The following is a 56,433-nucleotide window of genomic DNA, read 5'->3' as shown; positions in this document are numbered from 1 at the left end:
CGGACGAGGTCGGATGCTTCGAGTTGCGTGAGGACGGCATCGAGGAGGTCCGCGACCCGTCGGGGCTGTTCCTGCAGAACCGAAGCGAGGTGGTCCCGGGCACGGCCGTCACGGTCACGATGGACGGCAAGCGCCCGCTGCTGGGCGAGGTACAGGCCCTCGTCGCCTCGACGCACATGCCAGCCCCCCGCCGTGCGGTGAGCGGGCTCGACAGCGCGCGCGTCGCGATGGTGCTCGCGGTGGTCGAGCGGCGCGGCGGCGTCGGGCTGTCGAAGCACGACGTCTATGCGGCCACGGTCGGGGGCATGCGGATGACCGAGCCGTCGGCCGATCTGGCCCTCGCGATGGCGGTCGCGTCGGCCGCGCGTGACCGGCCGATCGCCGAGGGCACGGTCGTCGTCGGCGAGGTGGGTCTCGCGGGCGAGGTGCGCCGCGTCCCGGGCATCGGGCGGCGGTTGTCCGAGGCGGCGCGACTCGGGTTCCGGCACGCAGTCGTTCCGCTCGATTCGGGAGCCGCCCCCGCAGGCATGCGGGTCACCGAGGTGGCCACCCTCCGCGACGCGATCCGCGCGCTCGCCCTGCGCACTGTGCGCGCCGTGTGACAAGCGACCCGCGTGCCGTGTGACCTGGCGGTACACGATGCGCCCAAATCGGTTATGGACACCTGTCTGAATTTCTGTCTAGCCTGAGTCGCAGGCAATCCGCCACCCATCCGTTCCGCGGCCCGCGTCGCGGACGACGACGAGAGCAGGTGTGGGCGATGAAGACCAAAGGTGCACTGATCTGGAATTTCGACGAACCGTGGTCGGTCGAGGAGATCGAGATCGGCGAGCCACGCAAAGGCGAAGTCAAGATCCAGATGGAAGCGTCGGGGATGTGCCACTCCGACCACCATCTGGTGACGGGCGGGATTCCGATGGGCGGCTTCCCGGTGCTGGGCGGACACGAAGGCGCGGGCATCGTCACCGAGATCGGAGAGGGCGTCGAGGACTTCGCGCCGGGCGATCACGTCGTGTTGTCGTTCATCCCCTCGTGCGGCAAGTGCCCGTCGTGTCAGGCGGGGCTGCGCAATCTGTGCGACCTGGGCGCGCTGCTGCTGAACGGCGCGTCGGTGAGCGACGGCTCGTTCCGCGTCCAGGCACGTGGACAGAACGTCTACCCGATGACGCTGCTCGGCACGTTCTCGCCGTACATGGTGGTGCACGAAAGCTCGGTGGTGAAGATCGACCCGTCGATTCCGTTCGAGGTCGCGTGCCTCGTCGGCTGCGGTGTGACCACGGGCTACGGGTCGGCGACGCACACGGCGCAGGTGCAGTCCGGCGAGGACGTCGCGATCGTCGGGCTCGGCGGCGTCGGCATCTCGGCGCTGCAGGGCGCCGTCAACTCGGGCGCCCGGTACGTCTTCGCCATCGACCCCGTCGAGTGGAAACGCGAGCAGGCGTTGAAGTTCGGTGCCACACATGCGTTTCCGAGCGTCGAGGAGTCCATGGGTCCGGTCGCGGAGATCACCGCGGGCGGCATGGCGAAGAAGACCATCGTCACGGTCGGCGAAGTGCACGGCGACGACGTCGACCTGTGGATGGGCATCACCGCCAAGGCAGGCACGGTCGTGCTCACCGCGATGGGCAGCCTCGTCGAGAACAAGGTGACACTCAATCTCGCGATGCTCACCCTGCTGCAGAAGAACCTGCAGGGCACCATCTTCGGCGGCGGAAACCCGCAACACGACATCCCGCTGCTGCTGTCGATGTACCGCGCCGGCAAGCTCGACCTCGACGACATGGTCACGCGGCAGTACCGACTCGAACAGATCAACGACGGCTACCGGGACATGCTCGAGGGCCGCAACATCCGGGGCGTCATCCGCTACACCGACGCCGACCGCTGACCATCCCACCCGAGAGACAGGAGAACAGACGATGACCGTTTCACGAGATGCGGTGCGCGCCACCGTCGAGGCGTACGTCAAGGCCGTCGCGAGCGGCACCACGGACGACGTCCTCGCGCTGTACGCGGACGGTGCGGTGGTCGAGGACCCGGTGGGCTCGGAACCGCGCACCACACGCGAGTCCCTGCGCGAGTTCTACGCCGTGCTCGAACCCCTCGAACAGGAGGGCGAACTGCTGACGCTGCGCATCGCGGAGAACACCGCGGCCTTCCACTTCCGGCTGGTCACCAAGGCAGGAGACCAGCGCATCGAGCTGTCGCCGATCGACATCATGGAGTTCGACGACGACGGCAAGATCGTGAGCATGCGCGCGGTGTGGTCGCAGGAGGACATGCTCGCCTCCTGATCCCCCGCCCCCGGTGAGCGCTACCACCTCTCCGTGAGCACTTTGCGAGTCCCAGGGACTCGCAAAGTGCTCACGGTGGACTGCTGCTCGGCGACGGGATCCGGCCGCAGGCGCGACAAGGCTAAGGCGATGTGATGAGCGCCGGATGCGTCGGCGCACCGTCGACGTACTTCTTGACGTGCTCGAAGTGCGCTGCGTCGATCTTGACGAACAGTGCGCGAGAGGTCCCCACCACGACGTCGGGGTCCGCGTCCGGGCCCTCGACGATGCGAGCGTCGGCGCTCGTGTACACCTTGCGGCGCAGTGTGCCGTCGATCTGTGCGTGGATCTCGAGCACCGAGCCGAGCGGGATGGGCCGCGCGAAGTCGATCTCGAGGTGGCCCGTCACGACACCCGACCCCAGGGACAGACACGCCATGCCCTGTGCCTCGTCGAACGCGGTGGAGAGAATGCCGCCGTGGATGACGCCCGGGCCGCCCTGATACTTCTTGTCGACGTACAGGCGCCCGGTCACCTCGGCGCCCTCGCCTGCCACGAAACTCATCCGCATGCCGGCGGGCTGATCGTCGCCACAGCCGAAGCACTTCGCCCAGTGTTGCGGAAGCGGCTGACCCACCTGAGGGAAGTTCTCGCCGCGAACCGCAGGCTCGAGGTCGTCAGGCAAGGTCCAGCTACTACTCATGACCAGTTAACCTAATCCGGGGCCGAGACGGCTCGCGAGCCAGGACCCACCGAAAGTGACCTCGACCTCACCAGGAGTTTCGCAATGGAAGACGCGCGAGGGACGTCCACATTGCGCGACACGATCGCCCGGCTCGCCCCCGGCACGGCGCTGCGCGACGGTCTCGAACGCATCCTGCGCGGGCGCACCGGTGCACTCATCGTCCTCGGTCACGACGCCGCGATGGAGGAACTGTGCGACGGCGGGTTCGTCCTCGACGTCGAGTTCGCGCCCACGCGACTGCGCGAGCTGTCGAAGATGGACGGTGCCGTCGTCCTGTCCACCGACGGCACCCGCATCGTGCGCGCCAACGTGCAGTTGGTGCCCGATCACACGATCCCCACAGTGGAGTCCGGCACGCGCCACCGCGCCGCCGAACGCACCGCGATGCAGACCGGATTTCCCGTCGTCTCGGTCAGCCAGTCCACGCGCATCGTGAGCGTCTACACGGAAGGCCGCAGGCTCGTCCTCGACGGATCGGACACGATCCTGTCGCGCGCCAACCAGGCCGTCGCAACCCTCGAGCGGTACAAGACACGACTCGACGAGGTCACGCGCCAGCTGTCGGTCGTCGAGATCGAGGATTTCGTGACGCTGCGCGACGCGCTCATCGTCGTGCAGCGGCTCGAAATGGTGCGACGCGTGTCGGAGGAGATCGAGCGGTACGTCCTCGAACTCGGCACCGACGGCCGCCAGCTCGCGCTGCAACTCGAAGACCTGGTCGGCGACAACCGCGTGGCGCGTGAGTTGATCGTGCGCGACTACCTGTCCGGGAGCGGGCCGGTCGACGAGGAGGCCGTCGGGAAGGCGCTCGACGCGCTGGGCCGCATCAGCGACAACGACCTGCTCGACCTCACCGCCCTCGCACGCACGCTCGGCTACTCGACGTCGGTCGAAGCCCTCGACTCGCCGATGAGCCCACGCGGCTACCGCCTCCTCAACCGTGTTCCGCGTCTGCGGTTCGACCAGATCCACCGGCTGGTGGGTGCGTTCGGCACGCTGCAGACGCTGCTCGCCGCCACGGCGGCCGACCTCGAGTCGATCGACGGCATCGGCGGCTCGTGGGCCCGGCACATCCGCGAAGGCCTCTCGCGACTCGCCGAGTCGGCGATCACCAATCCGTACGACTAGTCACCTGCGCCTGCACGATCCACTCACGCGAGGTTGAACGGCTCCGGCGCCGACCGCAGCGCGCCCAGTTGGCCCACCACCGAGTACGCGCCCGCGCTCACCGCATCGCGCTGCGGGTCCTGCTCGGTCGCGCACTCGGGCGTCGACGTCTTACCGGACCACTTGACGGTGAACGCCGCCTGCTGGCCCGGATCGAGCTTGCGAATGTCGGGGTCGGCCTGCGGGAAACAGTCGGTGCTCGACCACAGGCGCTGCGCGCCGTCCAGCGACGACACCACGACCTGCTGGAATCCGCCCGCGAGGTCGCGCTCGCATGCCGTCGAACCGATGTTGGTGACGACCGTCGTGAACTCCGGCTCTTCGTCGGCGCCGTAGGTCGGCTTCGACGGCGAGACCTTGATTGCCAGCGACTGATCGGCGCACTGCCCCGGCGCGACCGGTGCCGCGCTCCCCGACGTGGACGTGGTCGCGGTGGCCGACGAGTTCTCCGGCGATTCCCCCGCCGGCTCGCTGCCGCCACCGGAACCGCCCGAGGCGCCCGACGCGCCCGAGCTGTCGGCGCTCGTCGTCGCGGTGGCCGACATCGTGGGCACCGCCGAGCTCTCCGCCGCAGCCGTCTCGGGGTCGGCCGAGCCGCCGCGGATCGACGACACCAGCCACACCAGCAGGATCAGGACGACGACGATCACGCCGATCGCGAGCGCGCGTCGTCGCCAGTAGATCTCGGGAGGCAACGGACCCTGCGGTTCCAACACACTCACAACGGTAGTTCTCGGAGGTCCAGCCGTCGTTCAACAGGCTCGGCGTGTCGCCGACCCGGACGTCGCGGAAAGGTCAGTCGACCGTCTCGCCCACGTCGCCGACGACGCTGCGCAGCTGTGCGCGGCCGTCCGCGAGCTTGTAGGTGACACCGACGATCGCGAGGCGGCCGTCCTTGATCCGCTCGGCGATGATCTGCGAGCGCTCGGTGAGCAGCTTCGCGGTGACATTGACGTGCCGGACACCGAGTTCGTCGGCCGAGGTCAGCCCGTCGTTGCGGCCCATCAGGATGGACGGCGTGACACGTTCGACGACGTCGCGGATGAAGCCGCCGGGCACCGTGCCGTGATCGAGTGCGTCGAGCGTGGCACGCACCGCGCCACAGCTGTCGTGCCCGAGGACGACGATCAGCGGCACGTTGAGCACCTCGACGGCGTATTCGATCGAGCCGAGCACCGAACCGTCGACCACGTGGCCCGCGGTGCGCACGACGAACATGTCGCCCAGGCCCTGATCGAAGATGATCTCGGCGGCCACGCGCGAGTCGCCGCATCCGAACAGCGCCGCGGTGGGGTGCTGTGCGGACACGAGCTTCGCGCGGTCGGCCACGCCCTGGCTCGGATGCACGGCTGTATCCGTGACGAAACGCTCGTTACCCTGACGCAGGGCCTTCCACGCGGAGATCGGATTCGAGTTCGGCATACCAGTCATTGTGCACCCAGGCCCCGGGCGGGGCCCGGCCGGATCCGTGAGCGTCGACACACCCCGCCCGCAAGGCAGCACGCACCACGAGCAGCACGAACCACGAAACAGGAGACCATGAGCACGCCCGCGACACGGACCGGCCTCGACGCGAGCGCACTGATCCGCTGGTACGAACGCGAGCAGCGCGACCTGCCGTGGCGCCGCGACGATGCGAGCGCGTGGCACATCCTGATGAGCGAGATCATGCTCCAGCAGACGCCGGTCGCCCGCGTCGCCCCCGTATGGGAGGAGTGGGTGCGGCGCTGGCCCGTGCCGTCCGCGATGGCGGCCGCGTCGCAGGCCGACGTGCTGCGGGCGTGGGGCCGGCTCGGCTACCCGCGGCGCGCGCTGCGCCTGCACGAGTGCGCGGGAGTGCTCGCGGAACGCCACGGCGACGTCGTACCCGACGACGTCGACACCCTGCTCGCGTTACCGGGCATCGGTGCGTACACGGCCCGCGCGGTCGCGTGCTTCGCCTACGGCAAGCGCGTTCCGGTCGTCGATACCAATGTCCGACGCGTCGTCGCGCGCGCGGTCCACGGCGCCGCCGAACCCGGCAATCCCTCCACGACACGCGATCTCGCCGACGTCGAGGCGCTCCTCCCCCGCACCCGCGCCCGCGCCGCGGTGTTCTCGGCCGCGCTGATGGAACTCGGCGCCGTGGTCTGCACCGCCCGCAAGCCGGACTGCGCGAGTTGCCCACTGCCGCACTGCGCGTGGAATGCCGCCGGCAGGCCTGCCCACACCGGTGAGCCGAAGCGTATCCAGAAGTTCGCGGGTACCGACCGGCAGGTACGCGGAAAGCTCATGGCGGTACTCCGCGAGAGTCACGGGCCGGTCGAACGCGCCGCGCTCGACCTCGTGTGGCTCACCGATCCGACTCAGCGCGATCGCGCATTGCACTCACTGCTCGTCGACGGCCTCGTCGAGCAGACCCGCGACGGACTGTTCGCTCTCGCGGGCGAGGGCGAGTGACGCTGCACCCGAATCGTTCTCGCTCTCTGCCAGAAAGCTCGACACGATCTCGCGGTAGCGCTCGGGGCGGTCGTCGTGCACCAGGTGACCCGCCCCGCCGACGCGGACGTAGCGGCTTCCGGGCCGTTCTGCCATTCGCCGCATCTGCCCTTCGGGGGTGATCGTGTACTCGCCCTCGATCACGAGAGCGGGCGCCTCGACGGCGTGCCATTCGCGCCAGAAGTGCCGGGCGCCCCACTCCTCCGAGATGTCCCGGAACGTGCCGACGTCCCCGTGCAGATACCAACCGTCGTCGCGACGGTCGAACGAATCCAGGAAATACTGCCCCGCGACAGGTCCGAAATAGTCGATCACCTTCTGCTCCGACGGGAACGGCTGCGGCCAGTTCTCGATCATCGCGGCCCAGTCGCGGGCAGTGCGGCCCCGGAAATCGGGCGCCATGTCCTCGACGACCAGCGCCCGCACGCGTTCGGGATGGGCGGCCGCGTACATCCAGCCGTGCAGTGCACCCATCGAGTGGCCGACGACGATCATGCGCTCGCCGTCCAGACCCGCCCGCTCGACGTGCGCCGCGAGGTCCGCGACGAACGCTTCGGTGGTGAGCTCGGCAGGCGCGGGGCGGCCGTGCCCGGCGGCGTCGAACGTGTGGACGTGCCCGAACGCGCGCAGCCACGGCACGTGTCTGCGCCACGTCGCGCCACGGCCCATCAGTCCGTGCAACAGCAGGATCGGGGTGCCCTCGCCGCCCTCGTCGTGCAGCGGTGCGTCGTGTGAGCGTCCCTGCGCGGTGTCCCTCATCGACGTCACGCTAGCGGAGTACCCTCGCGGCATGGCAGTGGTGAAGATCAACGCAATCGACGTTCCCGAAGGCGCGGGCCCCGAGCTCGAGAAGCGGTTCGCGAATCGCGCGCACACCGTCGAGAACTCCCCCGGCTTCCTCGGCTTCCAGCTTCTGCGCCCCACCGCGGGCGAGACGCGCTACTTCGTCGTCACCGAATGGGAGACCGAAGAGGCTTTCGCCGCGTGGCGCGACGGCTCGGCGAAGGCCGCGCACGCAGGCAGCGAGGGCAAGAAGCCCGTCGCGAGCGGCGCGTCGCTGCTCGAGTTCGAGGTGGTCCTGGACGTCAAGGCTTCCGCGTAGCCGCACGACCTCAGCCGGGCACAGCCCGGAATGCCCTGATTGACACCGGCACTCGCCGGTGCCACTATTCGCTCGACCCTGCGACGGCTCGACAGGAATCCGGTGCAACTCCGGAACGGTCGCGCCACTGTGATTCGCCGGTACTCCTTCGGGTGTGACGGCGACAGTCAGACACTGTTGCCGTCGCCTCACCTTGTATGGGACGCGAGATCCCGTGAAGGAGTTGCCATGGCACTGGTCCATTCGCCCGACGCATCGATCGATGCGAAGCGGCTGGCGGCCGTCTCGTTCGTGATCGTGTTGCTCGCGATGCTCGCGCTCTACGTGGTCGGCTTCGACCAGGGCGCCGTCTCGCGCACCGGCATGTACATGCACGAACTCATGCACGACGGCCGTCACCTGCTGGGCCTCCCGTGTCACTGACCGCACCCGCTCCCGCCCGCGTCACCGAGTCCCTCGGCACGCTCGTCGTACGCGGCCTGCTCGCCGGCATCGTCGCGGGCCTGCTCGCAGGCGCTGTCGCATTCGTCGTCGGCGAACCACACATCGACAGCGCGATCGCGATCGAGGAAGCCGCGGCCGAACCGGCCGAACATTCCCACGAAGCTGCCGAAACTGCGGGGCACACTCACGGCGACGAGGACGAACCGCTCGTCACCCGCGACGGCCAGCGCGCCGGCCTGTTCCTCGCGACCGGACTCGCGGGCGCCGCGCTCGGCGCGGTGTTCGCAGTGGCGACGTACTACGCGCGTCGGTCTTCGTCGCTGTCGCCGCCTGTCCTCGCCCTGGTGACCGCCGCACTCGGATGGCTCGCGATCGAAGCGGTGCCGTTCGCGAAGTACCCGGCCAATCCGCCCGCGGTCGGCGATCCGGACACGATCGATCAGCGCACGCTGCTGTGGCTCGCGGCCGTCGTCCTCGGCCTCGCGGCAGTCGGGATCGCGGGCGTCGTACTGCGAGCACTGCGCGCACGCGCCACTCCGATGACCCGCATCGTGGTGACCGTCGCAACGTTCGTCGTGGTCGTCGTTGCCGGGTATCTGATGCTTCCCACGATCGACGAGGTGAGCGACGACTTCCCCGCGACGCTGCTGTGGCAGTTCCGGGTGTCGTCGCTCGCCGTGCAGGCCACCCTGTGGCTCGTGCTGGGTCTTGCCTTCGCGTGGCTCACCGAACGTGCGTCACGAAGCGAGTCCCGAACCACCGCAGCGTAGTTCGCACCGGCGGAGTTCGGCCGACCGCGCAGCAGACCGCCTGTTCAGCGGTGGCGGTGCGGCTCGATCCCCCGCATCGGGTCGAGCCGGTGCGGGTCCTCCTCGAGCAGCTCGCGGTCCCACTTCGCGAGTTCGGCCTCGGCCTCGTAAGTCGACTGGAAGAACTCGAGCGCGGCCGCGTCGGGGTCCGCCGCGGCGCGCGCCTTCTCGTACGGCAGCAGGAACTCCTCGATGTCGGTGCTCCAGTAGGCGCCCGCGGGCCCGACGGGCCACGTGTCGAACCCGTCGGGCTGCGGGTACGCGTAGGCGTAGAACGCGCCCTCGTCGCCCCCACCGGGCCAGAACCCGATCGACGACAACTCGCGCGAGTAGCCCTCGACCATCACCCAGTCGGCGCAGTTCGGCGCACCGCCGGGATGCACAGGGGCCCGACGGCCCGAGAAGCGCGTGCATGCCATGTCGAACGAACCCCAGAAGAAGTGCACGGGGCTGTTCTTGCCCACGAACCGTGCACGGAACCTTTTCATCACCCGCTCGACCTGCACGAGCTGACCATGGAACTGTCGGACGGCGCCCGCGTCGTAGGACGAGTGCTCGGTGTCGACCGGGAACGGGATCGCAGCGGCGACCTCGTTGGGGGTCGTCGAGATCCGGGTCTCGAAGCCGAGCTCACGCAGCACCGACATCGTCTCGTCGTAGAACGACGCGACCGTCCGGGGTTCGAGTGCGACGGTCCGCGTCTCGCCGCGGCTCGAACGGACGACGAGTCGGTCCGCGAGGAAGTCGAACTCGATGTCGAAGGACGCGTTGCCGTACGGGATGTTCGACGTCGTCAGCCCCCGCGGAGTGACGTACAGGGCGACCTCCCACCAGTGGTTGACCAGCGGCGAGTTCGCGAGCCGCACCTTGCCGACGATCTGGGTCCACATGTGCAGGGTGTCCCTCGTCGCGGTCCAGTCGTCGACCCTCAGGCCCGGCCACGTCTGCTCACTCACTTCGCACTCCCGCCGTCCAGAGATCCACCGGTCTGCCGTGTCCAGTGTGTCCCACCGTGGACGGTCACCGGGCGAATTCCGCGGGCGGAGTGCGTCAGTCGTGCGTCTCGGCCTGCGAGAGCAACTGCACGAACACGTCCTCGGGCTGCGCACCCGACACCGCGAGCCGGCCGTTCGCAATGAAGAACGGCACGCCCGTGATCTGCAACTGCCGTGCTGCCGCAAGATCGTCGCGCACCTCGTCGGCGCCCTCGCCCGCATCGAGACGAGACTTGACGTCGTCGGCGTCGAGGCCCTCGCTCGCCGCGATGTCGACCAGCACGTCGCGGTCGTCGACCGCCCGCCCCTCGACGAAGTGTGCGCGGAACAATGCATCGACGACGCCGTCGGCGCGGTCGCCTGCGAGCTGCACCAGCCGGTGCGCGTCGAACGTGTTGGCGGCGATCGCGCGGTCGAAGTCGAGTTCGAGACCGACCGACTGCGCATTGCGGACCACCTGCGCGAACATCTGGCGCACCTGCTCCTCGCTCATGCCCTTCATCTCGACGAGCGCATCGATCTCCCGCCTGCCCGCACCGACCGGGGCGGTCGGATCGAGCTGGTACGCGTGCCACCGGACGCGGACCCGGTCACGGCCGTCGAAGCTGCGCAGCGCCGCCGCGAATCGGTGCTTGCCGATGTAGCACCATGGGCAGGCGATGTCGGAGAAGACATCGACCGTGATGTCCCGGTCGATGTCGGAGGCGGAAGTCGGGGCGTCGTGGTTCACGTCTCGATGCAACCACGACGCCACCCGCATTGTTCCGTCGATCAGCCGTCGAGCTGGGCGTCCAGGGTGATGTCGACACCGGTCAGGGCCTTACTCACCGGGCACGACTCCTTCGCCGCCTGTGCGGCCTTCGCGAATCCGTCGGCGTCGAGCCCGGTGACCTCGGCGCGCACGGTGAGGGCGATGCCGGTGAGCTTGAACCCGGGATCGTCCGGGCCGAGCGACACGTCGGCCTTGACCTCGATGCTCTGCGGCGTGCCGCCCGCTTCACCGATCAGCGCCGACAGCTGCATCGCGTAGCACGACGAATGCGCCGCGGCGATCAACTCTTCGGGGCTGGTGAACCCGCCGGCGTCGTCGGCCGCGCGCTTCGGGAACGACACCTCGAACGTCGCGAGCCCCGAACTCGTGAGCTCGACCTGGCCGCTGCCGTCCTGCAGTCCGCCGTTCCATGCGGTGCGCGCTGTGCGAGTGGGCATGTGGAACTCCTTCGTCGGTCGTTCGGACTGGGTGGCCCGGCCGCGCCGGGCCCTCTTCCGCAACGTACCGCAGGGGCGGCGGACCCGTAGGCCGGTAGGTACGACCGGGGCCGCGGACAGCACGACACCCCCGCACATGCGTGCACGGGGGTGTCGTGAGCCTGCCGGACTACCGGGAAGCGCGTCCGGCTATTCGTCGCCTGCCGCGGACTTCGCGAAGTCCTCGGGCACCTCGTCGGGCACCGTGACCGGCTTTTCCTCGCCACGGAACGTGAACTTGGCGTCCTCGCCCGAGCCTTCGCCGTCCCAGCCTTCGACGTCGACGTGGACGATCTCGCCGGCACCGACCTCGCCGAACAGAATCTTCTCGGACAGCTGGTCTTCGATCTCGCGCTGGATGGTGCGACGCAGCGGGCGCGCACCGAGCACCGGATCGAAGCCACGCTTCGCGAGGAGGTTCTTGGCCAGCGGGCTGACCTCGATGTCCATGTCCTTGTTCTTGAGCGCCTGCTCGACGCGGCCGATCATCAGGTCCACCATCTCGACGATCTGCTCGGTGGTGAGCTGGTGGAACACGACGATGTCGTCGATTCGGTTGAGGAACTCCGGGCGGAAGTGCTTCTTCAGCTCGTCGTGGACCTTGAGCTTCATCCGCTCGTAGTTCGACTGGTCGCCGTTGCCCTGGGTGAAGCCAAGGCCGACGGCCTTGGAGATGTCCGAGGTACCGAGGTTCGAGGTGAAGATCAGCACGGTGTTTTTGAAGTCGACCGTGCGGCCCTGACCGTCCGTGAGGCGGCCGTCCTCGAGGACCTGCAGGAGCGTGTTGTAGATCTCCTGATGGGCCTTCTCGATCTCGTCGAACAGCACCACGGAGAACGGCTTGCGGCGCACCTTCTCGGTGAGCTGGCCGCCCTCTTCGTAACCGACGTATCCGGGAGGGGCACCGAACAGACGCGACGCGGTGAACCGGTCGTGGAACTCGCCCATGTCGATCTGGATGAGCGCGTCGTCCTCGCCGAACAGGAAGTTCGCGAGCGCCTTGGACAGCTCGGTCTTACCGACACCCGACGGGCCCGCGAAGATGAACGAGCCGGACGGACGCTTCGGGTCCTTGAGCCCCGCGCGGGTACGACGGATCGCCTTGGCGACTGCCTTGACGGCGTCCTCCTGGCCGATGATCCGCTTGTGCAGCTCGTCCTCCATACGGAGCAGACGCGTGGTCTCCTCCTCGGTGAGCTTGAACACGGGGATGCCGGTCCAGTTGCCCAGAACCTCGGCGATCTGCTCGTCGTCGACTTCGGCGATGACGTCGAGGTCGCCGCTGCGCCACTGCTTCTCACGCTCGGCGCGCTGCGCGACGAGCTGCTTCTCCTTGTCGCGCAGGCTCGCGGCCTTCTCGAAGTCCTGCGCGTCGATCGCCGATTCCTTCTCGCGGCGGGCATCGGCGATCTTGTCGTCGAACTCGCGCAGGTCCGGCGGCGCGGTCATCCGGCGGATGCGCATCCGCGCGCCCGCCTCGTCGATGAGGTCGATCGCCTTGTCCGGCAGGAAGCGGTCGTTGATGTAGCGGTCCGCGAGCGTCGCGGCCGCGACGAGCGCACCGTCGGTGATCGAGACCCGGTGGTGCGCCTCGTAACGATCGCGCAGGCCCTTGAGGATCTCGATGGTGTGCTCGACCGTCGGCTCGCCGACCTGAACCGGCTGGAAACGACGCTCGAGCGCCGCGTCCTTCTCGATGTACTTGCGGTACTCGTCGAGCGTGGTGGCACCGATGGTCTGCAGCTCGCCACGAGCCAGCTTCGGCTTGAGGATCGAGGCCGCGTCGATGGCACCCTCGGCCGCACCGGCACCCACGAGGGTGTGCAGCTCGTCGATGAACAGGATGATGTCGCCGCGGGTGTTGATCTCCTTGAGGACCTTCTTGAGGCGTTCCTCGAAGTCACCGCGGTAACGGCTACCCGCGACCAGGGAGCCCAGGTCGAGGGTGTAGAGCTGCTTGTCCTTGAGCGTCTCGGGCACCTCGCCGTTGACGATCGCCTGCGCGAGGCCCTCGACGACGGCGGTCTTGCCGACGCCCGGCTCGCCGATGAGGACGGGGTTGTTCTTGGTGCGGCGGCTCAGCACCTGCATGACGCGCTCGATCTCCTTCGAGCGGCCGATGACCGGGTCGAGCTTGCCTTCCAGCGCGGCCTGCGTCAGATTGCGGCCGAACTGGTCGAGCACGAGAGACGTCGACGGCGTGCCGGCCTCGCTGCGCGACGCACCGGCTTCCTGCGGCTCCTTGCCCTGGTAGCCCGACAGCAGTTGGATGACCTGCTGACGGACACGGTTGAGATCGGCACCGAGCTTGACCAGAACCTGCGCGGCGACGCCTTCGCCCTCACGGATGAGGCCGAGCAGGATGTGCTCCGTACCGATGTAGTTGTGGCCGAGCTGCAGCGCTTCGCGCAGGCTCAGCTCGAGGACCTTCTTGGCGCGCGGCGTGAAGGGAATGTGACCGGACGGGGCCTGCTGACCCTGACCGATGATCTCTTCGACCTGGCTGCGCACTCCTTCGAGGGAGATACCCAACGACTCCAGCGACTTCGCCGCAACACCCTCGCCCTCGTGGATGAGACCGAGGAGGATGTGCTCCGTGCCGATGTAGTTGTGGTTGAGCATCCTGGCCTCTTCTTGAGCCAGGACAACAACGCGCCGTGCGCGGTCGGTGAACCTCTCGAACATCGCTCTCCCTCACACTCTCCGGCAGTCAGGGACGAGACCGGGTGTCTCGTCGGTGCTTGCCGTGGTTCGCTCCGGCACTACCGGCAGATCGCAGGAACCGACGATCACGATGCGATGCGTTCAGATTCCACGACCCCACTCAACACTCTAGTTGGGCATCGATCTGCCTGTCGCCACTCCACCTGGTTCGGCGCAGTCGCAGGCCTGCATGAACTGTCCAACGTCGCAGGTCGCGGGATCGTTTCCCGATCGCTGTACGCCGAGGGCGAACAACACGTCGGCCGTTGCCGAGGCGCAGGGCACGTGCGGGTCAACCCACCACACTCGTGCACACGACTTCGAGTTCCGTGAGAGCAGTGTCGAGAGGTTCGGGACTGCGTCGCGCCTGGGACAGCATGAGAGCGCCTTCGAGGCTTGCCAACACGAGAGCGGCGACGGACGCGGCGCGGTCCGCGGGCGCGCCCTCGGCGCGGAGCTTGTCGGCGATCACGTCGCGCCACTCGTCGAATGCGGCCGCAGCCACGACGCGGGCACCGTCCTCGGTGCCGAGGGCGGCAGCCGCCATCGGACAGCCGGCGCGGTAGTCGCTCTTCTCGAGTCCTCGACGCCACAGCGCGACCAGCGCTCGCAGCGCCCCGACCGTGTCGTCCGCGTCGAGAATGCGGCGCACGCCACGACCGAGAGTGTCCGCGGCCGAGCGCGTCGCATCCTCCACCAACTGACCCTTGCCACCGGGAAAGTGGTGGTAGATCGATCCGCGCGGTGCGCCGCTGTGCGCGAGGACGTCGGCGAACGACGTCCCGGCCACACCACGCTCGCGGACGAGCGCCACGGTGCTGTCGATCATCGACGCGCGCGTGCCGGTCGCCGGATCCTGCTTCTTCGCCACGGTCGCCCCTTCCCGGTGTCGCGGCTATTCTATGTATGCCGTCATACTTAGAGCAATCCGGCCCGCAGCGGGCCGAACCGAACCGCCAGAGGAGCCGCCGTGACCGAGCCCGTCACCACCGTCACCCACCCCTTCGACGCCGCCGTCGAGCTCGACTACACGGGCGACGGCCGATTCACCGGCCACACCTCACCGGCCTACAACAACATGGTCGGCCCGTTCGGCGGCGCCACGGCGGCGACCCTCCTGCACGCCGTCGAACTGCATCCGGACCGCCTCGGCGCACCGCTGTCCATCACGGTCAACTTCGCGGGGCCGATCACGGACGGACCGTTCGACATCACTGCGCGAGCGGTGCGCACCAACCGCACGAACCAGCACTGGTCGCTCGAACTGACCCAGGACGGAGTCGTCGCCACCACGGCGACCGCGGTGTTCGGCCTGCGCCGCGACACGTGGACGGACACCGAGGACGAGCGCCCCACCACTCCACAGCCCGCCGACCTCGAGCGCACCGACTTCCCTGAATTCATCATGTGGCCGCGCAACTACGACATGCGCTTCGTCGAGGGCGACGTGCCCGGCGAGGGTGCGTCCGAGTCACCGAGCTCGACGTCGACACTGTGGCTGCGCGACGAACCGGCACGCCCGCTGGACTACGCGGCCCTCACCTCGATGTGTGACGCGTTCTACCCACGCGTGTTCCTGCGCAAGGGCCAGTACGTGCCCGCGGGCACGGTGTCGTTCACGGTCTACTTCCATGCCGACGACGCGGAGATCGCCGCTCAGGGCACCGACCACGTGCTCGCGACCGCGCATACGGCGCGGTTCGGGCGCGGGTATTTCGACCAGCACGCACAGTTGTGGGGAACCGACGGCACGCTCCTCGCGACCAGCCAGCAGATCGTCTACTTCAAGTAGCCGGAAGGCACGACGCGCCGCAGGCCGCGCACGGATCGGTCGCACTGTCGCATCGTGCGCGGCCTGCGCACGATGCGACAGTGCGACCGTCTACCCACCGGCGATGCGGTGCTCAGTGCGCCGAATTGTAGGCGTCCACGACGTCGGCGGAAATGCGGCCACGCGCGGACACCTTCATGCCGTTCTTGCGTGCCCATTCGCGAATGGCAGCGCTCTGCTCGCGGTCGACGGACGCGCGCGGCTTCGCCGACGAGGACGCCGACTTGGTGCGCTTGCGGCCCGTGACGCGACGCGCGTGCGACACCCACACCGCCAACTGCTCACGCAGCTTTTCGGCGTTTTCCGACGACAGATCGATTTCGTACTGGACGCCGTCCAGACCGAACTCGACCGTTTCGTCGGCCGCAGCGTCCTGATCGACGTCGTCGATGAGCGTTACCGTGACTTTCTTGGCCATGAACGAAAAATCCTCTCGGTCGCACTCGGATCGAACAATCGGTTATCCGGTATTAATCGGTACCCTACCCGATAATTCGATTCGAAATGTGCGACCGCGCCGACCCGCATTCACGCGCCCGTGATCGCGACGGAATTGGTCAGTGCCCGGCGGGGCGAACGAGGGGGAAAAGAATGGTCTCGCGAATTCCGAGGCCCGTGAGCGCCATGAGCAGACGATCGATTCCCATACCGGTGCCGGTGGTGGGCGGCATGCCCTGTTCCATCGCGGCCAGGAACTCCTCGTCGAGCATCATCGCCTCGTCGTCTCCGCCCGCCGCGAGCCGCGCCTGGTCGACGAACCGCTCGCGCTGGATCACCGGGTCGACCAGTTCCGAGTATCCGGTGGCGAGTTCGAATCCGCGCACATAGAGGTCCCACTTCTCGGTGACGCCCGGCGTGTCGCGGTGGTCGCGGGTGAGCGGCGACGTCTCGACCGGGAAATCACGCACGAATGTGGGTTCGTACAGCTGGTCACCGCACATGTGCTCCCACAATTCCTCGACGAGCTTGCCGTGGCCGTATCCCTTGTCCTTCGGCACTTCGAGCCCGACCTTCTCGGCGAGCGACAACAATTCGGCGACGGTCGTGTCGGGCGTGACGTCGACGCCGATCGCGTCGGACAGCGACGGATACATCTCGAGCGTCTTCCACTCGCCACCGAAGTCGTACTCGCTGCCGTCGGCGAGAGTGATGAGCGTGCTGCCGAATGCACCGCGCGCGACTTCCTGCACGAGTTCGCGGATCATGATCGCAGAATCGTCGTACGTGCCGTACGCCTCGTAGGTCTCGAGCATCGCGAATTCGGGCGAATGCGTCGAGTCCACACCTTCGTTGCGGAAATTGCGATTGATCTCGAAGACCTTCTCGATACCGCCGACGACGCATCTCTTGAGGAACAACTCGGGCGCGATCCGCAGATACAGATCGATGTCGAGTGCGTTCGAGTGCGTGACGAACGGCCGCGCCGCCGCGCCGCCGTGCAGGGTCTGCAGCATCGGCGTCTCGACCTCGAGGAAGCCGCGGCGTTCGAGGGCTGCCCGCAGCTCACGCACGACGGTGACGCGCTTACGTGCGGTTTCGCGCGCCTCGGGGCGCACGATCAGGTCGACGTACCGCTGCCGCACGCGGGACTCTTCGCTCATCTCCTTGTGTGCGACGGGCAGCGGACGCAGCGACTTCGACGCGATCTGCCAGGACGACGCCATGACGCTGAGCTCGCCGCGGCGCGAGCTGATGACCTCGCCGCGCACGAACACGTAGTCGCCGAGATCGACGTCGGACTTCCACTCGGCGAGCGACTCGTCGCCCACGTTGGCGAGGCTGATCATCGCCTGCAGCTTGGTGCCGTCGCCTTCCTGCAGCGTCGCGAAGCACAACTTGCCGGTGTTGCGGAGGAAGATGACGCGGCCGACGACGCCGACGACCTCCCCCGTCGCCGTGTCCGGCTCGAGGTCCGGGTGCGCTGCACGGACCTGCGCGAGCGAGTGGGTGCGTGGCACCGACACCGGATACGCCTGCTTGCCCTGTTCGAGTAGACGCGCCCGCTTCTCGTGGCGGATGCGGATCTGCTCCGGGGTGTCGTCGTCGTGTGTCTGGGGTGCGTCACTCACGGGTTACCAGGGTAATCGACGTGCCCGCGGCGTCGTGTCGCGGCGCTTCAGTGCGACGCGACGGTCGCGAGTTCACGGACGCAGTGCCGGGCTCCGATGACCGAGCCGACGAGGCCGGCCGCCTTGATCGCCTGATATCCGCCCGCGATGTCGGTGGCGCGGTGGAGGCCGAGATCCTGCAGCGCAGCAGCAGCGAGGCTCGACGTGTATCCCTCGGAGCACACGACTATCCATTCGACGTCGTGATCGACGGCGAGGGCGAGGCGCGCACCGCTCAGCGGGTCGCAGCGCCACTCGAGCACGTTCCGCTCGATCGCGAGTGCGCCGGGCAGGGTGCCTTCGCGGTCGCGCTGCGCTTGCGGCCGGATGTCGACCACGATCGCACCGCGCGCGACGGCGACGGGCAGGTCGGTGGCGTCCATGCGCTCGATGCGGGCGCGCGCGCCCTCCAGCATCTGTTCGATCGTGATGCTCATGCGGGTGCCCCTTCGGGGAGGTCGGTGAGTTCGCTGCGGGTGCGGCGCAGGGTGCCGCGGTCGGTGACTTCGTAGTAGGACATCGCGGTGAGCGGTGGCGAGTACGCGTGCACGCTCAGCGTCGGGCCCGATCTCGGTTCACCCGGTGGATCGATTGCCCGCGTGACGTCGTGCACCCAGCCGAGCGGGAAGGCTGCCTGGTCGCCGGTGCCGAGCACTCGATGCGCGAGTTCCTCTCCTGTCCAACGGAATTCGGAGAGCGAACCACTCAGGACCGTGAGCGCGCCGAGCGAGCCTGCGTGATCGTGCAACTCGGTGGACCGGTCGGGCACCCAACTGATGAGCCACACGTCGACGTCGTCGTCGGCGTGGATGCGCGTGGACCAGCGCTCGGCGGTGGGCCACACGGCGGGAAGCAGGGCGTCGTGGCTGCCGTCGAGCACCTCGGCTGCGGCACGATCAGCGATGTGCAGCAGATCCGCCGAACGCAGCGGCGTGGGAGAGATCGAGACGGCAGGAGAGATGACAGAAGTATTCGTGTGCGACACGAGAGGGACTCCAGGAATGTGTGATGGGTCGAGGCAGCAGTCAGCCTCGACAACACTCCTGAGCGCTCATCGTCGTATGCACGGAACAGAGTGTGCCACAGCTCCGGGCGTCTGGAAAGCATCGGCCGCACAGTCGTGACGACGACCACCTGCACTCCCTTCGCGGCGCCGGCCCGAGAGTCGCAACGACGCCCGGACCGTTGCTAGTGTGCAGCCGGATATTCGGGGAACGGATATTCGGGGAAGGGGGGCCGACCGTTGGTTGACCACGGCCGTGAACAGCGCAGGGCCGACAACGACGCACTGAACGCACAGGTCGAGTCGATGCTCGCGGCGTTCGAGGATCAGACCAGACAGCTGGCGGGACTCCGAGAGTCGTTGGGAGCAATCGAGGCGGAAGGCTGGTCCACGGACCGGCACGTCCGAGTGACCGCAAACGCCGGGGGTATCCCGATCGACGTCTGGATCGCCGACGACGCGTTCCACCGATCCACACCGCGTGGGCTTGCAGCCTCGGTTGCCGAAGCCGCGCAGGCCGCAGCCCGAAATGCGCAGCAGCAAGCCGCTGCGGCCGTCGCACCGATCACGGACGCCGCCGGCGCCATGCCCGACCTCTCCGAGCTGACTCCCGGCGCGCCGAGCCTGCACGAGATCTTCGACTCGTTCATTCCACCACTGGACGAGCGGGTGCCCGGACAGGGTGCGCCGACCGAACCGAACGACGTCGCACGAGACGACGACGGGCGGCCGGCGAGCTGGCTCAAGGATCGATGGTGACGCGATGAGCGACCGCCTGAGAGTCGATCTCGAGCAGTTCCGTGCCTTGGTTCCCGAATTCGACGACCTCGAATCACACACCACTTCGGTCCGGTCTGCGCTCACGCAGGGCCTCGACGGCGAGGGTGAGTGCTGGGGCGCCGACGAAGTGGGCGCCGCGTTTGCCGCGAAGTACGTCGCCCCGGCGGAGGACACGATCGAAGCCGTCACGTTGTTGGCCCGGATCTTCAGTTTGATCGGCGACAAGGTCGATCGCACTGCAGACTCGTTCGCGCACACCGACGCCCGAACCGGGGACACGCTCGGCTGGATCGATCCGGGCGTCGGGGGCTGACACATGGGTATCGAAATCCCGGGCTACCTGCGCTGGGTGTCCGACAAGGTTCTCGGCACCGATTGGCCGGACGCCGACGAGACCGCGATGCAACGGTGCGCCGACTATTGGGACAGCGCAGCGTCTTCGGTGTCTCATCTCAACGACCTCGGCGACGACACTGTTCGGCAGCTGCTCGACTCGATCGAGGGCGACGTCAACGACGCGATCGCCGACATGTGGAGACAGATCGGCGGCGACGCCGGCGCGATGCGCGAGTTGATGCAGGCGTGCGACGAACTCGCCGGAATGATCGACGGCGCAGCACAAGACGTGCGGCGGGCGAAGCTCGCCATCATCGCGAATCTCGCTACGCCGGCCGCCTCTCTGGTTGCGGCAGCCGCAACGGTCTGGGCGTTCGGCGCCGGCGCCGCAGCCGGTGCCGCAGCGACTTTCGCCGCTCGCACGTCGATCCAGATGATCATCCGGCAGCTGATCCAGCAGATGCTTCAGAGATTCGCTATGGCGAGCCTGGGCCAGCTCTCGCGAGCAATCGGTAAGAACATCGCCGTCAGCGCATTGACCGGGGCAGGTATCGAGGGCGGCATCGAGGGCGGATTGCAAGTCTGGGAAAAGCGCGAAGGGCTACGCGACGACTACGACTACGGCGACATCGCTCAAGCCTCAGGACACGGTGCCGTCAAGGGCGGCGTCCAAGGCGCATTCAAGATCGGCGTTCGTGGCGAGCTACCCCAAGACGTTGGTCTTTTCACTACCGACAAGGCCAAGCAGATTGCCTCCGACCAAGTGAAGCCGGACCACATTGCAGGCGGCATGCTCGGCAAGGACATCGCCGATGCAACCGTCGGCAAGCCAGACGGCAGTGTAGGGGAACGCCTCAAGGACGTGTCCGAAGCGTCGAGCCTCGATATACCGCCTGATACTTTCACCGGTCCCCCGTCTCGATCGGAGTCCCCCAACCATGACTGAACAAGCTCGCTCCCTCTCACCACTCGATGCCGCAGAGTTCGTTGTTAAACGACCCGACCTGGAAGGCCTCTACAAAAAACTGGCCATCGAATCCACCCGTGGGACTCCACTCGGCATCGCACAGGTCGCAGGCAACAAGGCGCTGCTCATGCTGAACTGGTTCACGAGCGACTGGCTCTTCCCAGCGCGACCGTGGGAAGTGCTGGACAAGGACGGACTGCCGATCCTGTGGATCGAGTTCGGGGGGCTCGTGCGGCCGGTCGTCCTCACTGTCCGGCGGCCGGACCGCAGTCTCATAGGTCGCCTGATCGGCCAGACTTGGCTGACAACCTGGAGAAACAAAGGCTTCTGGGTGGAGATAGATGGCCAGCGGACGGGTGAGATCCTCGCCGACAAGAGCGAGTACCGGTTCGTTGATTCCGCCAGATCCGAACTCGGTCGCGCCGAGAAGAAGCCAGGTCGCGCGCCGTACACGATAAGGTATGCGCGCACCACCTTCCGGGCCGAGCAGCCTTTGTCCGAAGCACATGCTGGCCTAGCGCTGGCAGCTGCAATCCTCAGACACATCGTATGAGCGCAGAGACGGACATCCTCGAACAGCCGCAATCCGCCCTTCTCACGGTCGCTGAGCTTACCGTCGCGAAGAAGCGGGGCACCTTCTTCAACGAGCTGACCATCACAGGACCGCAGGGGGAGCAACTCGGATCGGCGCGTGAGGCCGGCAACGTACTCCTGCGGCTGGTCAACGTCCTCTCGGACAGCCTTCTTTTTCCGTCGAGGCCGTCCGTGGTGCGGGATGCGCAAGCACGTGCCGTGCTGCGAATTCAGCGGAGAGGCATTCTGCGCCGCCACACTTCCATCGTCCGTCGGCCGGATCGCACGCTGATCGGCAAAGTCGTGGGCAAGACATGGGCGTCCGGATTTCGCCATACCGGTTACTGGATCGAGGTCGACGGTCAGCGAGTTGGGGAACTCGTGTTCGAAAAGCCCGCGTACCGAATATTGGACAACGCGGGTGTCGAACTCGCAGAAGTAGCGAGGCTAGGCGAGTCCCGCACTCACGTCACGTATGTCCACACGCGCCTACGAGCCCACCAACCCCTGTCCGAGTCGATTGCCGCTCTCGCCATCGCTGCGATGATCATCAGAAACGAGGGCGGGTGAAGCGGACTCCCTGCGTCGGTTCACCATCCAGGACGACCGGCACGTGCCCTGCATCCACAGATGTCTGCGCGCACCACTTTCCGCTCCGAGCAACGCCTCTCCGAACCACATGCCGCCCTTGCCCTGGCAGCGACAATCCTCAGACACATCGTGTGAGGACGCGGTGCATCCTCACACCTACAGGGTGAGAGAATCGCCGCATGACCACGATTCGGGTAGCGGCGTGCGCCGCAGCACTGCTGGCGGTTGCGTTGGGGGCCACAGGATGCAGCGAAAGCGGCGAGACCGATACACCGACGACGTCGACAGTGGCGCAACCTTGGGATCCGTGCACGATCTCCGACGAGGCACTGCGCCGGGCGACGCTCGACCCCGCGACCGAGGGACCAGGCCTGACCGCCGACCCACCGGACCAGAAGAGCTGTGGTTGGGAAAACAATGACATCGACGTGATCGTGACTTCCTTCGCTTCGGCGACGCCAGACCAGTTCCACGAAAGCCTCGACAACATCGATTTCCAGAACGTCATCGTCGGCGGTCGGCAATCGGTGACCTTCCGGCAGGCGAGCGATGAGCCGGGCAGGTTCTGCCATTTGGCGATACCGTTCCAAGATGGTGGGCTCGCGTTGATGCAGGTCGCGAGGTCAGCATTCGCTATCGACAGAAACAGGTCGATGTGCGACTGGGCAGTGCAGGTCGGCGAGGGGCTGGTTGCCGAGCTGCCCCGCTGACGAATAGCATTCGTTCCGTTTCTATGACAGCAGGGGGAGGGCCAGTCGGATGACTGATGAAGCATCGGGGGTGGACGTCTTGATGTCCTTGGCGGGCGAGGCAAAGGCGGGCGAGCTCGTACTCGACCCTGACGTCGCACACGACTGTGCGAAAGCAGCAAGGGATGCGATTAAGTCCTTGCAGGCTGTCCAGTCGCGGATGAGCCAGCAAACCGTCCGGCTCCCGCTGGGCGACTTCGATTGCGGACACCAGCTGGCGGGGATGCTGCAGGAGACGACCCAGCAGTTCATCGACCGCCTCGACGAGCACATCACCTGCTTGAGAGCGATTCACGACATGGTAGGGGCGCAAGTGACGGCGACAGTGACCACCGACGACGAGACGTCGCAGGCAGTGGCACGCATGAACAGCCGGATCGAGGCCTGAACCCATGACACCGCAACCACAACCACAGATCCCCGGCATGGACAAGGTCATGACCGAGCTGAACAGCGTCCCCACGGTCACCGGCCGCCCGGAGCAGTTCATCGGCCCAGCCGGTTCCACGCCTCCGGGGCTCGAAACTGCGCCCCAATACGCCGATCTCGAGATGCAGTCCCGAACCGTGGTGTGCACGAACTTCGAGGCGTTCGACCACAGCGCGCTGGTGACGAACGTCGAACCCATTCAGACCGCATCGGTCGACGCATTCAGGCAGGAATGGGCGAACGGCACGAACACCGTCACCGACACCTTCGCGACATTCGCTTCCTCGATCGGCCGCGCAATATCCGAAAAGTGGCAGGGCGCTTCGGGCGAAGCGGCGTCCACGGCGATTCTCGGCTACGCGAAAAATTCGGCACGCATGGCAGATGCAACGAATCTGATTGCGCGCCAAGTAGGATTGCTCGGCGACTCTCTCGGCCAGACCAAGAGCAATCTGCCTGGCGAGCCCGCGGCAACCTTCCCGGGAAAGATCGCAGGCTTTTTCGGCGCCGACGGCTGGGACGACGAGCGGCGGGAGAATGCGAAGCGGCAAGCCGTCCAACTCCTCAACAACGTCTACTACGGCAACGGGATCTCCCCGACGGCTGAAGCTCTGCCGAAGTTTCCCGACGTTCGCTCGCCGATCAACAGCGCGCCCGGAGCGACCGGTGGCCAACCCAGCGGCGGCACATCGACGCCCGGCGGTGGCGGCGAGCCGCCGACCGGTCGGGACGGCGAACAGCAAGCCGGCGCACCCACAGGCGGAGGCGAAGGCGATGTCGGCACGTCGCCCACCGACCCCGGCTCGGCACAGGCCGGCACCGAATCGGGTTCCAGGGACGGCCTGGGATCGCCGGACTCGTCGGCGCAGACGGTCGCCGCCAGCGCACAGCCGAGCGGTATCCCGGGCATGGGCGCAGGCGGACTCGGAGCAGGAGGCGGCGGAGGCAGTGCCGGTGGTCTCAGTGCAGGCGGCGTCGGCGGCGGAGCCGGAGCGGGCGGACTGACCGCGGTACCTCCCGGCGGCGGTGTCGTCGCAGGGCCGGGCGGGGCCGGTGGAATGCGGCCCGCCGCCGCCGCGGCGGCCGGTCGAGCGGGCATGGGCGGCATGGGCATGGCACCCATGGGCGGAGCCCGCGGCGGTGGCCGCGGTGAGGGCGACAACGAGCACAAGACGCCCGACTACTTGCAGAACGACGAACTGCGCCAGTGGATCGACGAGCAAGCCGACCGCGGCTACGCGCCGGTGATCGGAGCCCCACGGCCCGCGCCTGGGGACGGCAACGGCGGATCCGGGCAGCAGTGAACGCCTGGACATTCGACCCCCTGACCTACCAGGTCGCATGGCGCTCGTTCGGCGTCGATCAGCCGCACTACCCGTTCCAGTATCGGCCGACGAGCGGCACCATGGACGAGTACGAACGCGAATGCCTCATGGCGGCAAGGCGTTTCCAAGGGCAGCTCGACGAGGATCTGTACTGGGCATTTGCCACCATGCTCGCCCCCGAAGCGCGCGTGTACCTCTGCGGGTTCGCCGGCCCGGAAGACTCGCAGAAGGTTCGGGCCTTTGCCGCCGTACGCGGAATGCATGCGACGGTCATGCGCCAAGACCCCGGTCCGGATCACCGCTGCGGTGGCACCGTCCACGTGACGCGGATTCCGTTCGGCAGCTGCGGCTCGTCGATCGCGCGCACGCTCCCGACCACTGATCCGGGGCGCCGACCGCGGCTCGACGTCGACCGCCGCGACCTCGAGGACGAGCAGGACGACTACGGCTCCGCGACGTCGTGGCTGCACGCCCCCAGCTCGCGGGCGACACCGAAACAGGAGTTCGAACGTCTTCTCGGCCTGCCGCGCGAGGGAGCCGGACGCATCGAGGTGTACTCCGGCGCGACGATCGGCGAGCGCGCCACGGGCCGTGTGCGGGAAGTGCGCTGGGTCGACCTCGTCGACGACGGCCGCTATCTCGTCGTTCCGGGCTCACGCACCGTCACGATGGCGCCGGGCCACAGCGACGCGCTTGCACAGCACGTCCAGAAGCTGCTCGCCGCCGCGACCGAGGACAGCCGCCTCGAACTTCAGCGCTGATCGGCACCCGCTTTGCGGGCCCGCCGCGCCTGTTGGCGCTCGAACACGAGGCGCAGACCGTCGAGGGTCAGATTCGGCTCCCACCGCTCGACTGTGGTGGACTCGGGCACGATCAGCGGAGCCGTGCTGCCCGTCGCGACGACGGTGACCTCGCGGCCGAGAGTGTCACTCATCTCGTCTAGTGCGCGGGTCACGAGACCGTCGACGAGGCCCGCGAAGCCGAACACGGAGCCGGCCTGCATGCACTCGACCGTGTTCTTGCCGACGACCGAACGGGGACGCACCAGTTCGACGCGCCGCAGCGCCGCCGACTGCGACGCGAGCGCGTCGCTCGAGATCTCGACACCAGGGGCGATCGCGCCGCCCAGGAACTCCCCCTTCGCCGACACCACGTCGACGACGGTGGACGTGCCGAAGTCGACCACGACGACCGCTGTGCCGAACATGTGGAAGGCGGAGAGCGCGTTGACGATCCGGTCGGCGCCGACCTCCTTGGGGTTGTCGACCAACAGCGGCACCCCGGTACGCACACCGGGCTCGACGACGACGTGCGGCAGGCCCGACCAGTAACGCGCAACCATCACGCGCAACTCCCGCAGCACCGACGGCACCGTGGACAGCGCGGACACACCGGTGATCGACTCCGCGTGACCGCCGAGCAGGCCGCGGAAGGTGAGCGCCAATTCGTCGGCCGTGACGCCCGGTTCGGTGCGGATACGCCAGTCGCGCACCAGCTTCGCGTGATCACCCGCCCCGGTGAACAACCCAAGCACGATGTGGTTGTTGCGGACGTCGATGGTGAGGAGCATGGTCAGCCGCGCTGGGCGGCGAGCTCGCGCGGATCCCGCAGACCCGAGTCGGCGGGCACTCGAGCCGGATCCGACCCGAGTTCGACGGGGCGGTTCTCGCCGTCCACGAACACGACTCGCGGCGCGTACTCGCGGAGCTCGGCCTCGTCCATGATGCCGTACGCGATCAGAATGACGAGATCGCCGGGATGGACGAGATGCGCTGCCGCACCGTTGATCCCGATGACGCCGCTCCCCCGTTCACCCGCGATGACGTAGGTCTCGAGGCGGGCGCCGTTGTCGATGTCGACGATGCAGACCTGCTCACCCTCCAGCAGGTCTGCGGCGTCCATGAGGTCCTGGTCGACGGTGACCGAACCGACATAGTGCAGGTCGGCCTGCGTGACGGTGGCACGATGGATCTTCGACTTCATCATGGTGCGAAACATCAAAGCATTCCTAGTTTTTCGGTGGCGGGGTGGAAGTTGACAGGTATCGGACTCAGCCGGCCGCGGCGGACGCGTCGCGTTCGAGGAAGCCGGTGCCGACGGCGACACCGACGTTGTCGATCAGTCTCGTGGCGCCGACGCGCGCCGCGACGAGCAACCGGCCGTCGCCGCGCTCGGGCGCGGGTCCGAGGTCGGCGCCGCGCACCTCGAGATAGTCGACGTCGATCTCGGGTGACGCGGCGAGCACCTCGCGCGCTGTCGCGACGATCGCGTCGGCGCCCCCCGCTGCGGCGTGGGCGCCTGCGAGGAGTGCCGCGGACAGCGTGGTCGCCGCCGACCGCTGCGCCTCGTCGAGGTAGCGGTTGCGCGACGACAATGCGAGTCCGTCGTGTTCGCGCACCGTCGGCACACCGATGATGCGCACGTCGACGTTGAGATCGGTGACCATCTGCTGGATGAGCACGAGTTGCTGATAGTCCTTCTCACCGAAGTACGCCTTGTCGGGCGCCACGATCTGCAGGAGCTTCGCGACGACGGTGAGCATGCCGGCGAAGTGACCGGGCCTGCTGGCCCCCTCCAATTCCTCGCCGAGCGGGCCCGGGTGGACCGTCGTGCGCGGGCCCGACGGGTACATGACAGCGGGGGTCGGCGCGAACACCAACTCGACGCCCTCGCCGCGGAGGAGCTCGAGATCGGCGTCGAGCGTGCGTGGGTACGCGTCGAGATCCTCGCCCGCACCGAACTGCAGCGGGTTGACGAAGATCGACACGACGACGGTCGATCCGTCGAGCTTGGCCTGTCGCACGAGCTCGAGGTGCCCGCTGTGCAGTGCCCCCATCGTGGGGACGAGTGCGACGCGCCGACCGGCGCCGCGCAGTGCTTTGGTGACTCGGGTGAGCACCGCCGGATCGTGGTGCACCGTCAACTGGCCGCGCACGTATCCGCCGCGCAGGTCGTGGTCGTTCACTGTCGCCCCGTTCCTTCGAGCATCTCGATCATGTCCTTCCGAGCGCCGGACTGCTGCGCCGTGCGCAGCGACAGCGCGCGATAGCCCTCTGCAAGTGCCGGGTCCACCTTCGCGAGCACCTCGAGATGCTTCGCGACCGCCGCGACGTCGCCGCGCGCGACAGGGCCCGTGAGCGCCGCGGGACCGCGGCGCAGCGCATTGTCGAGCGCCGCCGACAACAACGGCGCCAGGACGCGTTCGGCGACACCGCCGGGATCGCCGTCGACCAGTTGCTGACCGAGTAGTTCGTCTCCGGCGAGAGCCTCCCGCAGTGCGGCGACGGCGTCGACGACGAGCGTGACCAGGTGATTGCTGCCGTGGGCGAGCGCCGCGTGGTACAGCGCCCGCTTGTCCTCCGCGACTCGCACCGGCTCGCCACCGATCTCGAGGACGAGCGACTGGGCGACGGCATACCCGATTTCGTCGGCGGCGGTGACACCGAAGCAGCACGACGACAAGCGCGCGGTGTCCTCGTCCTGGCCGGAGAACGTCATGGCCGGGTGGATCGCGAGCGGGACGACGCCCTGTTCGGCGAGCGGTGCGAGCACGTCGACGCCGTTCGCACCCGACGTGTGGACGACGATGGTGCGGGGCGACACGGCACGCGTCTCGGCCAGGCCGCGGACGAGGCCGGGCAACTCGGTGTCGGGAACCGCGAGCACCAGCAGCTCGGAGCGGGCGGCGACATCGGGAACCGGCAGGATCTCGCTGTCGGGGAGGCGCGTACGTGCGCGGTGGAGTGATCTGTCGGACACCGCGGACACGGCGCCCACGACGTGCCCGACGCGTTCGAGTGCGGCGCCGACGGCCGTACCGACCCTGCCTGCCGAGACGATGCCCACCGTCAGTCGTGCAGGTGCGGGGCCGTTAGTGATCCCGAAGGAAGTCACTGCAGTCCTCTCGTTCGTTCCAGTCCCGCCGAGCGGGTACCGGACGTTCTGCGGCGAGGATAGCGCGCGTCCATGCGACGCCGCCAACAGGTGCCGTCGGCACGACGATCAGTCGGCGCGACGGCGGCGGCCTCCACTGCGCTGCTCCGAGGACGCTCGGGCGAGGATTTCCGCGACCGTGAGTCCGTTCGCGTGCGCACCGCTCGGCCCGTCGTCGTCCTCGTCCCTGCGCCTGCGACGGCCGCCCTCACGTGCGGGGGCGTCCGTCGTGGGCTCGGCTGCGGTGGCGGCCGCGTCGAGGTCGACCGGACCTTCCTGGTCGGCGACAGCCTCCTCGCCCGACGCCTCGGCCGACTCCTCGAAGGTCTCCGTCTCGTCGACGGTCTCGACCTCCTCTGGCTCGGTGTCGTCCGATGCGCGGTCTTCCGGCTCGGCGGACCGGGGCCGCACCGGTTCGTTCCCGCGCGGCGGTGCGTACCCGGCGCTCGCATAGTCGGCGGGCACGATCGTGGTCTCCGCCGTGACGGGTGCGTCGTCCGGCGAGGCGAACCCGGCGGAGCGAGCCGTGACGGCGCCGTTGCGGACCCGTGCGTCGTGTCCGCCCCGAGCTGTTCCGCCCTGGACCGGGTTGTACCCGCCGCTGTGACCGCCCCGGCCGACGAGTTCCTGGATGCGGGTCGAGTCTGCGCGCAGTGCGACGCGCTCGGCGGGCAGCGGCCCGTCGAACAACACCTCGAGGTTCTTGCGCAGGGCCGCGAGTTCTGCGCGCAGGGCCGCCATCTCCTGCGCGTCCGCCCCGACCTCTTCGCGCACGCGCTTCTCGACAGTGAGCTCGTACTCGCGGCGGGCGGTGACCTCGCGTTCGAGTTGCAGCTCGTACACCTTCTGCAAGTCTTCGGTCTTCGCGCGGTCGAGCGCAGCCTCACGCTGGTACTTGTCGAGTGCGATGGCGCCGAGCAGCGCTGCCCACGCGGCAACGACGACGCCCACCCGGAGCACAACCACGCTGTCACTGAAGACGAGGAACAGCGACGCGACGACGGCCAACGCGAGCATCCCGGCGACGATCAGCTGACCGGACCTGCGCGAGAACCGGCGCGCAGTCTTGCCTCGACCGGGATTCGTCATGACACCAGGGTACGTGGCGACCGGCCCGGAGCCCTGCTCCGATTCAGTCGGGTCGGCTGTCGGTGGGATCGTGCGGTGCGCGGCAGCAGTGTTCGAGCCACAACGCGGCGGCGAGCAGAACGAGTGCGCCGCCGAGCCCGACCCACGCGCCCGGTGTGTCGGACGCCGCCGCCTGCAATGTCGACCGTTGCGGGATCAGGTAGACGAGGAAACCGATCCACACGCCGCCCGCGGCGGCGCCGAGGAGCGCGGAAGCCTTGGCCAGCGCGGCAACTCGTGCGGCGATGATGGGATGCAGATCGTGCAGACCTGCGCCCACCTTCCGCTTCTCGATGCGGGCCCGGATCATGAATGCGAGGACGACTTCGATCGCCGCGACCGGATAGAGAGACGCACCCGCGAGCAGCGGGATCGGCGGGAACGAGCCGTAGAAGACGCGCACGAGGATCCAGGTTGCGACGAGCGCCACAACCCCGATCGTGACGAGATCCCAGATCCTGGTCGGTTTCACGTGCCCACCGGCCCGTCCGCTCGCACGCCGTCGCGCTCGTCGGCGTCGAGCAGTGCGAGCGCCGCGTCGACCCGTACCGCGCGGCCGTCGACGACCAGTTCGGCGTCCGGCTCGACCTCGAGCCACGGCACGAGCACGAACGCCCGCTCGTGGGCACGCGGGTGCGGGAGTGTCAGTTCGGGGTCGTCGCTGCGGACGTCGACGCCGTCGGCGTCGCGGCACACGACGATGTCGACGTCGAGTGTCCGCGGGCCCCACCGGACGTCACGCACCCGTTCGGCATCGCGCTCGAGTTGCTGCGCCCGGCCCAGCCAACCTCGGCAGTCCGTGGCCGGGTCGTCGACCACGACGATCGCATTGAGGAAATCCTGCTGGTCGACGCCGCCCCACGGGGCTGTGCGATACGCCGACGACACTGCCACGACGTGCGGTGCGAGCCCGGTGAGTACCGACGCCAGGTGTGCCCGGCTGTCGCCGATGTTCGAACCGATCGACAGCACGGCGCGCGTCACCGCTCCGCCCTCCCCCGATCGGCGGTTCCGTCCCGCGCGGCTACCCGGTCCACGACGACCGCGACGTCGTCGAACGCCAGCGGTATCGGCGCCGACGGCTTGTGCACGGTCGCCTCGACGCGGTCGATGCGCGCGTCGTAGGCGAGGACGGCATCGGCGATCTCGCCCGCGACCGTCTCGATCAGGTCCCGGCTCGGCCCGCTCACGACGGCCGCCGCGAGTTCGGCGAGCTCGCCGTAGTGCAGCGTGTCGGCCAGATCGTCGGACCGCGCCGCGGCGGCGAGCGAAGCCCACACCGTCAGATCGACCACGAAGTCCTGGCCGTCGCGCTTCTCGTGCGCGAAGACGCCGTGGTTGCCGCGGACCCGGAGCCCGCGCAGTGCGATGCGGTCAGGCACGCCCACGCTCCCAGGCATCCGCGACGGCGATCGCGTCGAGCGAGCCCCGCACGTCGTGCACGCGCACACCCCACGTGCCGTGTGTGGCCGCGAGCGCCGAGACCGTCGCCGTGGCCGTGTCGCGCTCGACGGGCGGCGGCGGCACGCCGTCGGCACCCGCGAGACGAGCACCGAGGAAACGCTTGCGCGACGCCCCGATCAAGACCGGATAGCCGAGCGCGTTGAACTGTGGGAGCGCATGCAGCAGCGCCCAGTTGTGGTCGGCGTTCTTCGCGAATCCGAGGCCCGGATCGAGGACGATCGCCTCCGGCGCGACTCCTGCCGCGAGCGCGAGGTCGACCTGTTCGAGGAGTTCGCGCGTGACGTCGGCGACGACGTCGTCGTAGTGGTCGGCGGTTCCGCGATGCACGTAGTCCGCGGCCGACCGCCAGTGCATCAGGATCCACGGCACGCCCGCATCGGCCACGACGGCCGCCATGTCGGCATCGGCGCGACCGCCGGACACGTCGTTGATGATGTGCGCACCCGCGTCGAGTGCCGCGGCGGCGACCGACGCGCGCATCGTGTCGACGCTGACGCAGATACCCTCGGCCACGAGGTCGCGCACCACAGGCGCGACGCGTGCGGCCTCGACATCCGGATCGACGCGATCGGCCCCGGGACGGGTGGACTCGCCGCCGACGTCGACGACGTCGACACCGAGTCGCGCGAGGCCGAGCGCGTGCGCGAGGGCGGCGTCGCGATCGAGATAGCGGCCGCCGTCGGAGAAGGAGTCGCTCGTGACGTTGAGAATGCCCATGACGGCCGTGCGGCCGGGATTCGGCAACAACGGGTGCACGGCGGTCACTTGCGCCGGATCAGGTCGAGAGCTTCGGCGCGCGACACCGCGCTCGACTGGAGGATGCCGCGCACGGCGGACGTCGTGGTGGTGGCGCCTGCCTTGCGGATGCCGCGCATCGCCATGCACAGGTGTTCGGCCTCGACGACCACGATGACGCCGCGCGGATCGAGCTTGCGCATCATCGCGTCCGCGATCTGGCTGGTGAGCCGCTCCTGTACCTGCGGACGCTTCGCATACAGATCGACGACGCGGGCGAGCTTGGAGAGGCCGGTGACCCGTCCCGTCGCGCCGGGGATGTACCCGACGTGCGCGACGCCGTGGAAAGACACGAGGTGGTGCTCGCACGTCGAGTACATCGGGATGTCGCGTACGAGTACGAGCTCCTGATGTCCCTCGTCGAAGGTTGTGTCGAGCACGTGATCGGGGTCGGTGTACAGGCCGGCGAACACCTCACGGTAGGCGCGGGCGACTCGAGCGGGAGTGTCGAGCAGCCCCGGTCGATCGGGGTCCTCTCCCACGGCGACGAGGAGCTCACGCACGGCGGCCTCGGCCCGCGCCTGATCGAAGACACGGCCGGTCGCCGTCGCCTCCGGTTCGTCCGGGCTCACCTCGCCTGGGAGCACGGGCTCCACCTCCACTGATTCGCGCGTCTGCTGCACGTGTCGTCACCCTACTTCCGGGCCCGGGACGGGCTACGCGCAGGCCGAACCCGGCGCGGTGGACGGTCAGCGGTTTCCGCTACCCCACTGCTGGGTGGGCGCGTTGCCGCCGCCTGCCCCGTTGCCAGGGCCTCCGGCACCGTTGCCACTGCCTCCGGCACCGTTGCCACTGCCGCCTTCGCCGTTGCCGTCGCTGCTGTGCCTGCCGGAACCGTCGGGCTCGATACCGGGCGGATTCCAGCCTGCCCCCTGTTCCCGGGGCGGCCAGCCCGGAGCGGACCAGCCCGCAGGCGCACCGTAGTCGGGTCCCTGGTTCTGCCCCGGCGCTGGCGGTTGGTACTGGCCCGGCTGGTAGCCCTGGCCCGAGTACGCACCCTGCGGGGCAGGCTGGTACTGGCCGGGCTGCGGATACTGCTGCCCGGGCTGCTGGTACTGGCCGGGTTGCGGGTAGGTGTTGCCGTTCTCGTGGCGCACGCCCGGGCGACCGTTGGGGTCGGCCTGACCTCCGTTGTTCACCCCACCGTTGGGCACGCCGGGGGTGCCCGCCATGGCCGGTTCGGGCGGCCACGGCTCGCCGCGTTCGGCCGCGAGCTCGCGGGGCGTCTTGATCGGCGGCTTGTCGGACGGAGTGCGCTCGCCGAAGTCGTTGAACAGCGTGATCCGCGGACGCTTCTCGACGGACGTGAAGATCCGCTCGAGATCCTTGCGGGTGAGCGTCTCGTGTTCGAGCAGCTCGCCTGCGAGGGTGTCGAGGACGTCGCGGTACTCATCGAGGATCGCCCACGCTTCGGTGTGCGCGGCCTCGATGAGGTTGCGAACCTCTTCGTCGATCTCGCGGGCGATCTCGTGCGAGTAGTCGGACTGCTGGCCCATCGACCGGCCGAGGAACGGATCGCCGCCCTCCTGGCCGTACCGCACCGCACCGAGCTTGGCGCTCATGCCGTACTCGGTGACCATCGCCCGGGCGATCTTCGTCGCCATGTCGATGTCCGACGACGCGCCCGTCGTCGGTTCGTGGAACACGAGTTCCTCGGCCGCACGGCCACCCATCGCCATGACGAGTCGCGCGATCATCTCGGACCGGGTCATGAGGCCCTTGTCGTCCTCGGGGACCGTCATCGCGTGGCCACCGGTGCGCCCACGCGCCAGGATCGTGACCTTGTAGACGGGTTCGATGTCGGGCATCGCCCACGCCGCGAGGGTGTGGCCGCCCTCGTGGTAGGCCGTGACCTTCTTCTCCTGTTCGGAGATGATGCGGCTCTTGCGTCGCGGACCGCCGACGACACGGTCGACGGATTCCTCGAGCGCGGCCTCGGTGATGACGTTGCCGTTCTCGCGCGCGGTGAGCAGCGCGGCCTCGTTGACGACATTGGCGAGGTCGGCACCGGACATGCCGACGGTGCGCTTGGCGAGGCCCTCGAGATCCGCATTCGGGTCGATCGGCTTGCCCTGCGAGTGCACCTTCAGGATCGCGCGACGGCCGGCCAGGTCGGGGGCACCGACCGGGATCTGCCGGTCGAAGCGACCGGGGCGCAGCAGCGCGGGATCGAGAATGTCGGGGCGGTTGGTGGCGGCGATGAGGATGATGCCCTGCCGGTCGCCGAAGCCGTCCATCTCGACGAGCAGCTGGTTGAGCGTCTGCTCGCGCTCGTCGTGGCCGCCGCCGAGACCGGCGCCGCGCTGACGGCCGACCGCGTCGATCTCGTCGACGAAGATGATGCACGGGCTGTTCTGCTTCGCCTGCTCGAACAGGTCGCGTACTCGGCTCGCGCCCACACCGACGAACATCTCGACGAAGTCGGACCCGGAGATCGTGAAGAACGGCACGCCTGCCTCGCCTGCGACGGCGCGCGCGAGGAGGGTCTTGCCGGTGCCGGGCGGGCCGTACAGCAGCACGCCCTTCGGGATCTTCGCGCCCAGAGCCTGGTAGCGCGCCGGATTCTGCAGGAAGTCCTTGATTTCGTAGAGCTCTTCGACGGCCTCGTCGGCACCCGCGACGTCGGAGAACGTGGTCTTGGGCATGTCCTTCGACAGCTGCTTGGCCTTGGACTTGCCGAAGCCCATGACGCCGCCGCGGCCGCCGCCCTGCATGCGACTCATGATGAAGAAGAACAGGCCGAGGAGGATGACCATCGGCAGCACGAACAGCAGGATCGAGGTGAACCAGCTCTCCTGCGTGACCGTCGTGCTGTAGCTCGTGAGGTTCTTGTCCCGCACCGTGTCGAAGATCTGCTCGGACGCCGACGCCGGGTACTTGGCGATGATCTGCGTCTCGCCCTCGGTCGCGTCGTTGCCGCCGTTCAGCCACAGGCGCACCTGCTGCTCGCGGTCGTCGATCTGGGCCTTCTCGACGTTGTTCTCGTCGAGCTGGGCGATCGCGACCGACGTGTCGACTTCCTTGAACCCGCGTGTGTCGTTACCGAAGTAACTGAACAGGTAGATCACCAGCAAGATGCCGGCGACTATCGCCAGATTGCGGATCACAGTCTTTCGGTTCATACAGGTCGACCGAGGTGGCCGGTCCTTTCGAGAGTGCGGGCTTTGCGTGCAGATCTTGCGTTGTCAACCGGACAAACCAGGTTACCGCGCGTCGTAGCCCCCACGTTCGGGGGCGCACACGCGGACGCCCGACACCGACCGACGTCTTTCTTGCCAACGCGCACGACGCCGCGATGGTTCCCGGCACCGCGAAGCCCGTGTTCGCGCGCGTGCGCGCCGCCCGAGCCGCGGAACGACTCCGCTCGGGATCAGCCGCCGTAGACCTTGGGGTCGAGGGTGCCGATGTACGGCAGGTCGCGGTAGCGCTCGGCGTAGTCGAGGCCGTAGCCGACGACGAACTCGTTCGGGATGTCGAAGCCGACATGGGCGACGTCGACGTCGACCTTGGTGGCCTCGGGCTTGCGCAGCAGCGTGACGACCTCGAGCGAGGCCGGATTACGCGTCGACAGGTTCTTCATGAGCCACGACAGCGTGAGACCCGAGTCGATGATGTCCTCGACGATGAGCACGTGCCGCCCGGCGATGTCCTTGTCGAGGTCCTTGAGGATGCGCACGACGCCCGACGAGGACGTGGACGACCCGTACGAGCTGACGGCCATGAACTCCATCTGCGCCGGGATGGGGAGGGCACGCGCGAAGTCGGTCATGAAGAAGATCGCGCCTTTGAGAACGCCGACGAGGAGCAGGTCGCCTTCGGGGCCGCCTTCGGGATACCGCTTCGCGACTTCCTCGGCCAGCTCGGCGGTGCGTCTGCGGATGTCCGCTTCCGAGATCAGCTCCGATGCGATATCGCCCTCGTACACGCCGTCAAACCCTTCCTCGGTCTTCGAATGCGGTGTTCAGAGTGCCACGTCGCCGAGACACGACCAACCTCGCCTCCGGGGTGCCCCCGCCGATCGCGACCGAACCCTGGCCGTGCCAGCGGGCCACCAGGTCGTCGACGGCACGCAGCGTGCGATCGGTGAGTCCCGTTGCACCCGAGCCGATCAGCCACGAACGCAGGACGCGGCGGCGGACCGCAGGCGGGTGCTGCGCGAGCGCGGACGCGTCGACGCCGTCGGCGGTGACGGTGCGGGATGCCACACGTGCGGCGTCGGCGTCGAGCACCTCCCCGTCCTCCCGCAGGTGTACCGCGGTGCGGGCGAGAGCGGGTGCGACGCCGCCGCCGAGCACCTCGTCGAGCAACGGAAGAACCTCGTGCCGGAGTCGCACACGGGTGAACTCGGCGCTCGTGTTGTGCGGGTCGTCGTGCGGCTCGACCGCGAGTTCGCTGCACGCGGCACGCGTCGTGCTGCGACGTACCGCGAGCAACGGCCTGCCCCACGGCGGGTCGAACGCCGCCATGCCGCGGAGCGAGCGCCCGCCCGAGCCGCGTGCGAGGCCGAGGAGCACCGTCTCGGCCTGGTCGTCGAGGGTGTGCGCGAGCAGCACGGGACGCCCGTCGCGACGGTCGTCGAGTGCCGCATAGCGTGCGCGCCGGGCGGCGGCTTCCATCCCGCCGTCGCCGTGCACGTCGACCTCCACGACGCGCGCACTCACGCACCCCCACGCCTTGGCCTGCGCGGCGGCCCGGCGCGCGACGGCATCGGACCCGTCCTGCAGTCGGTGATCGACGACGACCGCGTGCACGGAGTCCGCTTCGACGACCGCCGCGGCGGTCAGCGCGAGGGAATCGGCGCCGCCCGACAGCCCGACCGTGACGTCGCGTGTCGCGGCGTCGGCCAGCCACGCCCGCACCGCGTGCCGGATCTCGAGGATCGCGGGCTGCTCGGGTGGGATCAGCCGAGGACGCGTGCGATCCATGCGTCCGGGTCGTCGATCTCGTCGTAGCGAGGGAGCGTGCTCGCGTCGGTCCACACGACGTTGAAGCGTTCCATCCCGACCTTCGCGACCACCGCGTCGACGAAGGCCTTGCCCCGCACGTACTGCGCCATCTTCGCGTCCATCCCGAGGAGTGCACGGATGAGCCGCTGCACCGGATTGGCGGGCCTGCGGCGCCTGCGGTCGAACGCCGCGCGAATGGTCCCGACGGTCGGCACGACGGCCGGGCCGACGGCGTCCATCACGTGGTCGGCGTGCCCTTCGAGCAGGGTGCCGAGCACGAGGAGCCGGTCCAGTGCGTCGCGTTGCGCGGGGGCCTGCGATTCGCGCAGCAGCCCGACGAGTCCGCCCGGACCGGTGCGCGGAGCGTTCTCGCGCCGAGCGCGGACGGCCGCCGACAGTCGCGCGATCATGTCGGTGAGTGGCTCGTCGTCCCCCCCGCCGAGAGTGTCGACGGCCGACTTCATGTGGTCGGCGAGCCACGGCGACGACGAGAACTGCACGCGGTGGGTGACCTCGTGCAGACACACCCACATGCGGAAATCGTGCGGTTGCACGCGGAGCGCGCGTTCGACCGCCACCACATTGGGCGCGACGAGCAGCAGCGTGCCGTCGTCGGTGAACGGGTCGTACTGGCCGAGGATCGCCGACGACAGGTACGCGAGCATGACGCCCACCTGCAGCCCTGCGGGTTTGCCGACGACGAGCCCGCGGGCGGCGTCGTCGCTGCCGGTCAGCTCCGCCATCGACGACGTGGCCGCGCTGATCCAGCCGGGCCGGTCGAGGACGCGCGCCGCGGGAATCGGCAGGCCGTCTGCGAGACCGGTGACCTCGCGCACCGGCGATTCGGCGCGAACCGCGGCGGCGACGAGTTCGGCGGTGACGGCGTCGTGGGTGTAACGCGACATCGCGGGGCCCGGCCGCGCGAGCCGAGCTCCGGTGCGTGCGGCGAGGTTCCAGTCGACGGATCCGGAGAACAGGCCCGATTCGGCGTTCTCCGTGCCGGTGGCGTCGTCGCCGCGCGACGTCATGGGCACCCGCACGTGCGGAGGGTCGCGGCGACGGTGTCGAGTGCGGGCCTGCTGACCTCGGGCGGGCGTCCGTTCGAGAGCAGCGCGAACGTGAGCGCACGGCCGTCCTGATCCACGACGTATCCGGCGAGGCCGCTCGCCTCGGACAGCGTGCCGGTCTTCGCTCGCACCCACCCGGCGCCGACGCGATTGCCCGACGCGTAGCGGTCGGAGAGACTGCCGGTGGACCCGGCGACGGGCAGGTAGTCGAGCAGCGCGCGCAAGCGGGGATCGCCGTTGCCTGCGGCGGCCGTGAGGACGTCGTCGAGGGCGCGGGCCGTGACACGGTCGTCGACCGAGAGGCCGCTGGTGTCGTGCAACACGACGCCGGTCATGTCGAAACCGGCGTCCGACAGGGCACCGACGACGGCCGACGCGGCGCCGTCGAACGTGACCGGCTTTCCACGGCTCACGGCGACCTCCCGTCCGACGGCTTCGGCGAGCACATTGTCCGAGTGTTCCATCATCTGGCGCAGCCGGTCACGCAGTGGAGCCGATCGCACCGTCGCGACGGCCGTCGCGTCCACGGGAGCCGCGGCCGCCGTGACGGCCGCGGGATCGAGCCCGAGTGCCGACGCGAGCGCCTTGCCCGCGTCGAGTGCGGGGGTGGCGCTGCGCGGCGATTCGTCGACTCGCGGGTCGGCGCGACCGCCGTCGATCATGACCGGTTCCGTGGGCGTGATGTAACCGGCGCCGATGTCCTCGGGGAACCACCCGGTCGCCATGTTCGGCCCGCCGTAGATGCTCGCGTCCACCGCGACGGACTGCACGTCGGTGCCCGACGCGCGGACCTGGTCGACGAGGTCGGACAGGTGCGCCGCCCCCGGGTAGTACCCCGTCTGCCCGACGGGCAGGGACGTGAGCGTGGGGTCGCCGGCCGCGACGAGGACGATCTGGCCGGGCTGTGTCCCGGCGACGACCTTGGTCTCGAGCCGCTGGTCGGCAGGCAGGGTGAGCAGTGCGGCCGCGGCGGTGAGCACCTTCGTGGTGGACGCGGGTGTCATCGGCGTGGACTCGCCCGCGCTCCACAACACGTCGCCGGTGAGCGCGTCGCGCACGCTTCCGGTGAACGCGCCGAGCGCGGGATCGGCGACGGCGGGACCGAGCGCGGCGGCCACGCCGCCCGGCAGTGGCGCGTCGGACGCGAGGGGAACGACGCGCGGCTGCGGGTCGACGAGTTCGGGCGCGGGTGCGACGCGGGCGTCCTCCGAGTTGCGTGAAACCTGCACCGCCACGACGACGGCCGCGACGGCGACCGCCAGCACGAGCACGGTGACGATCAGGATGCGCATGTTGCGGCGGTGCCGCACCTCGAGAGTGCCCGACTTGCCCGCCACTGGACCTCCGCCCGTTCCGATCTCGACCCCTCGCGCGCCCGCGCCGAACGCACCATGCTTCCCACTGCGCTCATCGGCAACGGGCGACGACACAACCCTAGCGGTGAACCGATATCCTTCCCGACGAAACGTCAGCGACGAGCGAAGTGAGGAACCGGCGTGGAGTTCGACGTCACCATCGAGATCCCCAAGGGTCAACGGAACAAGTACGAGGTTGACCACGAGACGGGGCGCGTCAAGCTCGACCGCTACCTCTACACGGCGTTCGGCTACCCCGCCGACTACGGCTACATCGAGAACACGCTCGGCGAGGACGGCGACCCGCTGGACGCGATGGTTCTGCTGCCCGAGTCGGTGTTTCCCGGCGTCCTCGTCGAGGCCCGTCCGGTCGGCATGTTCAAGATGGTCGACGAGGCCGGCGGCGACGACAAGATCCTGTGCGTTCCGGCCGGCGACACCCGGTGGGATCACATCCAGGACATCGGCGACGTGTCGCAGTTCGAGCTCGACGCGATCAAGCACTTCTTCGTGCACTACAAGGATCTCGAGCCGGGCAAGCATGTCGAGGCCGCCGACTGGGTCGGGCGCGCCGAGGCCGAGGCCGAGATCGAGGCGTCGTTCGCACGGTTGAAGGCCGACGGGGGCCACTGACCGGACGGCGGTCGGGATTCGACTGCCGTGACCGCGGTACCAGACGACACAGGGCGGATGTTCCGAGAACATCCGCCCTGTGTCGTCGTATGCGAGGTCAGGCGCCCTTGAAGTCGGGCGTGCGCTTCTGGAAGACCGCCGTGACCGCCTCGGTCAGGTCCTCCGACGGCAGGAATGCGGCATTCCAGGCCGCGACGTAGCGCAGGCTGTCGTCGACGTCCGCCGAGCGCGTGTGGTCGAGCACGTTCTTGACGCCCTGCACCACGAGCGGCGGATTGCCCGCGATCTCGGCGGCGGTGGCGTGTGCGGCAGCGAGGAGCGCATCGGCGTCGTCGAACACCTCGTTGACCAGACCGATGCGCTCGGCGCGCTCGGCGGTGATGTCCTTGCCGGTGAGCGCCAACTCACGCAGATGTCCGTCGCCGATGATGCGCGGGAGCCGCGCCAGCGTGCCGACGTCGGCGACCATCGCGACCTTGACCTCACGCACGGAGAACTTGGCGTCCGCCGATGCGTAGCGGATGTCCGCCGCGGTGATCAGATCGACGCCGCCGCCGATGCACCAACCCTGGACGGCAGCGACGACCGGCTTGCTGCAGTCGGCCACCGCGGTGATGGCGGCCTGCATGCGCCGGATCGTGGCGTGGAACTCGGTGCGCGCCTTCGCTTTCGCGCCGTCGGCAAGCACCGGGCCGAGGTCGCCGCCCATGGCCTGCAGGTCGAGGCCGTAGGAGAAGTTCTTGCCGGAGCCCGCGAGCACGACGGCGCGCACGTCCGCGTCGGCGTCGAGGTCCGCGAAGATCTGCGGGAGTTCGGACCAGAAGTCCGGCCCCATCGCATTGCCCTTGCCGGGGCCGACGAGCGTCACGCGCGCGACGTGGTCCACCGTCTCGACGGTGAACGCCTTCCAGGTCTGCTGTTCGGTCATTACCCGAGAGTAGCGATGCACCGCGCCCGCCATAGCCGGTGGCCTCGAATACCGTGCCGGCAGTGTCTGTATATTTCGGTCACACTAAATGGAGCTGCCGAGGGGGATTTCCGCATGGACGTACTGCCGTACGCAGGCGCCGCGACGCGCAACGCATGGAAGCTGACACTCGGCGGCGGCATCCGCCGAGAGGTCCGGACCCCGCGCACACTCGTGCGCGCCGGCCACCACCGCGACCTGTACACCTTCGGCCGCCCCGGCGCCCGCGTCGACGCCGCACGCCGACCGGTACTGCTCGTTCCACCGCTCGCAGCGCCCGCGACGTGCTTCGACCTGCGCCCCGGCCAGAGCCTCGCGGCGCACCTCGTCGATTCGGGGGCACCCACCTATCTCGTCGACTACGGCACCATGACCCGCTCGGACGGCGACCTCGGGTTCGAGTCGTGGGTGCACGACATCCTCCCCGACGCGATCGACCTCGTGGCCGGGCGACACGACGGCGCACCCGTCGACGTCATCGGCTGGAGCCTCGGCGGAACCCTGTCCCTGCTGACCGCTGCGGCACATCCGTCACTGCCGATCGGGTCTCTCACGGCCCTCGCGACACCCGTCGACTACAGCCGCATCCCCACGATCGCACCACTGCAACTGATCGGACGGGTCGTCACCGAGCGCCCCCTGACGGCAGCGACCGACCTGCTCGGCGGCCTCCCCGCGCCGATCGTGCAGGCAAGCTACCGGTTCACGGCACTACCCCGCGAGATCCGGCGCCCGATGTTCGTCGCGCGCAACATCCTTCGGCCGGACGCACTCGCCCACATGCAGTCGATCGACCGCTTCATGGGCGACATGCCGGGCTACCCCGCGCGGTTCTTCGCGCAGATGTGCGCGCAACTGATCCTCGGAAACTCGTTGGCGGAGGGAGTATTCACCCTCGACGACAAGGAGGTCCGACTCTCCGACGTCGAGGTCCCGGTTCTCGCGATCGGCGGCGACTCGGACGTCATCGCACCCGTCGCGTCGGCGGAGGCGGTGCGGACCGTCCTCACCGGCGCACCCTCGGTTCGATTCGAGACCGTCGGCGGCAGCCACCTCGGCGTCGTCGCCGGCGCTGCGGCTCGCACGACCACATGGCGACACCTCGACCGATTCCTCACCGGGCAGGCGGCACCCGTGGCGTGACACGCGCCACGCGCCTACCGATCAGTAGCCTTCTACGCTGTCTCCCATGTCGAGGCAACTGCACCGGAACGCCGCCCACGTCGCCGCCACGCTCATTTCCCGTGGCCACCACGGCGTGATCGTCACGCAGTCCGATTCGACCCGCACCGCGGCCGACGCCGCCGACGCGTTGGGTGTCGGCGTCGGCGCCATCACGAAGTCGCTGGTCTTCCTCCTCGACGACGACCCCGTGCTGCTCCTGGTGTCGGGCGCCCACGAAGTCGACCTCGAACGCACCGGCAAGAGGCTGCAGGGCGAACTCACTCGCGCGCCGCTCGACACCGTCCGCGAAGTGACCGGCCAGCCGATCGGCGGAGTCGCCCCCGTGGGGCATCCGACCAACCTGCCCACCTACATCGACAACGCGCTGGCCGACCATCCCGAACTCTGGGCAGCCGCTGGACACCCGAACACTGTGTTCCGCACCACATTCAGCGAACTCGTCCGTATCACCGCGGGCCTCGCGATCGACGTCGACTGAGCCCTACGACACGGCCCCGGTCGCACCATTCGGACGGGGCCCGGCAATCCGGTGGACCTTACGACGCGAGAGCGGCGCCCCGCGCGAGCGTGCGCGCGGCAGCACGCACCGACTCCACCGCGTCCACCCGTACGCGCGCACCCCGGTCGCCCAACCACGCCAGTGTCTCGTCCAGCACACGATCGACGACGCCGTCGGCGGGCAACGGCAACACCGTGACACCGTCGGCCACTCCCGCGGCCACGATGTCGTCGATCAGGCCACCGAGACCACTCGGTGTACCGACGTACCGCAATGTCGCATCGGCTGCCGGACGCAGCGACGCACCCAGAGCCGCGAACTCGCGGCGGGCACGGCGCGCGTCCGGCGCCACCACCACCTCGACGTCCACGAGCACCGTCACACCGTCCGGATCACGCCCCTCGACGACCGCGTCCGCGCGCACCTGCTCGCGGGTGGCCTGCGCGTCCCGCAGATCCAGCGACCGGATACGCACGATGTTCGCGCCACACTCCGCGCCGTCCGCGGCCGTCACGGCGGTCCACGCCGCGTCGCCGGGCACCGAGCCGAGCCCGGTGAGGTCGATTCCGACCGGTATCGATCGCGTGTTCGTCATGGCGGCACCTCGGTCCTCGTCGGTGCGGTGGCAGTCGGCCGGCGACGCACCACCAGCGGGCGCTCCGACACTATTCCCGCACCCCCACCCCCGCGCATCCCCATCCCGCAGAGTGAAACCAGCTGCCCGCGGAGGGTCCCGCTAGCTGCCCGCCGCGATCTCGGCGACCGCCGCCACCAGCCGGTCGATGTCGTCCGAGCCGGTGCAGAGGCCGAGGCTCGCGCGCACCGCGCCACCGGGCAGGCCGAGCCGTTCGAGGAGCGGATGCGCGCAGAACCGGCCGTCGCGGACCCCGATGCCGTACCCGGTGGACAAGCGCGCCGCGACGTCGGACGGTGCGAGGCCGTCGACCGTGAAGGTGACGATGCCGAGCACGTCCGCCGCGTCGTCGAACAGCCGAAGCAGCCGGACGCCGCCGGTCGCCGACAGCCCGGCGACCAGACGCCCGGTGAGCTCCCGTTCGTGGGCCACCACCGCACCCCACCCGATCTCCGTCAGCGCGCGGCACGCCGCGGCGAGCGCGCACGCGCCGAACAGGTTGGGCGTACCCGCCTCGTGACGCGCGGGCGACGGCAGCCAATCAGTATGCTGCACAGTCACATTGCGCACTGCGCCGCCGCCTGCACGATGGGGTGCACCCGCGTCGAGCCAGTCGCGGCGACCGACGAGCGCTCCCGCCCCGAACGGGGCGTACAACTTGTGACCCGACAGGGCGACGTAGTCGACACCGGTGGCCACGAGATCGACACCCCGGTGCGGGGCGAGCTGCGCCGCGTCGACCGCGATGCGCGCTCCGCACGCATGCGCGATCTCGGCGAGCCGCGCGATCGGAAGCACCTCGCCGGTGACATTGGAGGCGCCCGTGACAGCCAGCAACGCGGCAGGCCGCGAGCACAGCTCCGCCACGAGCCGCGTGATCGTCTCCGATACGGTGTCGGCGGCTTCGACGACACGAGTGCCACTCCACGCCAACAGGTTCGCGTGATGCTCGATGTCGAGCACGACGGTGTCGCCGGGTACGCAACCGGCGAGAAGCGACAGCGCGTCGGTCGTGTTGGCGGTGAACACCACGACGTCGTCGTCACGTGCACCGACGAACCGCGCGACGTCGAAGCGCGCCGCTTCGTACGCATCCGTCGACACCTGCGACGCATGGCCCGCGCCGCGATGCACGCTCGCATATGTCGGCAGCAGCGCCTCGACCTGCCGGTAGACGCACTCGAGAGCGGGTGCGCTGGCAGCCAGATCGAAGTTCGCGTACGTGCATTCGGAGCCATCGGCGAGCGGGACCCGCAGATCGCACCCGACGGTGCGGGCGAGTGCGTGAACCGTTCCGGCAGAGCATGTTTCGACGTTCTCTCGGCCGTCGACAATGAGTGCAGTCATGACAAGATCCCTCGTGTACAGGGACTCCTGGATGAGCATCCGCTCGGGAGTCCGCGCTTGCCGGACTCTGTTGAGCCGCGGCCCGGTCGTCACCCGGAGCACCCCACCGCGGAGGAGGGTTGCCGACCAGCTAGCCGGGGCTTGACGCTGGTACTCGTGACCTGATTCGAAACGATGACAGACCGGCAACGGATCTGTCAACCCCCACGCACCGAACCGGTCGCGGCCCCACACTCGAAACATGCGGCTGCTCTTGGCGATCGCGACCGCGACGGTACTGACATCCGTCGCGGCGACACCGGCGTCGACCTCTCCCGCGGCGCCCGCGCCCGGACTCGCGTCGACCACGAGTCACTATGTGTCCATGGGCGATTCGTACACAGCGGGCGCAACGATCCTGCCGGTCGATCTGCGGTACCCGTTGTGTCATCCGTCGCTCGTCAACTATCCGCACCTGCTCGCCGAGCACATCTCCACGGTTCCCGATTCGGCGCTCTCGTCGTTCGACGACATGTCGTGCGCGGGCAACACCACCGCGGATCTCGCGGGTGGGCTCACCCCGCAGTACCGGGCACTGCGGCCCGACACGGACCTCGTGACCCTCGGGATCGGCGGCAACGACATCGGACTGCTGGGCTACGCGGTGGCGTGTCTCGTACACCTGTGTCCGGACGATCCGGGCACAGGTGGCCCGGCCCCCGAGGCCACCCCCGCACCCGAGGACATGGCGGACCGGTACGCCGGGATCGTGCGCGACGTCCGCGACCGGTCGCCGCACGCGCGCGTCGTCCTCGTCGGCTACCCGACGACGATCCGCGCGGGAGGCTGCCCGGGCGTGCAACCGGTCGGCTCCGCGGCGGCCGATCGCATCCGGGATCGGGTGACGCGGCTGAACGACGCCATGCGCTCCGCGGCCGAACACACAGGCGCCGAGTTCGCAGATCTCGAGGGCCCCTCGCACGGGCACGACGCGTGCGCACCGCCCGAGACGCGATGGGTCGAGGGCGTCGTGCCCACCGGCGGTTCGGCGCCATTGCACCCGACGCGGCTCGGGCATGCTGCGTTCGCCGAGCAGATTGCGGCTCTGCTGGAGTGACGACGCGCACGTGCAGCGCCACACGCGGGCGGAATGTCCCCGAAGCGACGCTCGACGGCCGACAATGGACCGGCCGACGGTGCGCTCTCCCCGAGCGGGCCACGAGCCGAGAAGGAACGAGTCGAGTCCAGTGCACGCCCCGATCGACAGCGAGTCCCCCGCCCGCATCCCCGAGCCCTACCTTCGGAACGGCTTCGCGCCGCCGGCACGGACGTTGCTCGACATCCTCGACGACACCGTCCGTACGTTCCCCGACGCCGACGCGATCGACGACGGCACCGTCACCCTCACCTACGAGGAGTTACGCCACGAGGTGGACCAGGGAGTCCGGACGCTTGCCGCTGCCGGCGTCGCAGCGGGCGACAAGGTCGGCATCCGGATGCCGTCGGGCTCGTACCGCCTCTACACGGGCATCCTGTCGATTCTCGCCGCGGGCGCCGCGTACGTCCCGGTCGACGCCGACGACCCGGACGAGCGGGCGCGCCTCGTGTTCGGCGAAGCGGACGTCGCCGCAGTCCTCACCGCACGCGGCATCGAACCCCCGGCGGGCACCGAGAGACGCGGCAGCGCGACGGACGCGTCGCCGCGTGCACCCGAACCGCACGACGACGCGTGGGTCATCTTCACGTCGGGGTCGACCGGAACCCCCAAGGGTGTCGCGGTCACGCACCGCAGCGCGGCCGCATTCGTCGACGCCGAGGCACGCATGTTCCTGCGCGACACCCCACTCGGCCCGGGAGACCGCGTTCTCGCCGGTCTGTCCGTTGCCTTCGACGCGTCGTGCGAAGAGATGTGGCTCGCGTGGCGCAGCGGAGCGTGTCTCGTGCCCGCTCCGCGTGCCCTGGTTCGCTCGGGTGTCGACCTCGGGCCGTGGCTCGTCACGCGCGACGTCACGGTGGTGTCGACGGTGCCCACACTCGCGTCCTTGTGGCCGGTCGAAGCGCTCGACTCGGTGCGGCTGTTGATCTTCGGTGGCGAGGCGTGCCCGCCCGAGCTCGTGTCGCGCGTCGTCTCGAAGGACCGTGAAGTGTGGAACACGTACGGCCCCACCGAGAGTACGGTCGTCGCGTGCGCTTCGCTGCTCGACGGCAGGTCGCCTGTCGGCATCGGCTTGCCGCTCGACGGGTGGGACCTCGCGGTCGTCGACTCCGACGGCGTACCGGTCGGGCTCGACGACGTGGGCGAACTGGTGATCGGCGGCGTCGGCTTGGCGCGCTACCTCGATCCGGCGAAGGACGCCGAGAAGTACGCTCCCATGCCGACTCTCGGATGGCACCGCGCCTATCGCAGCGGCGATCTGGTGCAACTCGGCGCGGACGGGCTGTACTTCCGCGGTCGCGCGGACGACCAGGTCAAGATCGGGGGTCGCCGCATCGAGCTCGGCGAAGTCGACGCAGCCCTTCAGGGGCTCCCGGGCGTGCGCGGCGGCGCGGCCGCGGTGCGCAGGACCGCGTCGGGCAACGCACTGCTCGTCGGATATGTCGCCGTCGACGCGGACTCGTTCGACGTCGCCGCCGCGCATTCGCTTCTCGCTCGTGATCTTCCGGCAGCCATCGTGCCGCGGCTCGCCGTCGTCGACGAACTGCCGACCCGCACGTCGGGAAAGGTCGACCGGGACGCGCTGCCGTGGCCGCTGCCCGGCGCGGGCGAGCAGACCGAGGCAGGGCTCGGCGCCACCGCGGCGTGGATCGCGCGGCAGTGGACCGCGGTGCTCGGCTCGAGTGTCAGCGGCGAGGACGACGACTTCTTCGAACTCGGCGGCGGCTCGCTGTCCGCGGCCCAGCTCGTGACGGCCCTGCGCGAGCGTCACCCGCAGGTCACCGTCGCCGACGTGTACGACCACCCGAGGCTGGGGTCGCTCGCCGAGTACCTCGACGGCCTCGCGCCGACCGAGGACGTCACCGCGCGGACCGTCTCTCCCACACCGGCGCGGAGCCGTCTCCTGCAGATCGCGGCGACGGTGCCCCTCACCACGATCACCGCATTGCAGTGGGTCACGTGGCTCGGCGTCACCGCGAACATCGCCACCGCAGCAGGCATCTCGTGGCTGCCGACGATGTCGTGGTGGTGGGTGGCGGCGCTGTTCGTGGTCGTCATCACGCCTCCCGGGCGCATGGCGATCACGGTCGCCGGTGCGCGCCTCCTCCTGCGCGACGTCACGCCCGGCAGTCACCCACGCGGCGGCAGCGTGCACATGCGGTTGTGGGCGGTCTCGCGGCTGGCCGAATCGAGTGGTGCCGCGAACCTGTCCGGCGCGCCGTGGATGGTCTACTACGCCCGCGCGCTCGGTGCGACCGTCGGCAACGGCGTCGACCTCCACACACTTCCCCCGGTCACCGGGCTGCTCGAACTCGGCGACGGCTGCTCGATCGAGCCGGAAGTAGACCTCACGGGCCACTGGATCGACGGCGACGTCGTCCACGTCGGCCGTGTCCGGGTCGGCGCAGGCGCCACGGTCGGCGCGCGGTCGGTACTCGCGCCCGGTGCGGTCGTCGGGGCGGGCGCACAGGTCGAACCAGGATCGGCGGTACTCGGCAAGGTCAAGGCAGGGCAACTGTGGGCCGGCTCGCCCGCGGTCAAGATCGGCAAGGCGAAGCACCCGTGGCCCGCCGAGACACCGCGCCGCGCCCGCTACTGGGTGCCGATCTTCGGGCTCACCGCACTGGCGCTCGCGGCACTTCCGCTCGCCGCCATCGCTGCTGGGCTCGCACTGATCGGCTTCGCGGTGCGCGACACCGGCACGCTGTCGGCTGCGCTCGCACCCGCGTTCGCGCTACTCGTGCCCGCGACCCTCGTCGCACTCGCGGTGTTCGCCGCGGCGACGGTCGTCGCGGTCCGGCTGCTGTCGATCGGGCTGCGTGAGGGCTACCACCCCGTGCGCAGCCGGATCGGGTGGCAGGTATGGGCTACCGAGCGACTCATGGACTCGGCCCGCACGTTCCTGTTCCCGCTGTACGCGAGCCTGCTCACGCCGGTGTGGTTGCGCCTGCTCGGCGCGAAGGTCGGGGCTCGCGTCGAGGCATCGACCGTGCTGCTGATTCCCAGGTTCACGACCGTCGCCGACGGCGCCTTCCTCGCCGACGACACGATGATCGCGAGCTACGAACTCGGCGGCGGGTGGATGCACATCGCTCGCGCCAAGGTCGGCAAACGCGGCTTCCTCGGCAACTCCGGTATGACGGCACCCGGTCGCCGGGTACCGAAGAACGGCCTCGTCGCGGTGCTGTCCGCGGCGCCGTCCAAAGCGAAGCGGGGGTCGTCGTGGCTCGGCAGTCCGCCGGTCCGGTTGCGGCGCACGGCCGACGACGCGGATGCGTCGCGCACGTTCGATCCACCGCGTCGTGTCGTCGTGGCACGCGGCGCGGTCGAGACGTGTCGGCTCGTGCCGGTCGTCGCGACTTTCGGCATCGGTCTGTCGGTGTTGTTCGCCTTGTGCGCGCTCGCATCGGTCGGATACTGGCTCGCGGCGGTGTGCGGCGGTCTGGTCCTGCTGACAGCGGGCGCCGTCGCCGGTGCGCTCACCGTCGCGGCCAAGTGGCTCGTCGTCGGACGCATCGGTACCACGACGCACCCACTCTGGAGCTCGTTCGTGTGGCGCAACGAGGTGTCGGACGCGTTCGTCGAAACCGTCGCGGCGCCGTGGTTCGCACGCGCTGCGACGGGCACCGAGGTGCTCAACGTGTTCCTCCGCGGCCTCGGGGCACACATCGGTTGCGGCGTGTGGTGCGAGTCGTACTGGCTGCCCGAGGCCGACTTGGTGACGCTCGCCGACGGCGCGACCGTCGAACGCGGCTGCGTCGTGCAGACACACCTGTTTCATGATCGGATCATGGCCATGGACACCGTGACCCTCGGTGCGGGCGCCACCCTCGGACCTCACTGTGTCGCGCTCCCGGCGTCGAGCATCGGTGCGGGCGCGACGGTCGGTCCCGCGTCACTCGTGATGCGCGGCGATTCCGTACCGGCGTCCACACGATGGCAGGGCAACCCGATCGGACCGTGGTCAGCGCGTGGCCGGGGCGGTGCGTCGTGACCCGCACCGACGTGCCCCTCGACCCCTACCTGCCACAGTGCGGCAACACCGGATACCGCGTGTCGCAATACGATCTCGACCTCACGTACAAGGTCGTCGGCAACCGCCTGTCGGGCACCGCGACCATCGCGCTCACCGTCACCGACGACCGCGACCGATTCGCATTCGACCTCGGCGACACGCTGCACGTCGCGAAAGTGTCGGTGGAGCACGGCCCGGACGAACGGAGCACGAAACCCGTGCGTGCGCGCCGTAAAGCCAAGTTCACGCATCGCGCAGGCAAACTCGTCGTCACGCTACCCGGCGCGGTCGACGCGGGCACCGCCCTGCGGGTCGCCGTGCACTACGCGGGTCGTCCGCGCCCCATTCGTTCACGCTGGGGCGAGGTCGGCTGGGAAGAACTCACGGGGGGCTCGATCGTCGCGAGTCAGCCGAACGGCGCCTCGTCGTGGTTCCCGTGCAACGACCATCCGAGTTCGAAAGCGCCCTACCGGATGTCGATCACCACCGACTCTCCGTTCACCGCCGTTGCCAACGGCACTCTCGTCGGGCGCACCACCCGTGCGAGTCGCACCACGTGGGTCTACGAACAGCCGCAACCGATGGCGAGCTATCTCGCCACGATCCAGATCGGGCACTACGACGCGATGCGCGCCGCCTCGGATCCCGTTCCGATCACGGTGTTCCACCCTGCGCGGCTCCGCCGCGAGGCAGCGCACGATTTCGACCGTCAGTCGCGCATGCTCGCGATCTTCGGTGAATTGTTCGGCGAGTACCCGTTTCCCGCGTACTCGGTCGTCGTCACCGACGACGAGCTCGAAATTCCCGTCGAGGCACAGGGGTTGTCGATCTTCGGCAGCAATCACTGCGACGGCAGGCGCGGTTCCGAACGGCTCGTCGCGCACGAACTCGCGCACCAGTGGTTCGGCAACAGCGTCACTCTCGGGCAGTGGCGGGACATCTGGTTGCACGAAGGCTTCGCGTGCTACGCGGAATGGTTGTGGTCGGAGAACTCCCGCGGTGCGTCCGCCGCGGTCCACGCGTCGCACGCACACGCGCGGCTCACCCGGCTGCCCCAGGACATCGTCGTGGGCGATCCCGGGCCCGACGCGATGTTCGACGATCGTGTGTACAAGCGCGGTGCGCTCGCGTTGCACGCGCTGCGAGCCGCGACGGGCGACGACGCGTTCTTCGGACTGCTGCGGGCCTGGACGAGCGAGAACCGCTACGGCACAGTCGACACCGACGGCTTCGTCGCCCTCGCCCAGCAGCGGACGGACACACCGATCCGGCCGCTCGTGGACGCATGGCTCTACTCGGCCCCGCTGCCGTCACTGTGAGTATCGACGGTGTGCGTCGCGCGGCCGGGCAGGTGCGACGTCCATTTGACGACCACCAGCACCACACACGCCGTCGCAGCCAGCGCACCGAACCCGAACATCATGGGGTAGGTGACGGCGGGGAATGCCTCGGACAGTGAAGCCATGACCGCGGGCGTCGCGAAGCCGAGGTAGGTCAGCGAGTAGAACACCGCGGTGAGCCCCGCGAGGTCGTCCGGGCCCGCGATGCGCTGCACCTCCTGCAGCCCGGACACGAGCGCCATGCCGTAGCCGCACCCGAGGACGACCGACGCGGCGATCGCGATCGGTACGGTCAACTGGTGCGCGGCGATCGCGGCGGCGATCATGCCCGCGACGACGAACAGCAGCGCGACGAGTACCGCCCGCGAGTTGCGCGGCGCGTCGATCTTGCGCCCGAGCGACTGGATGAGGAATCCCGCACCGAGCCCGACAACGCACATCAGCGCGCTGAACGCGAGCGGCAACTCGGTCCGGCTCGTCATCACCGCGGGTAGCACCGCGTACGCCGCGGCGGCCGAACCGAACACCCACGGTGCGAGCGGCGCGACGACGAACAGGAACCGCCGGTGTCCGGCAGCGGGGATCCGGAGATCGGCGATCAACGGCCTGCGGTCGCTCTTCTGCTGCGCCGGCCTGGTTTCCGGCACGCGGAGCAGCGCGAGCATCGCGCCCACCGAGATCGCGATGTGGAGCGCGTACGACAACCCGCTCGGCCACGGCGCCCACTGGGCGAGCGCACCCGCAACGCCCGCTCCGAGGCCGAAGCCCGCGGTCAGGCTCATCGCCGCACGCCGCGCACCGGCGCCGGGCCGCGCGGTGCGATCCCACCGCGTCAGTTCGGAGAGCCAACTGCCACCGACCGCCATTGCCAGGCCGAGCGCGACGCCGCACAGGATCCGGCCCACGACGATCGCGACCGCGGAGTCCGCGCCGGCCGCGAGCACGGCCGAACCGGCGATCGTGAGCAGCGGCGCGGGCAGCAGCACAGGACGACGACCCAGCCGGTCCGACAGCGGACCACCGAGCAGCAGCCCGGGCACGATCCCGAACACGTACGCGAACAGGAACACGTCGACCACGACAGGCGAGAACCCGTGGTCACTGCGGTACATCACCAGCAACGGCGTGAACTCGTTACCGCCCCAGGCCACCACGAACATGGTCGCGGCCACCGCGAGCCACATCCGGTGGGTACGCACCGGGTCGGCGGGGATCGCGTCGGGCTCGGCGTCGAGATGCGAGGTGCTCATTGCTGCGCCCCCTTCGGATTGAGCGCGTGGACCTGCTCCATGTGCATGCGCAGTGCGACGTCGAAACCGTCCACCTCGCCCCGCTCGACCAGATCGGCGAGCCGGGCGTGGTCGTCGATGATGCGGGGCAGCTGATGAGGATCGCGAGCGAGCGAGCGCGCCGTCATGCGCCGCTGCCGTTCGCGCAGACTCACGTAGAAGGCATCGAGCAACGGATTGTCGCCTGCCGCGACCACGAGCGTGTGGAAGTCGGCGTCGGCGGCGCTGAACGCCGCGACGTCTCCGCTTCGTGCGATCTCGTGCTGTTCGTCGAGGCTCTCGCGCAGGCGTGCCACGAGTTGCTCACGGACGCGCGGCTGCAGCGCGACCTGCGCGACGGCATGCGTCTCGACGAGACGGCGCGCATCGGCGATGTGCTGTGCCTCGCCCTCCGCGACGGGCACGACGAGCGCCCCGCGCTTCGGATACAAGCGCATCCACCCCTCGGTCTCGAGCTTGAGGAAGGCCTCACGCACCGGAGTGCGGCTGACACCGAGGCGGCCCGCGATCTCGCCCTCACTGATGAGTTCGCCACCGGGCAGGACACCGGACAGGATTCGCTCCTTGACATCCCGGTAGACGTGCTCGGCAGCCGACTGACGACCATCCGCATGCAACATAGACACAAGATGTATTTATACGCTTGCCCTCGGACACGCGGAGAGCCGGGCCACACGAATGTGGCCCGGCTCTCCTTTCGAGTCTGCAGCTACTCGGCGGCGAGCACCGCCTTGAGGAAGCGGCTCGTGCGCTCGTGTTCGGGGGCGGTGAAGATCTGCTCGGGATCCCCTTCCTCGACGATCCGACCCGCATCGAACATCAGCACCCGATTCGAGACATCGCGCGCGAACTTCATCTCGTGCGTGACGATCAACATCGTGATGTCGGTGGTGCGCGCGATGTCGCGGAGCACGTCGAGCACGTCGGCGACGAGCTCGGGGTCGAGCGCCGAGGTGACCTCGTCGAGCAACAGGATGTCGGGATCCATCGCCAGCGCTCGGGCGATCGCGACGCGCTGTTGCTGGCCGCCGGACAGCTGAGTGGGGTGCGCCGACTCCTTGTCCGTCAGGCCGACCATCTCGAGCAACTCGCGTGCCCGCGCCACCGCCGCGTCCTTGTCCATGCCGAGGACGTGGATGGGCGCCTCGGTGATGTTCTCCATCACGTTCATGTTGGGGAACAGGTTGAACTGCTGGAACACCATGCCGATACGTTTGCGCATGCGGCGCAGATACTTCTCGGACGCGGGCACGAGCTTGTCGCCCTTGCGCTCGTGCGAGAGCGGGTCTCCCTCGACCCAGATGACACCGTCGTTGATCTTTTCGAGCGTCATGAGCAGTCGCAGAATGGTGGTCTTGCCCGATCCGCTCGGACCGATCAGCGTCACGCGATCTCCGCGCGCGACCTCGAAATCGAGATGATCGAGAACGACATGGTCGCCGTACTGCTTGACGACCTTGTCGAATTTGATCATCGGGCCGCTGGTCGCGGTCTCGGCGGGGGCGCTTGCGTCACTGCTGGACAAGACGCTTCTCCAATCGTCTGATCAGGAGCGACGTCGGGTAGCTCGCGACGAGGAAGATCACGCCTGCGAGGGTCAGCGGCTCCAGGTACTGGAAATTGCGGGCACCGAACTGCTGCGCCGCCGTGACCATCTCGACAACGGTGATCGCGAACAGGAACGGCGTGTCCTTGAAGAGGGACACCGCATAGTTGCCGAGGGCGGGGATCACGCGGCGGATCGCCTGCGGCAGGATGACGGCCCGCCACATGCGTGCCGGCGAGATCGACAGCGCACGCGCCGCCTCCCATTGGCCGCGCGGCACCGCTTCGATGCCGGCACGGTAGACCTCGGCCATGTAGGTCGAATAGTGGATTCCGAGCACCACGACGCCGATCTGGAGCGCCGAGAAACTCGAGAACGTGTAGTAGACGAACAGCAACTGCACGACGAGTGGCGTAAGCCGGATGAACTCGGCGACCGCACGCACGGGCGCGCTGACCCACCGGGGGAAGGTCTGCCGGATGACCGCGATGACCAGCCCGAGCACCGCAGCGATGACGAATCCCAGCACCGTCGCCAGGAGCGTGATCTTGAATCCGTCGAGCAGCACCGGAAGCGCGTCGGCCGCGCGTTCCCACCTCCACTGTGCGTTCACGCGGGATCACCCGTCCTTCCGCTCGGATCACTCTGAGCAAGCCGGAAGACCTGCTTGAGCGACGGGCCGGCCCCGAGGCGATTCTTCGCGCGCACCTCGACTGCATTCATGAGCAGCGTCAGGATGTAGCCGACGACGAAGTAGATGACCAGGCCGACACCGAACGCGAACAGGGTGTCGCCGGTCGTCTTGCGGAGGTTGCCGATCTCGAAGGTGAGGTCCTGCAACAGGATGTAGCTCGCGAGGGCAGTGCCCTTGAGTAGCTGGATCAGCAGGTTGGTGAGCGGCGGGATCATCTCGGCCCACGCTTGCGGGAAGATGACCCGCCGCATCTTCTGCCAACTGCTGAAATTGAGCGCGGTGGCCGCCTCCCACTGCGGCTTCGGCACTGCATTGATCGACCCGCGCACCACCTCGGCGCCGTACGCACCGTAGTTGAGCGCGAGCGCCACGATGCCGCACACGAGCGGTTCGATCAGATAGCCGAACAGCGGCACGACGTAGAACAGCCAGAACAGCTGCACGAGCAGTGATGTGCCACGGAAGAACTCGATGATCACGCGTGCGACACCGCGCACGACGATATTGCGCGCTCGCGAGAGCAATCCGAGCACGACCGCGACGAGAAGCGCGAAGAACGCGCCACCGATGGTCAGTTCGAGTGTGATGAGGATGCCGTGCTGGATGCGCGGCCACGCATCCAGCAGGGCACCGATGTTGCCGTCCACGGGTTACCTCGGTCAGTTCTGTCCTTCGCAGAGCTGTTCCGTGGTCAGATTCGGGTCGGGCAACTCCGCCTCCGTGAACCCGTACGGCCCGACGATCTCGAGGTACTTCTGCGGATCGGACGTGATCTTCTGCAACTCTTCGTTGTATGCGTCACGGAGCTCTGCGTCCTCCTTGCGGAAGACGGTGGCACCCGCGCCCACTTGCGGCACACCGTCGATGACGGCCACGAACGACGGCGTGACGTCGATCGGCGCGTCGGGGTTGTTCTTCTTCATCCAGTTGAGCGAGATGCCGGTGAGCGCGAACACGTCGGCGCGGCCGTTGACGACGGCGTCCATGCCGTCCTGCGGCGTCGCGACCTCGGTCGCGGCGATACCGAGATCCCGCGCGTAGTCGGCCTCGATCGCCCCGGTCATCACGGCCAGGCGGACACCACTGTCCTTGACGGACTGAATGTCGGTGAGGTTGCCGGGATTTCCGGTAGGCACCATGAGCGCCGTGGTGTAGTTGAACTCGGGATCGGAGAACAGCGCCTGCTCACATCGCTGCGGCAGGATCGACATGCCGGCGCTCACGACGTCGAATCGGCCCGCCTGCAGGCCGGGGATGAGGGCACCGAACTCGGTGTTCACGCCGTCGACCTCGCCGACACCGAGCTGCCCGAAGATCTCGCGGTGCAGCGCGACCGTCGCACCCGTCAACTCGCCGTTCTCTTCGAAGCTGTACGGCGCCTCGCCGGCGAACCCGGCGGTGACCTTGCCGTCGTCCTGCAGCTTCTGCAGAGTCGGTTCGTCACTGTTCGTGCTCGTCTTGGAGCAGCCGGCGGCCATGCCGGCAGTAACTGCAACCCCCATCAGTACTGCCACCGTCTTGGTGACTGGGCCTCGTGCGATCAACGTCGACGTCACTGTCTTCCCCTTCGTCATCTTCGAGACGATCCAGTAGAAGCGCACCGCGCAGGCACGATCCCAGAGGATCTGCGCGAATGACATTACTGTCGAAACCGGTCGTCCGCTTGGTAACGAACGGCCGACCGAAGGGAAACCGCAGGTAAGCACACGGAAAAGAGATATCGCCCGATCGGCGTGTGACCGGCGAAAACACGAAATGGTGGTGAAACGCCGTGAGCCCCCGACATCCAAAAATGTCAGGGGCTC

61 protein-coding genes and 2 riboswitches (1 of these 63 only partly in view) are annotated in these 56,433 nt (G+C 68.7%); of the genes, 24 read left to right on the top strand and 37 right to left on the bottom strand.

All coding sequences use genetic code 11. From position 1 onward, the window contains the following. The 3 genes from radA to HCA44_RS04940 all read left to right on the top strand — a co-directional run. Positions 1-602, top strand: partial view of a DNA repair protein RadA gene (gene radA, locus HCA44_RS04950; protein ID WP_169647425.1) — the 3' portion only. Its footprint begins 802 nt before the window's first position; only the last 602 of its 1,404 coding nucleotides appear in the window; the start codon falls outside the window, past its left edge; its stop codon occupies positions 600-602. A 158-nt stretch (positions 603-760) separates the two neighbouring features. Beyond that, a complete protein-coding gene (locus HCA44_RS04945; protein WP_169647424.1) occupies positions 761-1,888 on the top strand; it encodes an NDMA-dependent alcohol dehydrogenase in 1,128 nt (375 codons plus the stop codon). A gap of 31 nt (positions 1,889-1,919) precedes the next feature. Continuing rightward, the gene (locus HCA44_RS04940) at positions 1,920-2,294 is read left to right on the top strand and encodes a nuclear transport factor 2 family protein (RefSeq protein WP_169647423.1); all 375 of its coding nucleotides are present in this window, start codon (positions 1,920-1,922) and stop codon (positions 2,292-2,294) included. Between the two features lie 121 nt (positions 2,295-2,415). On the opposite strand, the gene HCA44_RS04935 is transcribed toward HCA44_RS04940, so the two are convergent. Then, positions 2,416-2,976: a PaaI family thioesterase gene (locus HCA44_RS04935; protein WP_169647422.1), complete on the bottom strand. Its 561-nt coding sequence runs from the start codon at positions 2,974-2,976 to the stop codon at positions 2,416-2,418. 84 nt (positions 2,977-3,060) lie between these two features. Here HCA44_RS04935 and disA point away from each other — a divergent pair, with 84 nt between their 5' ends. Further along, entirely contained in the window at positions 3,061-4,146 is a 1,086-nt protein-coding gene (disA, locus tag HCA44_RS04930) for a DNA integrity scanning diadenylate cyclase DisA (protein WP_169647421.1), read from the top strand. A gap of 23 nt (positions 4,147-4,169) precedes the next feature. Here the strand turns inward: disA and HCA44_RS04925 are convergent, their stop codons facing one another. Together HCA44_RS04925 and HCA44_RS04920 are read right to left on the bottom strand one after the other, a co-directional pair. Beyond that, complete coding sequence (locus HCA44_RS04925; RefSeq protein WP_169647420.1) at positions 4,170-4,901, bottom strand: hypothetical protein; 732 nt, start codon at positions 4,899-4,901, stop codon at positions 4,170-4,172. A 79-nt stretch (positions 4,902-4,980) separates the two neighbouring features. Next, on the bottom strand, positions 4,981-5,607 hold the full coding sequence (locus HCA44_RS04920; protein WP_169647419.1) for a carbonic anhydrase: 627 nt from the start codon (positions 5,605-5,607) through the stop codon (positions 4,981-4,983). 117 nt (positions 5,608-5,724) lie between these two features. Here HCA44_RS04920 and HCA44_RS04915 point away from each other — a divergent pair, with 117 nt between their 5' ends. Further along, entirely contained in the window at positions 5,725-6,624 is a 900-nt protein-coding gene (locus tag HCA44_RS04915) for an A/G-specific adenine glycosylase (protein WP_169647418.1), read from the top strand. On the opposite strand, the gene HCA44_RS04910 is transcribed toward HCA44_RS04915, so the two are convergent. Then, positions 6,553-7,422 (bottom strand): alpha/beta hydrolase, encoded by an 870-nt coding sequence (locus tag HCA44_RS04910; RefSeq protein WP_169647417.1) that lies wholly within the window; start codon positions 7,420-7,422, stop codon positions 6,553-6,555. The two genes, HCA44_RS04915 and HCA44_RS04910, sit on opposite strands and share 72 nt — an antisense overlap. Positions 7,423-7,453: 31 nt before the next feature. On the opposite strand from HCA44_RS04910, the gene HCA44_RS04905 reads away from it, so the two are divergent. The 3 genes from HCA44_RS04905 to HCA44_RS04895 all read left to right on the top strand — a co-directional run bounded on the left by HCA44_RS04905 (position 7,454) and on the right by HCA44_RS04895 (position 8,979). Then, a complete protein-coding gene (locus tag HCA44_RS04905) occupies positions 7,454-7,765 on the top strand; it encodes an antibiotic biosynthesis monooxygenase (protein WP_169647416.1) in 312 nt (103 codons plus the stop codon). A gap of 39 nt (positions 7,766-7,804) precedes the next feature. Further along, a riboswitch (cobalamin riboswitch) is annotated at positions 7,805-7,965 on the top strand. 28 nt (positions 7,966-7,993) lie between these two features. Then, positions 7,994-8,188, top strand: coding sequence for a CbtB domain-containing protein (locus HCA44_RS04900; RefSeq protein ID WP_169647415.1), 195 nt, complete (start codon positions 7,994-7,996; stop codon positions 8,186-8,188). Next, positions 8,185-8,979, top strand: a complete 795-nt coding sequence (locus tag HCA44_RS04895; RefSeq protein ID WP_169647768.1) for a CbtA family protein — start codon at positions 8,185-8,187, stop codon at positions 8,977-8,979. Before HCA44_RS04900 ends, HCA44_RS04895 begins: the two co-directional genes overlap by 4 nt. A gap of 44 nt (positions 8,980-9,023) precedes the next feature. On the opposite strand, the gene HCA44_RS04890 is transcribed toward HCA44_RS04895, so the two are convergent. From HCA44_RS04890 to HCA44_RS04870, 5 genes are all read right to left on the bottom strand, one after another. Beyond that, entirely contained in the window at positions 9,024-9,974 is a 951-nt protein-coding gene (locus HCA44_RS04890) for a DUF5996 family protein (protein ID WP_346764583.1), read from the bottom strand. 94 nt (positions 9,975-10,068) lie between these two features. Then, positions 10,069-10,743 carry a DsbA family oxidoreductase gene (locus HCA44_RS04885; protein ID WP_346764582.1) on the bottom strand — a complete coding sequence of 225 codons (675 nt, stop codon included), beginning with the start codon at positions 10,741-10,743 and terminating at the stop codon, positions 10,069-10,071. A gap of 41 nt (positions 10,744-10,784) precedes the next feature. Continuing rightward, positions 10,785-11,222 carry an OsmC family protein gene (locus tag HCA44_RS04880; protein ID WP_169647413.1) on the bottom strand — a complete coding sequence of 146 codons (438 nt, stop codon included), beginning with the start codon at positions 11,220-11,222 and terminating at the stop codon, positions 10,785-10,787. Positions 11,223-11,411: 189 nt separating this feature from the next. Then, a complete protein-coding gene (locus HCA44_RS04875) occupies positions 11,412-13,946 on the bottom strand; it encodes an ATP-dependent Clp protease ATP-binding subunit (RefSeq protein WP_169647412.1) in 2,535 nt (844 codons plus the stop codon). 310 nt (positions 13,947-14,256) lie between these two features. Further along, entirely contained in the window at positions 14,257-14,835 is a 579-nt protein-coding gene (locus tag HCA44_RS04870) for a TetR/AcrR family transcriptional regulator (protein ID WP_346764581.1), read from the bottom strand. Between the two features lie 99 nt (positions 14,836-14,934). On the opposite strand from HCA44_RS04870, the gene HCA44_RS04865 reads away from it, so the two are divergent. Further along, positions 14,935-15,756, top strand: a complete 822-nt coding sequence (locus HCA44_RS04865; protein ID WP_169647411.1) for a thioesterase family protein — start codon at positions 14,935-14,937, stop codon at positions 15,754-15,756. Positions 15,757-15,868: 112 nt separating this feature from the next. Here the strand turns inward: HCA44_RS04865 and HCA44_RS04860 are convergent, their stop codons facing one another. From HCA44_RS04860 to HCA44_RS04845, 4 genes are all read right to left on the bottom strand, one after another. Beyond that, positions 15,869-16,213, bottom strand: a complete 345-nt coding sequence (locus tag HCA44_RS04860; protein WP_169647410.1) for an Lsr2 family protein — start codon at positions 16,211-16,213, stop codon at positions 15,869-15,871. Between the two features lie 139 nt (positions 16,214-16,352). Further along, positions 16,353-17,864 (bottom strand): lysine--tRNA ligase, encoded by a 1,512-nt coding sequence (gene lysS, locus HCA44_RS04855; RefSeq protein WP_169647409.1) that lies wholly within the window; start codon positions 17,862-17,864, stop codon positions 16,353-16,355. Between the two features lie 47 nt (positions 17,865-17,911). Beyond that, positions 17,912-18,334, bottom strand: a complete 423-nt coding sequence (locus HCA44_RS04850) for a rhodanese-like domain-containing protein (protein ID WP_169647764.1) — start codon at positions 18,332-18,334, stop codon at positions 17,912-17,914. A 2-nt stretch (positions 18,335-18,336) separates the two neighbouring features. Continuing rightward, positions 18,337-18,888 (bottom strand): cysteine dioxygenase family protein, encoded by a 552-nt coding sequence (locus tag HCA44_RS04845; RefSeq protein ID WP_346764580.1) that lies wholly within the window; start codon positions 18,886-18,888, stop codon positions 18,337-18,339. Between the two features lie 324 nt (positions 18,889-19,212). Between HCA44_RS04845 and HCA44_RS04840 the strand changes: the two genes are divergently transcribed. The 9 genes from HCA44_RS04840 (at position 19,213) to HCA44_RS04800 (ending at position 25,417) form a co-directional block, all read left to right on the top strand. Then, the gene (locus HCA44_RS04840) at positions 19,213-19,665 is read left to right on the top strand and encodes a YbaB/EbfC family nucleoid-associated protein (RefSeq protein ID WP_240945324.1); all 453 of its coding nucleotides are present in this window, start codon (positions 19,213-19,215) and stop codon (positions 19,663-19,665) included. A 4-nt stretch (positions 19,666-19,669) separates the two neighbouring features. Next, positions 19,670-19,999 carry a WXG100 family type VII secretion target gene (locus HCA44_RS04835; RefSeq protein ID WP_169647407.1) on the top strand — a complete coding sequence of 110 codons (330 nt, stop codon included), beginning with the start codon at positions 19,670-19,672 and terminating at the stop codon, positions 19,997-19,999. 3 nt (positions 20,000-20,002) lie between these two features. Beyond that, entirely contained in the window at positions 20,003-20,968 is a 966-nt protein-coding gene (locus tag HCA44_RS04830) for a hypothetical protein (protein ID WP_169647406.1), read from the top strand. Then, entirely contained in the window at positions 20,961-21,542 is a 582-nt protein-coding gene (locus HCA44_RS04825; protein WP_169647405.1) for a hypothetical protein, read from the top strand. The genes HCA44_RS04830 and HCA44_RS04825 overlap by 8 nt, the downstream gene beginning before the upstream one ends. Further along, on the top strand, positions 21,539-22,132 hold the full coding sequence (locus HCA44_RS04820) for a hypothetical protein (protein ID WP_169647404.1): 594 nt from the start codon (positions 21,539-21,541) through the stop codon (positions 22,130-22,132). Before HCA44_RS04825 ends, HCA44_RS04820 begins: the two co-directional genes overlap by 4 nt. Positions 22,133-22,332: 200 nt before the next feature. Further along, complete coding sequence (locus tag HCA44_RS04815; RefSeq protein ID WP_169647403.1) at positions 22,333-22,863, top strand: DUF3558 domain-containing protein; 531 nt, start codon at positions 22,333-22,335, stop codon at positions 22,861-22,863. 49 nt (positions 22,864-22,912) lie between these two features. Further along, positions 22,913-23,290, top strand: a complete 378-nt coding sequence (locus tag HCA44_RS04810) for a hypothetical protein (RefSeq protein WP_169647402.1) — start codon at positions 22,913-22,915, stop codon at positions 23,288-23,290. Positions 23,291-23,339: 49 nt separating this feature from the next. Continuing rightward, positions 23,340-24,635: a hypothetical protein gene (locus tag HCA44_RS04805; RefSeq protein WP_206037745.1), complete on the top strand. Its 1,296-nt coding sequence runs from the start codon at positions 23,340-23,342 to the stop codon at positions 24,633-24,635. Further along, positions 24,632-25,417 carry an ESX secretion-associated protein EspG gene (locus HCA44_RS04800; protein ID WP_169647400.1) on the top strand — a complete coding sequence of 262 codons (786 nt, stop codon included), beginning with the start codon at positions 24,632-24,634 and terminating at the stop codon, positions 25,415-25,417. The genes HCA44_RS04805 and HCA44_RS04800 overlap by 4 nt, the downstream gene beginning before the upstream one ends. Here the strand turns inward: HCA44_RS04800 and HCA44_RS04795 are convergent. The 15 genes from HCA44_RS04795 to dacB all read right to left on the bottom strand — a co-directional run bounded on the left by HCA44_RS04795 (position 25,408) and on the right by dacB (position 39,281). After that, positions 25,408-26,226, bottom strand: coding sequence for a type III pantothenate kinase (locus HCA44_RS04795; protein ID WP_169647399.1), 819 nt, complete (start codon positions 26,224-26,226; stop codon positions 25,408-25,410). The two genes, HCA44_RS04800 and HCA44_RS04795, sit on opposite strands and share 10 nt — an antisense overlap. Positions 26,227-26,228: 2 nt before the next feature. After that, entirely contained in the window at positions 26,229-26,654 is a 426-nt protein-coding gene (gene panD, locus HCA44_RS04790) for an aspartate 1-decarboxylase (RefSeq protein ID WP_169647398.1), read from the bottom strand. Positions 26,655-26,706: 52 nt separating this feature from the next. Next, entirely contained in the window at positions 26,707-27,621 is a 915-nt protein-coding gene (panC, locus tag HCA44_RS04785; protein WP_169647397.1) for a pantoate--beta-alanine ligase, read from the bottom strand. Then, complete coding sequence (locus tag HCA44_RS04780) at positions 27,618-28,550, bottom strand: DUF2520 domain-containing protein (RefSeq protein ID WP_169647396.1); 933 nt, start codon at positions 28,548-28,550, stop codon at positions 27,618-27,620. The genes panC and HCA44_RS04780 overlap by 4 nt, the downstream gene beginning before the upstream one ends. A 108-nt stretch (positions 28,551-28,658) precedes the next feature. Continuing rightward, positions 28,659-29,678, bottom strand: coding sequence for a DUF6779 domain-containing protein (locus tag HCA44_RS04775; RefSeq protein WP_169647395.1), 1,020 nt, complete (start codon positions 29,676-29,678; stop codon positions 28,659-28,661). A 43-nt stretch (positions 29,679-29,721) separates the two neighbouring features. Beyond that, on the bottom strand, positions 29,722-30,189 hold the full coding sequence (locus HCA44_RS04770) for a DUF3180 domain-containing protein (RefSeq protein ID WP_169647394.1): 468 nt from the start codon (positions 30,187-30,189) through the stop codon (positions 29,722-29,724). Then, positions 30,186-30,701 carry a 2-amino-4-hydroxy-6-hydroxymethyldihydropteridine diphosphokinase gene (folK, locus tag HCA44_RS04765; protein WP_169647393.1) on the bottom strand — a complete coding sequence of 172 codons (516 nt, stop codon included), beginning with the start codon at positions 30,699-30,701 and terminating at the stop codon, positions 30,186-30,188. The genes HCA44_RS04770 and folK overlap by 4 nt, the downstream gene beginning before the upstream one ends. Next, complete coding sequence (gene folB / locus HCA44_RS04760) at positions 30,698-31,099, bottom strand: dihydroneopterin aldolase (RefSeq protein ID WP_169647392.1); 402 nt, start codon at positions 31,097-31,099, stop codon at positions 30,698-30,700. Before folB ends, folK begins: the two co-directional genes overlap by 4 nt. Continuing rightward, on the bottom strand, positions 31,092-31,898 hold the full coding sequence (gene folP / locus HCA44_RS04755; protein ID WP_169647763.1) for a dihydropteroate synthase: 807 nt from the start codon (positions 31,896-31,898) through the stop codon (positions 31,092-31,094). The genes folB and folP overlap by 8 nt, the downstream gene beginning before the upstream one ends. 44 nt (positions 31,899-31,942) lie before the next feature. Beyond that, entirely contained in the window at positions 31,943-32,563 is a 621-nt protein-coding gene (folE, locus tag HCA44_RS04750) for a GTP cyclohydrolase I FolE (RefSeq protein WP_169647391.1), read from the bottom strand. 102 nt (positions 32,564-32,665) lie between these two features. Beyond that, positions 32,666-35,098 carry an ATP-dependent zinc metalloprotease FtsH gene (gene ftsH, locus HCA44_RS04745; protein WP_169647390.1) on the bottom strand — a complete coding sequence of 811 codons (2,433 nt, stop codon included), beginning with the start codon at positions 35,096-35,098 and terminating at the stop codon, positions 32,666-32,668. A 248-nt stretch (positions 35,099-35,346) separates the two neighbouring features. Next, positions 35,347-35,901 carry a hypoxanthine phosphoribosyltransferase gene (gene hpt, locus HCA44_RS04740; RefSeq protein WP_169647389.1) on the bottom strand — a complete coding sequence of 185 codons (555 nt, stop codon included), beginning with the start codon at positions 35,899-35,901 and terminating at the stop codon, positions 35,347-35,349. Positions 35,902-35,905: 4 nt separating this feature from the next. Continuing rightward, positions 35,906-36,901: a tRNA lysidine(34) synthetase TilS gene (gene tilS, locus HCA44_RS04735; RefSeq protein ID WP_169647388.1), complete on the bottom strand. Its 996-nt coding sequence runs from the start codon at positions 36,899-36,901 to the stop codon at positions 35,906-35,908. Then, positions 36,877-37,950, bottom strand: coding sequence for a zinc-dependent metalloprotease (locus tag HCA44_RS04730; RefSeq protein WP_169647762.1), 1,074 nt, complete (start codon positions 37,948-37,950; stop codon positions 36,877-36,879). Before HCA44_RS04730 ends, tilS begins: the two co-directional genes overlap by 25 nt. Then, on the bottom strand, positions 37,947-39,281 hold the full coding sequence (gene dacB, locus HCA44_RS04725; protein WP_169647761.1) for a D-alanyl-D-alanine carboxypeptidase/D-alanyl-D-alanine-endopeptidase: 1,335 nt from the start codon (positions 39,279-39,281) through the stop codon (positions 37,947-37,949). The genes HCA44_RS04730 and dacB overlap by 4 nt, the downstream gene beginning before the upstream one ends. Positions 39,282-39,485: 204 nt before the next feature. Here dacB and HCA44_RS04720 point away from each other — a divergent pair, with 204 nt between their 5' ends. Beyond that, positions 39,486-39,977, top strand: coding sequence for an inorganic diphosphatase (locus HCA44_RS04720; protein ID WP_169647387.1), 492 nt, complete (start codon positions 39,486-39,488; stop codon positions 39,975-39,977). Between the two features lie 97 nt (positions 39,978-40,074). On the opposite strand, the gene HCA44_RS04715 is transcribed toward HCA44_RS04720, so the two are convergent. Next, positions 40,075-40,905: a crotonase/enoyl-CoA hydratase family protein gene (locus HCA44_RS04715; RefSeq protein ID WP_169647386.1), complete on the bottom strand. Its 831-nt coding sequence runs from the start codon at positions 40,903-40,905 to the stop codon at positions 40,075-40,077. 114 nt (positions 40,906-41,019) lie between these two features. Here HCA44_RS04715 and HCA44_RS04710 point away from each other — a divergent pair, with 114 nt between their 5' ends. Next, entirely contained in the window at positions 41,020-42,087 is a 1,068-nt protein-coding gene (locus tag HCA44_RS04710; protein ID WP_169647385.1) for an alpha/beta fold hydrolase, read from the top strand. A gap of 46 nt (positions 42,088-42,133) precedes the next feature. Then, a complete protein-coding gene (locus HCA44_RS04705; RefSeq protein ID WP_169647384.1) occupies positions 42,134-42,607 on the top strand; it encodes a YbaK/EbsC family protein in 474 nt (157 codons plus the stop codon). Between the two features lie 58 nt (positions 42,608-42,665). Here the strand turns inward: HCA44_RS04705 and HCA44_RS04700 are convergent, their stop codons facing one another. Together HCA44_RS04700 and HCA44_RS04695 are read right to left on the bottom strand one after the other, a co-directional pair. Next, entirely contained in the window at positions 42,666-43,223 is a 558-nt protein-coding gene (locus HCA44_RS04700; protein WP_169647383.1) for a hypothetical protein, read from the bottom strand. 141 nt (positions 43,224-43,364) lie between these two features. Continuing rightward, complete coding sequence (locus HCA44_RS04695) at positions 43,365-44,609, bottom strand: aminotransferase class V-fold PLP-dependent enzyme (protein WP_169647382.1); 1,245 nt, start codon at positions 44,607-44,609, stop codon at positions 43,365-43,367. Positions 44,610-44,657: 48 nt separating this feature from the next. Continuing rightward, a riboswitch (SAM riboswitch) is annotated at positions 44,658-44,771 on the bottom strand. Between the two features lie 79 nt (positions 44,772-44,850). Here HCA44_RS04695 and HCA44_RS04690 point away from each other — a divergent pair. From HCA44_RS04690 to HCA44_RS04680, 3 genes are all read left to right on the top strand, one after another. Continuing rightward, a complete protein-coding gene (locus HCA44_RS04690; protein WP_169647381.1) occupies positions 44,851-45,705 on the top strand; it encodes an SGNH/GDSL hydrolase family protein in 855 nt (284 codons plus the stop codon). 64 nt (positions 45,706-45,769) lie between these two features. Further along, positions 45,770-49,738, top strand: a complete 3,969-nt coding sequence (locus HCA44_RS04685; RefSeq protein ID WP_169647380.1) for a Pls/PosA family non-ribosomal peptide synthetase — start codon at positions 45,770-45,772, stop codon at positions 49,736-49,738. Further along, positions 49,681-51,078 (top strand): M1 family metallopeptidase, encoded by a 1,398-nt coding sequence (locus HCA44_RS04680; protein WP_169647379.1) that lies wholly within the window; start codon positions 49,681-49,683, stop codon positions 51,076-51,078. The genes HCA44_RS04685 and HCA44_RS04680 overlap by 58 nt, the downstream gene beginning before the upstream one ends. On the opposite strand, the gene HCA44_RS04675 is transcribed toward HCA44_RS04680, so the two are convergent. From HCA44_RS04675 to ehuB, 6 genes are all read right to left on the bottom strand, one after another. Then, positions 51,051-52,283 (bottom strand): MFS transporter, encoded by a 1,233-nt coding sequence (locus HCA44_RS04675; protein WP_240945320.1) that lies wholly within the window; start codon positions 52,281-52,283, stop codon positions 51,051-51,053. The genes HCA44_RS04680 and HCA44_RS04675 overlap by 28 nt on opposite strands. Positions 52,284-52,345: 62 nt before the next feature. After that, positions 52,346-53,008 carry a GntR family transcriptional regulator gene (locus tag HCA44_RS04670; protein WP_169647377.1) on the bottom strand — a complete coding sequence of 221 codons (663 nt, stop codon included), beginning with the start codon at positions 53,006-53,008 and terminating at the stop codon, positions 52,346-52,348. A gap of 89 nt (positions 53,009-53,097) precedes the next feature. Then, complete coding sequence (gene ehuA / locus HCA44_RS04665; RefSeq protein ID WP_169647760.1) at positions 53,098-53,862, bottom strand: ectoine/hydroxyectoine ABC transporter ATP-binding protein EhuA; 765 nt, start codon at positions 53,860-53,862, stop codon at positions 53,098-53,100. Between the two features lie 37 nt (positions 53,863-53,899). After that, on the bottom strand, positions 53,900-54,547 hold the full coding sequence (ehuD, locus tag HCA44_RS04660; protein WP_169647376.1) for an ectoine/hydroxyectoine ABC transporter permease subunit EhuD: 648 nt from the start codon (positions 54,545-54,547) through the stop codon (positions 53,900-53,902). Continuing rightward, positions 54,544-55,275 (bottom strand): ectoine/hydroxyectoine ABC transporter permease subunit EhuC, encoded by a 732-nt coding sequence (ehuC, locus tag HCA44_RS04655; protein ID WP_169647375.1) that lies wholly within the window; start codon positions 55,273-55,275, stop codon positions 54,544-54,546. The genes ehuD and ehuC overlap by 4 nt, the downstream gene beginning before the upstream one ends. Positions 55,276-55,287: 12 nt before the next feature. After that, entirely contained in the window at positions 55,288-56,130 is an 843-nt protein-coding gene (gene ehuB, locus HCA44_RS04650; protein ID WP_169647759.1) for an ectoine/hydroxyectoine ABC transporter substrate-binding protein EhuB, read from the bottom strand. Between the last annotated feature and the right edge of the window lie 303 nt (positions 56,131-56,433).

This window comes from Rhodococcus sp. HNM0569 (genome assembly GCF_012726205.1).
Lineage (GTDB): Bacteria > Actinomycetota > Actinomycetes > Mycobacteriales > Mycobacteriaceae > Rhodococcus_F.
Note: the sequence above shows the minus strand (reverse complement) of the source record. Positions and strands in the feature narration are given on the sequence as shown.

Coding starts and splice junctions, on each gene's coding strand:
- HCA44_RS04730 (WP_169647762.1), bottom strand. CDS start 37,950: ATGACGTCGCGCGGCGACGACGCCACCGGCACGGAGAACGCCGAATCG.
- HCA44_RS04680 (WP_169647379.1), top strand. CDS start 49,681: ATGGCAGGGCAACCCGATCGGACCGTGGTCAGCGCGTGGCCGGGGCGG.
- ehuA (WP_169647760.1), bottom strand. CDS start 53,862: ATGATCAAATTCGACAAGGTCGTCAAGCAGTACGGCGACCATGTCGTT.
- HCA44_RS04700 (WP_169647383.1), bottom strand. CDS start 43,223: ATGACGAACACGCGATCGATACCGGTCGGAATCGACCTCACCGGGCTC.
- folP (WP_169647763.1), bottom strand. CDS start 31,898: ATGGGCATTCTCAACGTCACGAGCGACTCCTTCTCCGACGGCGGCCGC.
- HCA44_RS04710 (WP_169647385.1), top strand. CDS start 41,020: ATGGACGTACTGCCGTACGCAGGCGCCGCGACGCGCAACGCATGGAAG.
- HCA44_RS04920 (WP_169647419.1), bottom strand. CDS start 5,607: ATGCCGAACTCGAATCCGATCTCCGCGTGGAAGGCCCTGCGTCAGGGT.
- HCA44_RS04815 (WP_169647403.1), top strand. CDS start 22,333: ATGACCACGATTCGGGTAGCGGCGTGCGCCGCAGCACTGCTGGCGGTT.
- HCA44_RS04705 (WP_169647384.1), top strand. CDS start 42,134: ATGTCGAGGCAACTGCACCGGAACGCCGCCCACGTCGCCGCCACGCTC.
- HCA44_RS04905 (WP_169647416.1), top strand. CDS start 7,454: ATGGCAGTGGTGAAGATCAACGCAATCGACGTTCCCGAAGGCGCGGGC.
- HCA44_RS04810 (WP_169647402.1), top strand. CDS start 22,913: ATGACTGATGAAGCATCGGGGGTGGACGTCTTGATGTCCTTGGCGGGC.
- HCA44_RS04820 (WP_169647404.1), top strand. CDS start 21,539: ATGAGCGCAGAGACGGACATCCTCGAACAGCCGCAATCCGCCCTTCTC.
- HCA44_RS04915 (WP_169647418.1), top strand. CDS start 5,725: ATGAGCACGCCCGCGACACGGACCGGCCTCGACGCGAGCGCACTGATC.
- tilS (WP_169647388.1), bottom strand. CDS start 36,901: ATGGATCGCACGCGTCCTCGGCTGATCCCACCCGAGCAGCCCGCGATC.
- ehuB (WP_169647759.1), bottom strand. CDS start 56,130: ATGGGGGTTGCAGTTACTGCCGGCATGGCCGCCGGCTGCTCCAAGACG.
- HCA44_RS04935 (WP_169647422.1), bottom strand. CDS start 2,976: ATGAGTAGTAGCTGGACCTTGCCTGACGACCTCGAGCCTGCGGTTCGC.
- HCA44_RS04830 (WP_169647406.1), top strand. CDS start 20,003: ATGGGTATCGAAATCCCGGGCTACCTGCGCTGGGTGTCCGACAAGGTT.
- panD (WP_169647398.1), bottom strand. CDS start 26,654: ATGTTTCGCACCATGATGAAGTCGAAGATCCATCGTGCCACCGTCACG.
- dacB (WP_169647761.1), bottom strand. CDS start 39,281: ATGCGCATCCTGATCGTCACCGTGCTCGTGCTGGCGGTCGCCGTCGCG.
- HCA44_RS04840 (WP_240945324.1), top strand. CDS start 19,213: ATGCTCGCGGCGTTCGAGGATCAGACCAGACAGCTGGCGGGACTCCGA.
- HCA44_RS04860 (WP_169647410.1), bottom strand. CDS start 16,213: ATGGCCAAGAAAGTCACGGTAACGCTCATCGACGACGTCGATCAGGAC.
- HCA44_RS04775 (WP_169647395.1), bottom strand. CDS start 29,678: ATGACGAATCCCGGTCGAGGCAAGACTGCGCGCCGGTTCTCGCGCAGG.
- HCA44_RS04670 (WP_169647377.1), bottom strand. CDS start 53,008: ATGTTGCATGCGGATGGTCGTCAGTCGGCTGCCGAGCACGTCTACCGG.
- HCA44_RS04880 (WP_169647413.1), bottom strand. CDS start 11,222: ATGCCCACTCGCACAGCGCGCACCGCATGGAACGGCGGACTGCAGGAC.
- disA (WP_169647421.1), top strand. CDS start 3,061: ATGGAAGACGCGCGAGGGACGTCCACATTGCGCGACACGATCGCCCGG.
- HCA44_RS04795 (WP_169647399.1), bottom strand. CDS start 26,226: ATGCTCCTCACCATCGACGTCCGCAACAACCACATCGTGCTTGGGTTG.
- HCA44_RS04685 (WP_169647380.1), top strand. CDS start 45,770: ATGGACCGGCCGACGGTGCGCTCTCCCCGAGCGGGCCACGAGCCGAGA.
- HCA44_RS04695 (WP_169647382.1), bottom strand. CDS start 44,609: ATGACTGCACTCATTGTCGACGGCCGAGAGAACGTCGAAACATGCTCT.
- HCA44_RS04910 (WP_169647417.1), bottom strand. CDS start 7,422: ATGAGGGACACCGCGCAGGGACGCTCACACGACGCACCGCTGCACGAC.
- HCA44_RS04900 (WP_169647415.1), top strand. CDS start 7,994: ATGGCACTGGTCCATTCGCCCGACGCATCGATCGATGCGAAGCGGCTG.
- HCA44_RS04715 (WP_169647386.1), bottom strand. CDS start 40,905: ATGACCGAACAGCAGACCTGGAAGGCGTTCACCGTCGAGACGGTGGAC.
- HCA44_RS04945 (WP_169647424.1), top strand. CDS start 761: ATGAAGACCAAAGGTGCACTGATCTGGAATTTCGACGAACCGTGGTCG.
- HCA44_RS04805 (WP_206037745.1), top strand. CDS start 23,340: ATGACCGAGCTGAACAGCGTCCCCACGGTCACCGGCCGCCCGGAGCAG.
- HCA44_RS04690 (WP_169647381.1), top strand. CDS start 44,851: ATGCGGCTGCTCTTGGCGATCGCGACCGCGACGGTACTGACATCCGTC.
- HCA44_RS04835 (WP_169647407.1), top strand. CDS start 19,670: ATGAGCGACCGCCTGAGAGTCGATCTCGAGCAGTTCCGTGCCTTGGTT.
- HCA44_RS04875 (WP_169647412.1), bottom strand. CDS start 13,946: ATGTTCGAGAGGTTCACCGACCGCGCACGGCGCGTTGTTGTCCTGGCT.
- HCA44_RS04675 (WP_240945320.1), bottom strand. CDS start 52,283: ATGTGGCTCGCGGTGGCCGCGACCATGTTCGTGGTGGCCTGGGGCGGT.
- ftsH (WP_169647390.1), bottom strand. CDS start 35,098: ATGAACCGAAAGACTGTGATCCGCAATCTGGCGATAGTCGCCGGCATC.
- HCA44_RS04940 (WP_169647423.1), top strand. CDS start 1,920: ATGACCGTTTCACGAGATGCGGTGCGCGCCACCGTCGAGGCGTACGTC.
- HCA44_RS04825 (WP_169647405.1), top strand. CDS start 20,961: ATGACTGAACAAGCTCGCTCCCTCTCACCACTCGATGCCGCAGAGTTC.